We start from the raw sequence: 57,671 nt of genomic DNA, 5'->3' as shown, positions 1-57,671 counted from the left end.
GAAGCATTACCAGCTGTTACCCTCCCATCCTTTTTAAATGCAGGTCTTAACTTTTCCAGCTTTTCAACAGTTGTCCCAGGCTTAACATATTCATCCTTATCAAATAGAACGGGTTCCCCTTTGCGTTGCGGGATCGTAACCGGCACGATTTCATCTTTAAATCTTCCTTCTTTCAAAGCCTTTTCTGCTTTTTCCTGACTCCATGCCGCAAATTCATCCTGTTCCTGACGTGATAAGTTGTATTGATCACAAATATTTTCTGCCGTAATCCCCATATGATAATCGTTAAACGCACACCACAATCCATCATGAATCATACTGTCGATCATCTTTTGATCACCCATTTTGTAACCTTCTCTTGCTCCCATTGTAAGGTAAGGCGCTTGACTCATATTTTCCATTCCACCAGCAATGACGATTTCGGCGTCACCTGTTAAAATTGCTTGTGAAGCTAAGTGAACAGCCTTTAATCCAGAGCCACACACTTTATTAATCGTGAAACTGGAAACATGTTGTGGCAAACCTGCTCCTATCGCTGCTTGCCTTGCTGGATTCTGACCAAGTCCTGATTGAAGCACATTCCCCATAATCACTTCATCTATCATATCTCCATTAACTCCTGCTCTCTCCATCACCGCATTAATAGCAATTGAACCTAATTGAACAGCACTTATATTTTTCAAGCTTCCGCCAAACTGTCCTATCGGAGTTCGTAAAGCGCTTACAATTACAACCTCATTTTGACTCATCTCCAAGTTCCCCCCTTAATAAGAGTTTATTCTGAAGCTTTGTTCTATATTTACTTATTAATTTACAGCAATCTAACTTATGAGTAAAATGAATAATAGTTATAAAATTTATTACAAATCAGAATAAAAGGTGATGAGCTTGGAATTAAAAGATCTTCGTTATTTTACTGAAGTTGCTAACTATGGAAGCTTTACAAAAGCAGCGGTAAACACTTATATTTCACAGCCTACCTTAAGCAAATCCATTAAAAAACTGGAGTCAGAACTAAAGGTAGAATTATTCGAACGATCAACGCGTAAGCTGATGCTGACTGATGCTGGAGAAATTGTTTATAAACAAGCTCTTAAAATTTTAGGAAGCACAGACGAACTTTCTAGATTATTAGATGATTTAATGAATCTCCCAACCGGAGAAATTAAAATCGGAATTCCACCTTTAATCGGAACTCTTTTCTTTCCTACTATTGCAAAGAAATTCAGACAGCTTTATCCTGAGGTTTCCTTAGAATTAATCGAACTTGGTGCTAAGAGGATTGAACACTTAGTAGAAGAGGGGCAAGTTGATGTCGGGATGATCGTCTTACCAACTGATGCTCGCAAGTTCAATATCACACCGTTTATTAATGAAGAATTTATGCTTTATACCAACAAATCTCACACATTGGCAAACGAAAAGAAAGTTAACCTCCAACAATTAGCTGAAGAAAACTTTATTTTATTTAATAGAGAGTTTGCCTTACATGAGCTCATCATTAACCATTGCAAGGAAGCAGGTTTTCATCCAAATATCGCTTATGAAAGCTCTCAATGGGATTTGATCACTGAACTAGTCGGAGCTGAATTAGGAATAACACTCCTTCCAAAATCAATTTATGAAAAAATGGATAGCCAGTCTATTAAGATGATCCCCTTAGCCTCACCACCAATGTGGGAGCTTGGAATTATTACAAAAAAAGATCGATATCAATCGTATGCGGTTAGAGCGTTATTGGAGTTAGAAGTGCCTGTCACTTCCCGATATTTGTAGAATGATGTCAATAAAACCAACCTTATTACTGTGCAGGTCTTTTCAAAAATGAAAATAACCTACTCCGGAGAATAGTCTCTCCACAGTAGGTTATTGTATTTAGACTTGGCGTCTCTGTTTTATTTCCTCAATGGCATCTTCACGAACTTTACCAGAGAATTTGATGAAAAGAATTGGAATGGCTGCAATGATACCGATTACAGCTGGAGCTAGCGTAAATCCAGCAAATATTCCATTAACTGTTTCTGCAGTTTGACTTTGTGAAGCAGCTTGATATCCAATAAAGGTTAAGATAAAACCAACTACTAACCCTGTTATTGCTCCTTGACACTTACTTGTAAAAGATTGTACTGCGAAGGAAATAGCTTCAAAACGGTTTCCAGTTTTCCATTCCCCAAAGTCAATGGAATCTGCAATTAACAATGAAACGATTGTTGAGTTAATTAAAGCAAATAATAAGGTGATACCATTTAAAATAAAAACAAGTGGTAAGTTGTCATAGCCAATTAAGAATAAACTTAAAAGAACTACAGCATTTGCAATTGAACATGTTAGAAAGATATATTTCTTTTCAAATCGCTTTGTTAAAGCTGGCACGATAATTGGAATTAAAAAGACAATTGCCAACGCAGGTACATTTAACATCGTCATATATGAAATACTACCTAAGTTATTAACAGCAAAGTAGACTGAAAGTGATTGAGAAATTGGCATTGATAGTCCTAAGAAAGCAGTTAATAGCGTTAGCTGTAAAGGTCTATTCATTTTCAAATAAGCCAATGTTTGTTTTAAACTAATCGTCTCATTACTAGATTTAACTCTTTCCTTACATGTAAAGGCCATAACTAACATAAAGATTAGTGCTAAAACAGATGCATAAATAGCTAAATTTGAGTAACCTCTACCCGGATTTATTCCATCAACATAAGCTACAATTGGCCCTCCTACTAGCATTAGAAGAATTAATCCTACAAGTGTTGAAACACGGGCTATCGATACTAATCTTGTTCGTTTTGTTTCATCCTGTGTCATGACAGTTGAGAAACTCCAATATGGAACATCGAAAAATGTAAATGCTAGTCCCCATAAAATATAGAATACTAATAAGTAAGTGAATTTCCCTGAATCAGAAAGATCTGGACCATTGAAGAGAAGAATTGTTAATACAACCCAGATGATACTACTTACTATTAAATAAGGTCTAAATTTACCATATCGTGTTCTTGTTCGATCTACAACGATACCAGCAATTGGATCTGAAATGGCATCAACAATTTTGGCAATAAAGAAGATTGAACCTACTGCTAATGCTGATACTCCAAAAACATCTGTTGCATAAATCATTAGATAAACATTAATAAGACCAGATAGTAAAGAGTTGCCTAATCCACCTCCAATATAAGAAGCTGTTTCTCTCTTTTTCAATTCTGTTTTTTGAGTACTTTCATAGTACAAATCATAATTTCTTGCTGTCTCCATTTTATTACACTCCTTTACTTGTTGATTTCACAATTGTAGCGGTTTCATCTTTAACCTATATTACTTCACTTTTAAAACTATAAACTCAAATACTTAGTTAATTAAACATATAGTAACTAATGACTAGATTGTAGTTCGAATTTCTTAAGTTACTTACATATTAGCAATCGCTTTCAAATAAAGTAATGTTAAAATGAAAGCGACTTCTTACTCGAATCAAAGATTCACTTTAGTTAATAAGATGAATTTCTTTAAAGCACAAGAAAACTACATTAATGCACCAAATATCTTCTCCTTATGCATTACATTTTGTTTCCAAAAAAAAGAGAAACAGTATCTGTTTCTCTCATAATTATTAGACTTCTCTAACTTCTGCGTTGGTTAAACCTGTGTTTCTAGCTAGCCTGCTTAATTGTAGCTTTAATATTGCATTTCCATTAATATTAAAAACAACTTTTTTGAATCCTGATTCCTTGTACATTCTGTAAGAACTCTCCAAGCTTGGAATCATTTCAGGTTTTAAAAGATCCATAGAAGTACAATCTATTTCTAGCACATACTCGCTAGCATTGATACGATTCACTTCATTGTTATAATCTCTGACGAAGTTTTGCACATCAGTAGGTGTAAATGTTCCTCCGACAAACATATCAAAAATCTTCGTGCTTGAATTTACTTTCATTTGATAACTTCCACTTGCCATAATATTGCCTCTCCTCTTTGTCATGTGTGGTCTAGATGAATAACCAAAAGAAACAATACATTTTTGTTTGATTCTGTAACTTGGCAATCATAGCTATAGCCTTAGACCCATAGTTTTGCGTCCTTATTTTTCAATAAGTTTGCCTAATTGACATCAATAAGTCTAAAAGACTAGTTAAATGTACCTATATATTATTATACGAAAAAGAAAATAATTCAATATATTTTTTTCTTTTAAATTTTCCCCAATCTATGTACAAGTTGCCATGAAACCACTTTAACTTACGAGTTTCCCTTTACAAATTAAAAAAGCAAGCAGAATTAGCCTGCTTACCTTTGTAGTCCTTTACACTGACTCCACCATGCTTCTTGTTTCACCTTTAACAAACTTCATAAACAAAAATCGAACAAGTGGCCCCATAACAATAAGCTGAAGCGGAAATGCTAAAGCAAAGTTCTTAGCTACTGTAGACAGGTAGCTTTGTAAAAAAGAATCTGTTGATAGCCCGTTCGTTAAATAAGCAGCAATTACTCCATAAAGTGACATGAAAATGACCATACCCAGCACCATAAAGAATGAAATAGACAGGATCATAAAAATTTTCTTAGACTTATCAAATGGCAAAGATAAGGCAATCTTCTTCGCAAAAGGACCAACTAAAAATAAATCAAGTAACAATGCTACAATAAATGCACTTAAAAGTTGAACAAGTCCTTCTATAAATGAAATTTCTCCAAGCATTCCAGTAAGAATCATATTATAAATCCCCATCACAATGACCATACCGGTACACATCATCAAACCAAAATAAATCCCCTCTTTTTTCGTTGTTGGCAAATTACTCATCCTTCCTGTTGTTTGTGCTTTTGTAAGTATATCGATTATAAAAATTCCTCGTAAGTGAACATTTTGTGAACAATAGAGATTATTTAAGAACATAGAGGAAACAAAAAAGGCTTCAATCCATAGTTGGAATTGAAGCCTTTTTGCTTATTATTTGAAGAATTTAATTAATAAAGATGACACGCAACATACCGTCCCGTTGCCACTTCCTTCAGTTGTGGTCGCTCCTCCTTGCAAACTTGCATACACTGTGCACATCTTGTATGAAAAGCACATCCACTAGGCGGATTATCAGGACTAGGAACATCACCCTTTAAAATAATTCTCTCTCTTGCTCCACCTACTTTAGGGACAGGAACTGCTGATAACAATGCCTGTGTATAAGGATGCAGAGGTGCTTTATATAAGTTTTCTTTATCGGATAACTCTACCATTCTGCCAAGATACATAACTCCAACTCTTGTACTAAAATGCTTAACAACACTTAAATCATGAGCAATAAATAAATAGGTTAACTTAAATTCCTCTTGTAGATCACGCATTAAGTTTAACACTTGTGCCTGGACAGAAACATCTAATGCGGAAACAGGTTCATCTGCGATAATAAGATCGGGCTCTAGCATTAAAGCTCTCGCAATTCCTATTCGCTGACGCTGACCACCACTAAATTCATGTGGATATCGATGGGCAAATAATCTATTTAAGCCAACCTTCTCGAGCATTTCATCTGCCTTTTCTTCACGCTCTTTATTACTATATAATGAATGAATTTGGTATGGTTCCATCAAAATACTTTTGATTGTTTTTCGTGAATTTAAAGAAGAATAAGGATCTTGAAAAATCATTTGCATGTCTTTTCTATATGGTCTTAGTTCTTTAAAAGACATGTTAGATATGTTTTTACCTTTATAAAGGACCTCTCCCTCGGTAGGCTTAAACAATTGAAGAACAGTTCTACCTAGTGTAGACTTACCACAACCACTTTCCCCTACAAGACCTAATGTTTCACCCTCAAATAATGAGAATGTCACATCATCTACAGCCTTTACACTGCCAGCTTCTCTACTTAAAATTCCTTTTTTAATAGGAAAGTATTTTTTAAGATTTTTAACTGTTAATAATTCCTCCATCACCCTACGCCACCGTCCTCACTATAAAGCCAACAACATGTAAATTGATTGTCAGATATTTTTAGTCTTGGTGGAATCAACTGATAACAAGACTCTGTTGCATGTGCACATCTTGGTGCAAATCGACAGCCTGCTGGCATTTCTTCAGGCAATGGGACAGAACCTGGAATTGCATGTAAACGGTCTTTTTCGTCCGATAAACTAGGGATCGATTCTAACAATCCTTTCGTATACGGATGCTTTGGATTATTAAAAATTTCAGCAACTGTGGCTTCTTCAACAACTCTACCAGCATACATAACAATGACTCTATCACACACTTCTGCTACAACCCCTAAATCATGCGTAATTAACATGATTGCTGTATTAAATTCCTTTTGAAGTGTTCTCATTAAGTCAAGAATTTGTGCTTGTATTGTCACATCAAGGGCAGTTGTTGGTTCATCTGCGATAAGTAATTTGGGATTACAAGAAAGAGCCATTGCAATCATTACCCGCTGTCTCATCCCACCAGAAAGCTGATGCGGATACTCAGTTAAGATTTGATTTGCTCTTGGAATCCCAACCTTTTCAAGCATTTCGGCTGCCTTAGCATTCGCTTGTTTCTTATTTAAATCTGTATGATTGCGAATCATTTCCACCATTTGATAGCCAATTGTAAGTACCGGGTTTAAGGAAGACATTGGGTCCTGGAATATCATTGCGATTTCATTTCCTCTTATTCGCTGATAGTCTAAATCAGATAACCCGTTTATTACTTTCCCATTAAATTCGATGCTGCTATTTTCACCCAATTGACTATATTCCTTTGGTAATAATCCCATCACCGAAAGAGAAGTAACACTTTTACCGCATCCTGATTCTCCCACAATTCCAACTGTTTCTCCCGGCATTACATTGAAGCTGACCCCATTAATCGTAGAAACATATTTGCGGTCTTTTTTAAACCTTACTTCTAAATCTTTTATTTCTAAGAGAGCGGTCATTTCTATCAGTCCTCTCGCTCCGCGAATTCGTTAATAAACTCAACTACTTTTAAATCAACAAATCCTTTTTCTTGCACTCTTTCATCAAAGTTTTCGATAAGATGGAAGGAATAAATGGCCTCAAATAATTCCTCGTCTGTAGCATTATCTGATTTTAAATAGTCTAGTTTACGCAATTTATTAGCAAGCTGTTGCTTAAGCTCACCTTCTACAGGTACAACATCCTCAGGTAACGTCCTTTCAAAATATAGTTGATGTAAATGTAATAGTCTTTGCAGTTCTACGACAGGCTCCTGATGATCATCAACACGTAAATCAATATAACGGTCGGTATAACCACCATATCCTCCATTTTCTTTTACAACTAAGAGTGATGCTGATTGTTTACCACGACTGTCACCGCCTGCTTCTTCTCCAGCAAGTAAAGCTTTTACTAGCCTAGTAGCAAGTGTTCCTTCTGTTTTCTGGAATGTTTCACTCATTGCCTTTACTGTATTTTCATCAACTAGTATGTTTCCTTGACAGGCAAAGTTCTCTCCGGCAATCCCTCCTGCCCAATCAAAGCATTCTTCACCAGTGAATGTTGCACTTTTCCCATTAGCATCAACAAACCCTACCTGTCTAACGCTTAACTTCTCGTCTCCTTTTGTTACTTCTTGTAATGCTTCTTCTGCACTTAATCCACTTTCCATTAATTGAAGTCCTTTTATTCCATAATCCACATTTACCCAAGATTGAGTAGCTATTGCCCCAACTCCTGCTTTGGCATAAGGAGCTAATGACCCAACTGAGAGAAACTTTGAAGCAACTGCAACACCATGTTCTTTTGTAACCGGATCATATCCTACAATAGAAAATGTATTAACAAAATCACGAGGAATTTTATTCATCTTTTTCATGTCATCATCATCCTTTTTTTCTTATTTTGATTTTGGATCAAGTGCATCACGTAATCCATCTCCGACTAAATTAAGTGAAAGAACAACTAAAAATATGGCAAATCCAGGTAACAAGCTCACATGTGGGGCAACACGAATAAATTTTTGCCCCTCACTCAGCATAACTCCCCATTCAGACATCGGTGGCTGTGCACCTAATCCTAAAAAGCTCATGCCTGAAGCAGCGAGAATCATCCACCCTATGTCTAAGCTAGCTGCAACAATTAGTGGAGGCAAGCAGTTTGGTAAGATATGGTGAAAAATAATATGACCATGTCCTGCTCCTAACGCACGCTCTGCTAAAACAAATTCCATGTTTCGATACATAAGGGCACTTCCTCTAACGATTCGCGCGTAATAAGGAATGCCTACAATACTAACGGCAATCATCGTATTTAATAAGCCAGGTCCTAACGCAGCAATGATCGCAATGGCCAATAAAACATAAGGGAATGCCATTAAGATATCCATGAACCTCATAATGACTCCATCAAAAAAACGTTGAAAATATCCTGCAATTAAGCCTAGTATTGTTCCAAAGAATAAGGCAATCGCAACAGCAATAAATCCAATCGCTACCGATACTCTTCCTCCCCAAATTAACCTGCTTAACAAATCTCTTCCTAAATCATCTGTTCCTAAAATATTTCCTGCCGTCCCTATCGGTTGGAGACGATTACCTAAGTTCACCTCATCAGGATCCTGGATAGGAAGAATCGGGGCTGAAAGTAGGACAATTGCTATAACAACCAAAATGATTAATCCTGTTATTGCAGCTTTATCTCTTGTTAGCTTCTTAATAGCTATTCGCCAAGGTCCTTGAGCCTTCTTTGGCTTCTCCTCTTCTATCTTTTGATAAGGAGGAAGTTGTTCTTGTTTCACTACTGGTTCCATCTATCACACCACCTAACGATAAGAAATCCTTGGGTCTAATAATGCATATAAAATATCGACAATTAAGTTAATTAACACATAAGTTGATGCCACAAAAAGGATAATCCCCTGAACTAAAGGAAAGTCTCGTGCCAAAATTCCATTAATCATTAATGTCCCTATTCCTGGCCACGAGAATACCATCTCAACAAGTACAGCTCCAGCTAATAAATAGCCGATTTGCATACCGAGGACTGTTAACACAGGAATAAAAGCATTTTTCAGGGCATGAACATACACGACTTTTCTTTCTGTAATTCCTTTCGAACGGGCAGTTCGGATATAGTCCTGCTCAAACACCTCTAACATGCTTGAACGAGTCATCCTAGCTATGACTGCACCGGCCCCCGCTGATAACGCTAAAGATGGTAGGATAATATGCATGAAAAGATCAGCAAAGCCTGTTGTACCCGGAGAGTACATGCCGGACATTGGAAGGATATTTAATTTGAGGCCAAAGATAATTTGTAAGATAAGTCCAAGCCAAAATACAGGTAAACAGAATCCAAATAAAACAAACAGCATAAGACCTCTGTCAATCCACGAATATTTTCTGTAGGCAGATACAATACCTACACCAATTCCAATGACAGCTGCTAAAATGGCACTAAAAAATGTGAGAATTAACGTAGCATTGAAGCGATCCATAACAAGTGGTAGTACTTCCATCTTCATTTGCAATGATCTTCCCCAATCACCAGTTAACACATTTCCGATCCAAGAAAAATATTGAACATATAAAGGCTGATCGAGACCTAATTGAGCATTTAATGCTTTAATTGATTCCTCCGTTGCTTTTGGGCCTAACATGATTTTCGCTGGATCCCCTGGTGATAGATGCATGATCGAAAATACTAGTATCGTCACACCAATCAGAACCGGCACTAAACTAACCAACCTTTTAATGATATATGAAGCCATGTTAACCACCTCTTTCAAACACTTCTTTATTCATCCATTTAAAAACTAAAGAGGAGACAAGCTCCCCTTTAGACGTACTATCTACTCCACCTTTACTCCTGAAAAGCGGAACACACCTGTTGGGTGAAGAGCAAAGTCTTTTACTCTGTTGTTCGCAACAATGATTTGTTTTTCATGATCTAACACAACTAATGGAGCATCTTCCATAATCAGTTTTTGTGCTTCTTCATACATTGTTGTACGTTCACCTTTATCCTTCGTTACACGTGCTTTTGCCAACAATTCATCTACTTTATCATTTTTGTAGTAGGAATCGTTAAAGCCGGCTGTTGGCCATTGTTCACTGCTTAAAAGAATGTATAAGAAGTTATCAGGATCTCCATTATCTCCAACCCATGACATTTGGTGCATATCCATATCATTTTGATCAGGTGGAAGGAAAACCTTATCTAAATAAGCTCCCCACTCTAATGTTTGAATTTCAACATTAATGCCTACTTCTTTAAGGTCCGCTTGGATAGCAGCTGCCATCGCTTGAGGTTGTTGCATACCAGAACCAGATTCAGGAACCCAGTATGTTACGTCAAATCCATCTGCATAGCCAGCTTCAGCTAATAGTTCTTTTGCTTTCTCAGGATCGTATTCATAATTTTCTACATTCGGATTATGACCCCAGATTGTCGGTGGTAACGGTGTATTAGCTAATTCACCTGTTCCTTGAAGAATTCCATCCACAATCGCTTCTTTGTTAATTGCATAGTTAACAGCTTGACGAACTTTCACATTATTAAATGGTTCTTTTTGTGTATTAAACGCTGTCCACCAAGTATGCATGCCTGCTTGCTCGATAACTTGTAAGTTTTCATCAATCTTAAGACGCTCTAAATCATCCGGCGGAACGTTCACAATCATATCAATGTTTCCTGCTTCAAGTTCTGCCAAACGAGTTTGTGCTTCAGTTATCGGTTTAAAAATTAACTGATCTACATTTGGTTCACCTTTAAAATAATCCGTATTTTTCTCTAAAACTACTTCAATACCTGGATCCCAGCTTACAAATTTAAATGGACCTGTACCAACCGGATTTTTGGTGAAATCAGCTCCATACTTTTCAACAGCTGTTGGACTTACAATACTAGCTGCATGCATAGCTAAGTTGCTTAAAAATGGAGCAAATGGTTCTTTTAATGTAAGTTTCACTGTGAATTCATCAACTACTTCAATTTTATTGACTGTTCCAAATGTAAATTCTGCATACGCATATTGCCCTGTATCATGGAACGGATGATTTGGATCAATTTGTCTTTCAAAGCTAAACTTAACAGCTTCAGCATTAAATGGCGTGCCATCATGGAATGTTACGTCTTTTTTTAAGTAAAACGTATATTCCAATCCATCATCTGACACATCCCATTTCTCAGCTAGGTCTGCTTCAAGCTCAGTGCTTTCATCTTTAAATTGAACAAGTTGGTCATAGATTTCCATCGCTGTTCTACTAGAGTTGTAGTCTGACATTTGATGGGCATCCAATGTTGTTGGCTCTGCCTCTAATCCAACTACAATCGAATTACTACCACCATCATTTGTTGCTTCGCCTTCCTCGCTTGTTGATTGTGAAGAACATGCACTAATCATAAGCAAACATGCTAACAACAAAGCGAGAATAGTGTTTCTTTTGTTTATCAATATCTTAACCCCCTTTTGTATTGGTACATTTTCATTATAAAAAAAGTCAGAAAAATATTTTTTCAATATTTTTCTGACTTTTTTAAATATTGTTACTTATTTTGAAAATAATTGAGCTGCAACCTTTTAACAGTATAAGCACGAAAATAATCAATGAAGAGTAAACGTACATTGTAAGAAAACTGATTTGGTATTGAAATAATAAATAGACTCCTACCATTATTGCGACTCCCAACATGATAAATGTCATTTTTTTTGCTTCCCCGTACTTTTCTTTATACTCGTTATACTTTATGGCGTTCATTATGAGTGACAGCAGATAAAAAGTTAACATAATGGTTAGAAAAATAAATGAATCAGATTTTTCTTCTATAAGAAGGATGAGAAGCTCGTTTACATTTTCTGAAGGTATATTTTGCGTGATTGCGACAATCGTCATTGTAGAAAAGGATAAAATAAGAGTCACATAAATAATCGCACCAACAAATAAACGACTTACCCCATTCCCGACAATTGACTTTGAAAACTGTTCAAAGGTTGGTAGTTGAATATATAATTTCGTAAAAATGATCAGTAAAGTTAACCAATAAACAAGACTTTGATTTTCATAATAGATATGTAAAACCTCTGGATGATAATGAAGTAAATTATGATAGACCGTCTCAAGTCCTTCTTGTAGATAAATATAATTTGTTAAAAAAATGGCCAAACTGAATAATAACGTTAAATTAATAATCATGAAAATAGACGGAATGTACGAAGAATACCTTGATAAAATGACTAAAACAGCAGATAACAAAAGACTAGTGATAATGGCTATAAAAATATGAAAATGAAAAACAGAAACAAGAATGGTAGAAGCAATAAAAACATGCAATAACAATATTTCAATAAAATAACAAAAGTGAATAACTCTTCTTAACCGAGACTCTCTTACTTCTTGCTTTTTTAAAAAAGGAATGAATAATGCACAAATAATAATGAATGCTGATACTAAACTTAAACCTACTAAAGCTCCATAGCTAATGGCCATTTCCCCTGTTAAAAAAATAAGACTAACCGATGCCCCACCTCCAATTAAAAATGTAATGCTCTTTGGTTTATGATGTTCCATAAAACTTCTCCCATTATCCAGCTGAATTTCGGTATTTCAAAGGTGTTGTACTCATTATTTTTTTAAATGATGTACTAAAATAATGCTGACTATTAAATCCACATTCCTCTGCAACACGTTGAATACTCCAATGACGTTGCTTCCTTAATAAATTTTTTGCCTGTTCGATTCTAAAATGTAGTAAATAATCAGGAAATGCCATGCCAACCTCTTCATTAAAAATACGGCTTAAATAATTTGCATTAATATGAAGCTCCTTCGATAGCTCAGTTAGCTTTAAAGGCTGATGGTATTGTTCTTTTACAATCGTCATAACTTTTTGGACAATTTCTGAAGAAATGCCATATTCAGGATTTTCCTCAACGAGACTGGTAAGTACTTTGACAAATTCACTTTCTATAACTGGTTTTACTAAATAATCGATTGCTTTTAAGGACAGTGATTTTCTAGCATACTCGAATTCTTGAAATGCTGAGATAACTACAACATTAAGACCAGGCATTCTCTCCTTCATACTTTCTGCGATATCAAGTCCATTTTTCCCTGATATTTTAATATCTACTAAAGCCAATTCGAGGGTTGCCCCATGTTTTTCAAGCTTTTCAATAATCTTCATGGCTTGTGTGCCATTATAAGCTTTTTCTAATTGCCAGTTTGGAAAATAACGTTGTATCAATAATTCTAATTGTTCTATTTCTAACGGCTCATCGTCCAATAATAAACATCTCACCCTACCCAACCCCCTTCTTCTGTTTTCTCTAAGTAAGGCCATTCTACGGAAATATGTCCATAATTTTCATAATATATATGTATTTGTCCCCCCTCTCCAAATAGTAGGTTAAGTCGTTTCTCTATGTTTCTTAACCCAATTCCTGAAACAGGTACTGATTCTTTTTTAAACCCTGGCCCATTATCTTTTACATGAAGTAAAACTGTTTGAGCTTTTGTTTTCTCTATTATAATGGTTAATACCAATTCTTCTTCTATTACTTCAAGTCCATGCTTAAATGCGTTTTCTACTAAAGTCTGTAGGAGGTAAGGGATAATTAAAGCCCTTTCACACGAGGGATCAAATTCCCAATTCACAGAAAGTCTATCTCCGAATCGGATTCTTTGAATTTCAAGATAATGTTCTGTGTAAGATAATTCCTCTTTTAAAGGATACAATGAATCTTTTTCCTGATATTTCGAACGTAGAAACAGAACCATATGCTCAAATGACTTTGATAGTTTGTCATACTTTTGTAATCGAAGTAAACTGTAGAGGGAATTTAACGAATTGAATAAAAAATGAGGTTGAATTTGTTGATTCAATTGCATATAGCGACTAGTTTCTAACTCTTTTTCCAAGGTAATCTGCCGGTTCTCAACCTGTAGGAGACTAACTTGTTTTTCATATAAGTTATAAAAAATCAAGGCAAGAAACCCAAAAACAGGTCCAATTATACTAAAGAGAATAATAAGAAAGAAGCTTTCATAAGTAATCATCCATTTCCACCAATTATCTGAATTTTATTTATTATCATACTATATTTTCCTAGCATAATGCTAGTATTGGAAAATATGATAAATATTTCAATGAGTATGTGAGAAAATATGCCGGATTTTTCAAATTACTATAATGACTTCTTGAAATTACGTGTTAGTACTGCTCCACATAAAGTTTGAAAACTCTGTTGATTGTAGTGGAAGGCGCGCAGACTCCTGCGGGAGCAGCTGGACAGGTGAGACCCCGCAGGAGCTTGGCGACGAGGAGGCTCACCGCCAGCCCCGCGGAAAGCGAAGCGCCTGGAACGGAAATCAACAGCCCCCTTTCACCTCGACCAAAATAAAAAGACTGTAGGCAAGCCCGATTTTCACCCGAGTTTTGTCTACAGTCGGAGCACATCTCCAATTAAGAAACGTGCCTATAAGCATCTATCCTAGAAAAAGAACAAATGCGCCATAACAGCAATAATCGGCAATGTAATAATTGTTCTTTGTAAAAAGATAATAAATAATTCCAAGAAATTTAGAGGAATCTTAGATTTAATTAAAAGAATCCCAACCTCTGACATGTAGATTAACTGTGTTAATGAAATAGCCGCGATAACAAAGCGAGTTATTTCACTTTCAATACCACTTCCAACTACAGCAGGTAAAAACATATCTGCAAAACCAACAAGCATTGCAGGAGCGGCTTCCTTCGCTTCCGGTAGCTGTAATAAGTCTAAAAATGGTACAAATGGATAGGCTAAATAATGAAAAATCGGCGTGAATTCAGCAAACACAAGTGCTAATGTTCCTAGGGCCATAACAAGTGGAATTAAGGAAAACCAAATATCAATTACGTTTTGTGCCCCACTAACGATCACACCTTTTGCACCTTCAATTTTGCTAGCTTTTTCAACTGCCTTATTAAATCCCCATTGATATCTTGAAATTCCTGCTGGTACGTCCTCAGCAATTTGCTTCCCTACTGGTTCATAATACGTATCTGCTTTTCTTGATAAAGGTGGTATTCTTGGGCAAATAACAGCAGCAACTAAGCCTGCCACAACAACGCATGTGTAAAATTGGACAAACATGTGATCTAAACCAATAAAACTAATAACAACTAAGCTAAATGCAATGGATGCTACTGAAAAGTTTGTTGCAATAACAGCCGCTTCACGTTTCGAGTAAAATCCTTCTTCATATTGCTTTGTAGTAATCAAAACCCCAACAGTTCCGCTTCCCATCCAAGATGCAATTGCATCAATTGAAGAACGACCTGGTAACTTAAATAACGGACGCATGAATTTACGTAAAGTTGAACCGATAAATTCCATTAAACCAAAGTCTAGTAACAATGGCATTAATAATCCCGCAAACAAAAACCAAGTTGTAAGAACTGGTACTAAAGAATAAAGAACAGTTCCACCTGTTAAATCTGACCAAATAAATTCAGGGCCTACTTTCGTTAACGTTAAAATAGCAAATACAGCACCCAATATTCTCATTGTCAGCCAAAAACCGCTTACATAAAATAAAGTTTTTAAAAAGGAAGATTGCAAAATCCAATTTGGTTTAAATGCTTTAGCTACAACAGAAAAAATAACCGATAACATCAATATTCCTGTCATAAACTGAGGTAAATAAGGGGTCAGGATTGCTTGTAATTCTTCCGCTAAAATGCCAACACCGATTGTCCATTTTCCCTGGTAAGGAACAGGAATTAAAAATAACAATAAACCTAAAAGAGACGGAATGATGAATTTCAATTTATCTCTCATTTGATAGGAAGAAGATGTAAATACAGGTTCCTCTTCTAATAAAACCTTCTTTTCTAATTCCATAATGTACGTCCACCTTTCATTACGTAAATAAACTGCTATAAATAACAATGCAAAAGTTGTGCCAAGACAGTTTATTGGAGCTCCAATCGTTAAATTGAAGGTTGACCTACTCTATTTTCCGGTTATGTACTAGAAGAATTTTGATTTCACTTCTCTCCCATTATTCAAAAATAAATAATTATTCACTTTTGAATAATCTATTCTACATAAAAGATTTTACTACTTTACCAAGCTTCTTAATTCCCTCCCTAATTTCCATCTCACCTTCATAGCTAAAAGAAAGACGTAGATACTCGCTTCCTTCCTGTTTCTCTAAGAAAAAGAACTTCCCAGGAATATACGATACACCCTCGTCTAAAGCCTTTTCTAACAATTCTCCTGTATCAACACCTGAAATTTTCACCCATACAAAATAGCCTCCATCAGGCACATACCAGGAAACTGATTTAGGAAGATACTGCTGCAAGGCAGAAAGTAACACATCACACTTAACCCTGTAAGTTTCTCTTAAAACAGACAGTCTATTTTGGTAATCTACTTTTTCTAAAAAAGATGCCATGCTAGCCTGTGAAAAAGAATGATCAAGGTCTTTTTTAAACCAAAATAAAGCATTAATAAATTCAGGATCACAAGCAACCCAGCCAACCCGCATTCCTGGTGAAACGACCTTTGATAGTGAACCAACATGTAAAACACGGTTTTCTTTATCCATTGCCTTTAGCGGTCTCGGACTCGAATGAAAGCTTAACTCACCATATGCATCATCCTCTAAAATAAGAAAATTATAGATGCTCGCAAGCTTTAATAGATGTTCTCTGCGTTCTTGCGATAAAGTCGTTCCTGTGGGATTTTGAAACGTTGGAATTGTATATAAAAATCGTGGAAGGGTAAGCTTTTTCCTTTTTCTTTCAGCAAGCATATCTTCTAACACATCCGTTTGAATACCATCCTGATCTAAGGGAATTGTCATAAAATGTTGGGTATAGTTTTTGAAAATTTCTAAAGCCTCCATGTAAGTTGGCGACTCTGTCATCACCACTGTTTCCTCATCAATGAGTATACGGGCAATAAGATCAATTGCCTGACAAGCTCCAGATGTAACTAAAAGCTCTTTATCCGATACATCTATCCCACGCTCTAGTAATCGTTGTTGAATTTGCTCTCTCAATTTGTCCATCTTGGGACTTCCAAGATAATGGAGTGGTAAATCCTTCTCCTCTTCAAACAGGTTGGCTACAGCATCCTTCATCTCATCAACTGGCATTAAGTCAGGAGTTGGGTAGCCAGAACTTAGCCGAATAATATTCTCTGGAAGGTTGGGCATCCATTCCCCAGGTGGGTCGTTTTTTAGTGCAGCTTTTATATTTTCAGAGAAAAAAGAAGTAACATTCACTCTATCAATCACCTTTCAGTTAGTAATCTTATATTTACATATGAATTCTATTTAATGTTTAAATACCCTTTAATTTGTTTAAGTCTATAAATGAATAAAAGGCTTACATTTTTATTGTAAGCCTCACAAATTTTCTAAATTCCAGCAATATTAAATTACCCTAGAACTGGAGTGAATTCACCAGTTATCGTCTGATATCCATTATTCTTATCATACTCTTGTTTACGCTCCAACCCGAATTTCTCTAAGATTGGCAAATCATTTGTTGAGAATAAATAACTATCACTTGAAGCAACGTGCTCGTGTAACGCCCAGTTTGGTACAACAAAGAAATCTCCTTTTGACCAATCAAATCGAACGCCATTAATAATTGTATACCCTTCTCCTTCATGCACGTGATAGATAGAAGCATGTGTATGGCGGTGTGCTTTTCCTCTAAATCCAGCGGGAAGCTTCTGCATCCAAGCGGCAATAGTAGGACATGCTGTGTCACCATTTGAAGGATTCATATACTCAATTGCATAGCCATCATATGGATCTGGCTCAAATCGGCTTAAGCCGTTGATTGCTGTCTCTGTTCCTTGCCATTTATAGGAACCTAGAGGGGCTTTTTTCGAATGCCGGTCCGAAATTGGACGAACCATTCCTCCTTCATAACGCTGTGAACTATAGTTATCTGGAAGACTAGGCTGCTCAATCCGATCTGGATATGGTTCAAAGAATGTTCCGCCAAGATAGTAGATTGTTGGTATATCAAGACAGTCCATCCAAATCATTGGTTTATCACCTTCATGTCCATGACCGTGCCATAGACCGTTTGGTGTTGTTAAGAAATCTCCTCTTTCCATGAAGATTCTTTCACCTTGGACAATGGAGTATGCTCCTTCACCTTCCATAACAAAACGAAGCGCATTTTGCACATGTCGATGAGATGGTGCAGTTTCACCAGGCTGTATTAATTGAACGGCAGCGTATAGTGTTTGAGTCGTCGATGCCCAACCCCATGGCTTTCTGTAATTAAGACCTGGGTTTTGTAAATAAATCGCTCTTCTTTCTCCCCCACGATCTGGAGTGAAAATTTGTGTAGCTTCCTGTAGCTTTTTCATTAACAATTCACTTTTCCATAAGTATGCCTGTGCATGTGGTTCAGGGGTATGCTTCATTAAATCCGGAATTGCATTCCATAAGGGTCCTAAATGGTATTGCTCTATGTCTCTATTAAAATCCTGAACAATCGTACTGTTAAAAAATTCATTCTTTTCAGCCATATCTTCTCCCCCTATTCCTGACTATACTTTGATAAATTGCGTTGAATTTGATGTTCGTGCTTTTCAACATGCTCCACGATTAAATGGTTCACGATAAACTCAACTGATTTTCCATCAAAGCGTGGGTTACGGCTTGGAGCAATGATTTCTAAATCCTTACTTGAAAGGGCTCGCAGCGTTTCTTCAACATAAACTGGAATGGAGGCAAGTTGGTCTAGTACATCCGAAATCTGCAGACTGTTTACATTTTCCACCGACACTGTTTTCAATCTTGTTTCATCCGTTAAGCCTCGACCCCAAGCTTTCTCAGGATGCTCTTTTATCTGTTGAATCTCCCTCACCCAATAAGGAATGGCTTCAGCAACATGAGTAATAATTTGCATAATAGACCATTCTTCCGCTGATGGATTCCATCTAATTTCCTTCTCTGAAAGGTTCTTTACTACTCCAATGATGCTTTGAATTGATAATTGAACAGATTCAATCGCGCTCGTTTGTAATGTTTTGGTCATGATACTGGCACCTCCGCTGTTTGTTTCACTTTATTTTCAAGAACTCCCACCTGCTCGACCTCAATTCGAACCACATCGCCATCTTTTAAAAACACTTGTGGATCCCTTGCGACCCCTACTCCTCCTGGTGTGCCAGTCAGAATAATATCGCCTGGCTCAAGCGTCATAATATTCGATAAAAATTCAACAAGATAAGGAACCGAGAAAACAAGATTCGCAGTATTAGAACGTTGACGCTCTTCTCCATTCACCGTTAAAACGATATCTAATCCAGATGGATTTGTTAGTTCATCTGCTGTAACTAACCAAGGACCCATTGGAGCGCTTCCATCTACTGCCTTGCCTTGGAGCCACTGTAATGTTCGACGTTGTAAATCACGATACGTAACATCATTCACAATCGTATATCCCGCCACATATTTAAGAGCCTCATCTTGTGAAACATTGCGTGCACGTTGTCCAATCACAAAAGCAAATTCAGCTTCATAGTCCAGCTGCTCTGAAATTGGATGAAATGGAATATCATCCTGCGGTCCAACAACTGTATTGGCAAATTTAGCAAAAACAACTGGATGTGGAGGCAATTCACGCTTCATTTCTAAAATATGCTCACGATAATTATGACCAACGCAAATCATTTTGCCAGGAGCAGGAACAGGTGCCTCTATTTTCACATCTGAAATGGCAAATACAAGCTTACGCCCCTTTACTTCAGCATTACTTATCGCATAAGCAATTGCCTTTTTTGCTTCCTCAATGCTCTCAGACCCACCTTGTAGAAATTCCATCATTTCTCCTGGAACAAAAGCTTCAGCAATTTTTTCCGCACGTAGCTTTCCTTCTGACTCAAGTAAGGAACAATAAGCTGCGTTTAAATCAATCACGTTTTCATTCTCTATTGCTCCAATTCGGGTGATCCCATCTTTCGTAAACGATACTAGTTTCAACTTCATTCCCTCCAAATCGAAAAATTGTTATGATCTTGCTCATATTATATCGAGATGAAGATTAAGCTCACATTCTATCGTTCTTCTATATGGAACATTTATATAGAAAATTAAAATAAGCTGAGATTCAATCTCAGCCTTTGTAACGATTATTCTCTTTACTCTTTCGTAGCCTTACTAATTCAGTCATTTTCTCTCCCGAACGTATAACTTCCTCAATTAATCTATGACTTTTTAACTTACTTTTCATCCGATTTGCCGGCCCGACAATATTAATGGCTGCTAACACTTTCCCCTTCTCATTAAAGATTGGTGCTGCAATTGCCATCACATGTTCTTGTAATTCTTCGACACAAACAGCATGTTTTTCTGCTTTAATAAGATTTAACTTTTCGTATAAACTTTCATGGGAAGTTATTGTGTTGTTTGTATAACCTTCCAACTTATCGGGCAAAAGTTGTCCCCTTACTTCATGCTCCTGAAAAGCCAGTATAACTTGACCAATACTTGTTGCATGAATTGGATGTCTTTTCCCGATATGTGTAAACAGTGATGTTGGGTTATCACACTCAACCTTTTGAAGGTAAATCATATGATGATCTTCAAGAATCCCAAGATGTGAGGATTCACCTGTTCTTTCCGTTAGCATATTTAAAACAGGAACTGATTCATTTAAAATCGGTAACTGTGAACTCACAAGATTTGTTAAGGTTAAGACAGATGTTCCTAAGCTATAACGATTTGAACGAGGATCTTTATAAACAAAGCCTTCACTTGCCATAGAGGCAAGAAGTCTGTGAACGGTACTTTTGCTTAACCCTAAACTTTTGGCAACATCTGTTACACCTTGTTCAGGATGGTCCATTGTAAAGCCTTTTAAAATACTCAAAGCATTTGCTAGAGATGAGTCTCTTTTCTCCTTCAATACACTCACTCCACTCTTTTAGACTCTTACATTTTTATTCTTCTCTATCAATTCACTAAAAAGCATAACATTTCCTTTGTTAAATAGAGGAAACTCACTCTTTTTTTGTATAATAAAAGAAAGATATTCTTGTAAAAGGTGTGGAGCTTAATGAATAAGGATACCCCTGTAAAAGCCATCTTATCATCAGTTAAAAATGCAATGAGAATATTACGCTTGTTCAAAAAGGGACAGGAAGAATTAAGTGTAACCGAGATTGCAAGTCTCATTGATTTACCAAAAAGCACTGCACATCGATTAATTTCGGAGCTGGTTTATGAGGGTTTTTTATCTAAAAATCCAAAAACAAATCATTATCGTTTAGGACTATCACTTCTTACATTAGGTGGTGTTGTGTTTAGTCATAGAGATCTCTATCTTGAGGCACAACCTATAGTAGACAATCTTGTAGATGAGTTAGGGGAAACCGCTCATATATGTCTTCTCGAAGATAATGAAGTTGTTTATTTGTTTCGAAAAGAATGTGATCAGCCTGAAAGACTTTTAACATATATGGGAAGGAAAAATCCTATTCATTGTACAAGTGAAGGGTTAGCTATTATGGCATTTCAAAAACAAAAGATAATAAACAGCTTCTTAAATAATACTCTTTACCCTTACACTGAGTTCACGCTAACAGATCCAAGGGAAATAAGAGAGGAAATGAGTAAAATTAGAAAAAAAGGCTATGCCATTACACCAAACCACTTTTACAAAGGCTTTGTTGGAATTGCTGCCCCTATTTATGATCATACAGAAAACGTAGTAGCTTCTGTTTCAATCATTAGCTCAATGTCTCGTATTACGGAGGATAAATATCCTCTATTCATTGATAAAATAAAAGCAGCAGGAAGTCAGATTTCTGAAATGCTGGGTTACTTTAAATAAACCATCCAGCTGTTTATCACTGGATGGTTATTAGCTTTACTAGTATTTATAGTAGGTAAAACGTATTTCCCTCTGGTCCAATCGGAAGGTGCCCAGCCTCTATTAGTTCAACAATTGGTAAAAAAATGTTTTCTTCTCCTGCTAGCTCTGCTGTGCATGCCATCACGCTCACATACATAGCTAAGCCTACTAGATGTTCGATCGTTTTCTTTTCTTCAAATTGCTGAAACAGATGTGAGTAAGCGCCATGAAAAATGAGTTCTGGCACTAGATCACCTATTTCCAAAAGGTACTTCTCGTGTCCAGCTTGCTTAATTTTGTTGCTTAACTCATCGGGAATTCCTTTTAAAGCTTCCCACATTTCACTTCCTTCAAAAGTAAGGCGTCCTATTGTTTCTGGAACCTCATCTATTGATAACCACTTTATTTCATAAGAATTAACATCAAGATAATCCATAAATTCGATGACTTTTTCCTCTGCCTCTAGGTTTTGCTGCCCAGCCTTCTCCCCCCATTTAATATGTTGTAATCTCTTGATCATTGTATCAATGGTTGCCTGCGAATCAACACCTGCAACATTTATGATTTCAGCCATGTATCTTCTCCTCCCTTCAATTGGATACTCTTAATATTTTGTTGTTAATTCAGGTGGTCCAAATTTAGGGCCATAAGGACCTTCATCTAACCAACGTCCCAATCTAGGAATAATGGATACAAGAGATGCCGCCAATTCACGCTTCATATTCATATCGAGGGCATTTCCTTGTAAATGATGTAGAGCTGTGCTTGAGCCGTCACGGTTCCACAACGCTGCAATTCTACGTTCATTTGCCACCGCCTCAATGGCTTCTGTTCGCTCTTCTTCTGAATTAGCTTTTAGCGCTTTTTCGATTCCACGAACAGCTAACAGTGCATCAGGAACTCCAGAGTTTAGACCGCGAGCACCAAATGGAGCGAACAAATGAGCTGCTTCCCCCGCAAGAAGAACTCTATGTCCTTCGTCTGTAAACGAATTAGCAACAACCTGATGAAAACGATATGTTGATACCCATGTAATTCTTTCCGCGTATTTTGAATCCATTACGTTGGGTAGCCACTTTTTCACTCCTTCAATATTTGAAAACTCATCTGGATTATCGTTTTCTAGTAATTGAAGGTCGACACGCCAACCACCTTTAAAAGGAACAAACATCACATTACGTCCTCCCATTGCAGGGTGTTGATAATGGAATGTTCTCTCAAGAGGAAGCGGATTCTCCGCGTCTTCTTTAACATCGACGACAAGGAAAGTATCATTTGTTCTCGGACCCTCAAACTTTAAGCCCGCTTGTTCCCGAACTACAGAACGAGCCCCATCACTACCAATAATGTATTTAGCTTCCCATTCTTCACCAGATTTCGTCGTTAAAATCACACGATCTTTCCCAATTTCCAATGTATCTACTGGTGAATTCCAGGAAAACTCCACACCAGCTTCCAAGCATTCTTCATAAATATGTTTTTCAATTTCATCTTGATGAAGTGCTGTAAAATGCGGTAGTTTATGAGGATCCTTGTTATTTGTTACTCCATAATTACGTACATACACTTCTTTACCTTTGTACAAAGTTCTTTTTACTGGCCATATAATTCCGTTTCTTGCTAGAGTAAAACCAAGTCCTTTTGCTGTTTCTTCTAAAAGCTTTAACGTGGCACTATGCAAATAAATGGCACGACTCCCAGGGCGTTCACGTCCATATGGCTCTGCTTCTATAACAACTGAAGAAATCCCCTTTTTTTGTAAAGCAAGGCCAGCCACAAGTCCAACCGGACCAGCACCAACAACGATCACATCACATTTCTTTCGATTCGACATTTCCTTCTCCCCTTTAGTTAAATTGTTTTCTTCTTGTCTAAATTATAAGAAATGGAAACGATTTTTCTTATCCTATTGTTCTTCTATACGGAACAAGAAAATAGTTATTTTTAAAAAAATCTATTAAAATTCCCTAACAAAATCACTTTATTAGTATCCATACAAAAAGACTCATAGTAGAAGATCTTTCTACCATGAGCCCTCAAAGCTAGCATTCTATTTTTTCAACTGCGTGGCAAACATCGACCTCAAATCCACCAATTTGTTCAATTTCAATCTTTACCTTATCACCATGCTCAATTGGACCAACGCCTTCTGGAGTACCTGTTGCAATAATATCTCCAGCATTTAGAGTCATATTATTACAAGCCACCTCAAAACACTTATAGCAATCATAAATCAAATGCTTTGTACTTCCATCCTGACGTATTTCATCATTTACCCACAAAGTCATTTTTAAATCATTAGGATCTTCAATTTCATCGGCAGTGACAATCCATGGACCAATTGGTGTAAACGTATCAAACGACTTTCTCCATGTTCTTTCTTCATTTCCTCTAATTGATATATCTAACAGAGCAAAATATCCGAAAATATAGTTTTTTGCATCTTCTGCTTTTACGTTTTTTGCTTTTTTACCAACAATATAGCCAAGCTCTGCTTCATGATCTGTTCGACGGTCTTTAAAAGGTAGAATAATCGGGTCGTTCGGTCCCGAAAGTGATTCAGGAGACTTTAGAAATAATGCCAAATCTTCAATCGTTCTCGGGGCATTGTTAAACATTTTGTTCATTTCAATTTGATGGTTTTTATAATTAACCGGTGCAGCCCAAATTTTCTTTGTGGATGGTACAGGTGAATGAAGCTTTACACTAGATAAAGGATATGATGTACTCGTTGCCAAGGCATCCTCTATTCTTCCTTTCAACACACCATAGTTTTCAATAAGGCGTTGAAAGGATTCACCTGGGTTAGACGGCTTCCATTCCACTGCATTTGATACATCAATGATTTTATTTCCTTGAATAATTCCAAGTAAATTCTCGTTAAAAATCGCGATTTTCATTGCAGGCTACCTCCTTATCTTATAGCGTGTTATCCGGTACAAATACCTTTTCCACAATTTGATGGCCATCATTTTCTTTATATACTTCACTGTACTCAAGGTCTAATTTTTCCATAACAGGTTTGTCATTAAATGAAAACAAGAATACATCACTTTCTCCAGTGTTTACATGTTCATGCATACTCCATGGCGGTAAGATAAAAAAGTCACCTTTTTCCCACTCAAACTTCTCTCCATTAATAACCGTATAGCCTGAGCCTTCAAGAACATGGAAGATAGCACTATGCACATGTCGATGTGCTTTTGTTTGTTGACCGGATTTAAGCTTTTGCATCATCGTTCCAATTCGAGAATCTGCAGAGCCTCCAGTTGTTGGGTTAATATATTCAATCGCATAGCCATCATAAGGATCGTTATCTGATTCTGTCATTTCATCTAATAAATACTTCACTCGATCAAACTTATATCCAAAGATTGGTGAAGGATAACCAGGCTCCTTTGATTCATTAAGCTTCTTAAATGCACCCATTGAAAATTGCTTTGTTGAATAGTTTTCAGGTGCTTCCATTGGATAGGTTTCCTCTTCATATGGTTCAAAAAATGAGGCAGCCATTGTTTTCACTAGTCCAACATCTAGTCCATCAAGCCAAAACATCGGCTCCGTTCCTTCATGTTTATGTTCATGCCACGTCCATGCCGGAGTTAAAATCATATCTCCACGCTCCATATATGTTTTCTCCCCATTAACGGCTGTATATGCTCCGTCTCCTTCAATAACAAAGCGAATTGCTGACTGTGAATGATGGTGTGATGGTGCACTTTCACCTGGTAACAGCAATTGAATACCAGCATATAGAGTATGTGTACCATAACCTACAAGACCTCGTTTTAATAAACTTGGATTTTGTAAATAAACAACGCGTCGCTCAGCATCCTTACCTGGTTCAAGTAACTCTCCTGCTTTTAACACATATTCTCGGATTGTTTTCCATTTCCACAAATATGGTTCAACATCATGAACAGGCTCCTTTGTAACCATATGTCCGAGGTCATACCAAAGCGGTCCTAAATGCTGCTTCTTCATCCCATCGTAATACTGTTCCAATTCCTCTTTAACAAACACATCGTTTTTTGCCATCTTCCTTCACTCTCCCTATATGGATTAAGATTTATATTTTTCTTCTTTTATAATGAAGTCAGCAATCCTTCGTTTTGCCTTTACAAAATCCTTCTGACTACTTCTCACGAGTCGGCATGCCAGTTGGGATAACGATTCTTCATCACCTAAATGCGGCAAGAGATTTAATGCTCTTATCGCTAATTGCTGTGATTGTTCATGTGTGTACAATATTGTGTAATCTAGCTTTTGCTGGTTTCTATCGAAGCCGGATAATTTAATCACCTTTTCTGTTCTTAATATCGCACTCTCGATTGCATAGATACATGAAACAAGGTCAGCAAGAAATGCCGCAACTTCTTGTTCTTCGTTTAACTTGACCAAATCATATTTTTGTATAGAAAAAATCATTGCATGATACAATTTTTTTAATAGATGAAGAGTTTGTTTTTCCTGAATGAGAATTCCATCTTGCGCTTTTGTTTGTTCAATCGGCTTTTCATACGTTTTAAGTATTGTCGAGGCTATATTTAATCGATTAATTTCATTTGTCCCTTCAAAAATACGAGTGATTCTGGAATCACGATATAATGTTTCAATTTCGTATTCGGTCATGTATCCATAGCCTCCATGCATTTGAAGGGCTTCATCTACAACAAAATCTAGTGTTTCTGTTGACATCACCTTATTGATAGAGCATTCAACTGCGAGATTGCTGATTGCTGATGCAACATCTTCTTGATCGGCTAATTGGTTAAAAGACTTTTCTAACAATCCTGCTGTTCGATAAATAGAACTTTCATTTACATATGTTTTGATCACCATATCGGCAATTTTATCCTTAATTAAATGAAAGCTAGAGAGTGGCTTTCCAAATTGTCTTCGCTGATTGGCATAAGTGATCGCTAGCTCAATCGCATGCTTGGCTGTTCCAAGTGATGTGGCAGCTATTTTATGTCGTCCTATATTTAAGACATTAAGTGCAATGATATGCCCTCTTCCAATTTCACCAATGATGTTTTCCTTAGGAACCTTCACATTGTCTAGAATAACCGAACAAGTAGAAGATCCCTTTAGCCCCATCTTTTTTTCCTCTGGACCAATCGATACTCCATCGAAGTTTTTTTCTATAATAAAGGCAGTAAACCTTTCTCCCTCCACTTTTGCAAACACGATAAAAAGACCAGCAAAACCAGCGTTTGAAATCCACTGCTTTTCCCCATTCAAAATATAGTAACGATTACATTCGGAAGTGACGGCTGTTGTTTTTATATTCATAGCATCGGTCCCAGCTCCAGGCTCTGTTAATGCGTAGGCTGTAATAAGATCTCCAGTTAAAATGGCGGGTAAGTATTTTTCTTTTTGCTTATCTGTTCCAAAATAAGCAATCGGAAGAGCACCAATCCCGGTTTGCCCGCCAAATGTTATCGCAAAAGAACGAGCAGGTGCCATCTTTTCTGAAAGTATCGTTGCGGAGACTTTACCAAGACCTAGACCTCCAACAGCCTCTGGGATATCTGCACTGATTAATCCAAGCGCACCGGCTTCTTTCAGCAGTCGTACCGTTTCATCAAACTGCTGATTTTCTATTTTTTGTAGGGAGGGTCTTACGTCCTTAACAACAAACTTCTCAACTAAGTCTTTCATCATTTCATGCTCTTGATTAAACTCCTCCGGGATAAATACTTCATCAAGCTCAACATCATTGTTTAGATAATGCAGTTTCTCTTTTTCCCTGAGCATGTTTTAAACCTCCACAGTTTGGTCAGGCTGTAGCATTTTTGCTCGAACTTCTTCGGGAATTGGCTGTGCTTTTGGCTTTTCTTTAAAAGAAGTCCAAGCACGAACTTCATATCCTTTTGCTATTTCTTTTTCTCCCCTTAAGAACACATGACTAATTTTAAACACTTTATTTTGAATTTCCTGAACTGTGCTTTGAACTCTAACAGAATCTTCAAATAAAAGTGGTTGCTTGAATTGACAATTTGCCTCAAGAATCGGACAGCCTATTTGCTGTTCTTGAAATAACTTGGAAGATGGATAGCCAATGGCTGATAAATATTCATGTGTTGCCTCATCCATCCATTTATAAAAATTGGGATAAAATACGATACCTGCAGCATCTGTATCTCCCCATCTCACCTTAAAATCATAGTTGTTTTTCATCTAAAGGCCCCTCTTTCACTTTAAACAGGGCGACTTATTTCCCCTGCCAATTGATCTCGCAGCTTTAGCTTTTGAATTTTCCCACTAGCTGTTACTGGAAAGTTCTTTGTGAAAATTACTTTTCCAGGCAATTTATAGATAGCAAGCTGTTCCTTTAAATAGTCTTTCAGTTCCTCTTCCGTGCTTGTTCTTCCATCTTTTAACCGAATGACAGCACAAACAATTTCGCCTAGTGTTTCGTCTGGAAGTCCAACTACAGCTGCTTCAGCAATATTCGGATGCTTCATTAAAACACCTTCAATTTCTTGAGGATAAATGTTAAAGCCTCCGCGAATGATCATTTCTTTTTTTCTACCAACAAACGTTAAGTAACCTTGTTCATTTAATTTTCCTAAATCACCTGTATAGAACCAGCCTTCATCATCCAATACATGAGCCGTTTGCTCAGGCAGCTTGTAATAGCCCTTCATCATCCCAAAACTTTTAATGGCAATCTCACCAACAACTCCATTTGGAACTGCTTCTCTTTGATCATCTACAATTTTTAAATGTACGCCAGGAATAGGCTTACCGACAGTTTCACAGATGTTTTTTTCTTCATCATCGTATGGCGTCATTGTCACTGAAACAGTTTCTGTAATTCCATAAGATTGACAAAGATTAATTCCCAGTCGTTCTCTAATTTCCTTCATTTTTCCTGGTGAAATAGCAGAAGCTCCTACGATTCCTGCTCTTAAAGAAGAAAGATCATACTGATCAAAATTTTCCGTTTCCAATACTTTAATAAACATGGTTGGAACACCTTGTTTAATCGTCACCTTTTCTTGCTGTATCAACTCTAACATTTGCTGTGGATGGAATTTTTCTTGCAGCACCATCCGCGCTCCTGAGGATATTGCACAATAGAGATTAATCGCCATACCAAAGATATGAAAAAATGGTGCTGCAATCACAAATACGTCTTGATCTGTACAAAATAGCTGTCTTTTAATTGTATTTGCAGATTGTACAACACTTCGATGTGTAATCATGACTCCTTTTGGAACGCCTGTTGTTCCAGAGGTATATAAAATGCAATTAATGTCGTTATTCGTATCAATTTCCGCTTCATCAGCTTCATTTTCATGATTTACAAGTAATTCATCATACGATGGAAGACCCTCTAGCTTGGATTTTACCGTGATCGCTTCAGGTACAAGATAAAGAACTTCTTTGAATCCAATGTTTTCTTCAAAATGTTCCGTAGCAAAAAGAATTTTAGGTTCAGAGTTATTTAAAATAAAATTCACTTCATGTTTTTTATACTTAGGGTTAAAAGGAACAAGTACACCCCCAAGTTTAGCGACAGCAAAGAAGATAATGGCCGTTTCATAAAAGTTAGGTAATGCTACAGCAATTCTGTCACCTTTTTTTATTCCCTTAGCCCTTAAGCCTGCTGCAATACGGTCCACATCTCTTAAAAAGTCCGAGTATGTAACTCGATTCTTTAAGTCGTAAATGGCCTCTTTTTCACCATACTGGGTAGCTGTCCTTTTTAGTAAACCATACAAGGTCATTTGATCTTCTTTGTGATTCATGACTAGCATCCCTCTCCCTTGTTTCTAGGTCTTAACAAGTGATAGATAAGAAATCCCTATATTTTTAATAGTATATATCCTAGAAATTGATCCCAATTCACACATATTAGATTCGATATAACGCTTTCATTTCCTTGAAAATTTAAAATATTTCTTTTCTAGCAAACAATTATAATGCTTCCCAGATAGCAGCAATTCCTTGACCGCCTCCGATACATACTGCAGAAGCACCGTATTTTTTGTTTCTTCTCCTTAATTCATAAATAAGGGAAGTAGAAATTCTTGTTCCACTTGCAGCTAATGGGTGCCCGATCGCAACCGCTCCACCATTGACATTTCCAATTTCTAAATCAAATCCTAGCACTTTTTGGCAGGCTAGATATTGTGCTGAGAAGGCCTCGTTAATTTCAATTAAATCTAAATCTTCTAGTTTCATATTTGCTTTTTTCAACGCACCTTGAATAGCTGGAACAGGACCAATTCCCATATACTTAGGCTCAACACCGACAACTTCCCAAGAAACTAAACGCGCGATTGGTGTTAAACCACGCTCAGCCGCATAATCACTAGATGCAACAACTATCGCAGCAGCTCCATCCACCATTCCACTAGCATTCCCAGGTGTTACCACGCCATTTTCAACAAATCGTGGTTTTAGTTTAGCAAGCTGTTCCAAACTTGTGTGACGAACATGTTCATCTTCTGAAATCACTTTATCGCCTTTTCGTCCCTTGACTGTAACCGGAACAATTTCTTCTTGTAAATAGCCCTTTTCTCTTGCTGCCAATGCACGTTCATGACTTGAGAGTGCATGTTGATCTACTTCTTCTCTTGTTACATTGTATTTTGCTGCAAGATTTTCGGCTGTTTCTCCCATCGTGCAATTTCCATAGGTATCATAAAGACCATCCCATACCCAATCCTCAACAACTGGTGCACCAAGCTGACTTCCCCACCTCATTCCACGAATAACGTGAGGCACCTGACTCATGCTTTCTGTTCCACCAGCTAATACTACATTTGCTTCATTTGTTATAATATAGCGCGCAGCCGTTAAAACCGATTCAAGGCCAGTGCCACATAAGCGATTAATGGTTAGAGCAGGAACATCAATTGGTGTCCCTGCCTTTAACCCTACATGTCTTGCTAGAAGATGAGCATCTTTACTTGATTGCTGAACATTTCCAAAAACTACTTGATCAACATCCTCACCAGTGATTTTTGCTCTTTGTAATGCTTCTGTCGCTGCAATCGCACCCAAATCAGTTGCGGTAATCTCACGAAACGATCCGGAAATCTCGGCAAATGGCGTTCTTGCTCCTTCTAAAATCATGATATCTTTCACGGTATTTCACCCCATTTTTTAGTGATGGTGTTTCTTATCTCCCTGTATACACAGGTTTTCTTTTCTCCACAAAAGCTTGAAGTCCCTCAACTCTGTCTTGAGTTGAAAAAGCATTTCCAAAGCAAGTACTTTCAATGATAAGTCCGGATTCTAAGTCAGTATTTCCACCGACGTTTACCGCTGTTTTCACCATTTGAAGCGCAACTGGAGGCTTTTGTGCCAATTTCTTTGCCCATTCTTTTGCTGCACCAAGTATCTCTTCAGCAGGAACAACTTTGTTAACAATCCGTAATTCTAGTGCTCTATTTGCATCAAACATATCACCGAAGTAAAGAAGTTCCTTTGCTATTCCTTGACCAACAATTTTTTGCAATCGCTGTGTTCCACCACCACCAGGGATGATTCCTAAACCAACCTCTGGAAAAGCAAATTTTGCTCGATCTGAGCTAATTCGCAGATCACATGCAAGAGCAAGCTCTAAGCCTCCACCAAGTGCTAAACCATTAAGTGCAGCAATAACAGGCTTTGTCGTTTGTTCAATTTTAGAAAAAACAGTTCTAGATACTTTGTTCATTTTATTAACACCAACAAAATCAAGACTAGCCATTTCGTTGATGTCAGCTCCTGCTACGAATGCTTTCTCACCGCTGCCTGTTAGAATGATGGCACGTACTTCATCGTCTGCATCCAGTACATCAAATATGGTTGAAAGTTCTTGGAAAACAACCGTGTTCAATGGATTTACAGGTGGTCTATTAATCGTTACCACCGCTACATTTTCTTCAATTTCACATAATAAAAATTCATAAGTCATCATTAAGTCCCCCTTCATTATTCGTAATCGTAAAATCCTGCACCTGTTTTCTTACCGTGTCTTCCTGCTCTCACTAACTGTTTTAATAATTGTGGTGGAGCAAAATGGTTATCATTAAATTCTTCTTTAAAATACTCCATCACATGGTAACCAATCTCAACTCCTGCATAATCTTGAAGAGTGAAAGGTCCCATTGGGTAGTTCAATCCTAACGTTACCGCCTTATCGATATCCTCAGCTGAAGCAACACCTTCCTCCAATAGCTTAATTGCTTCAATAAATTGTGGAATCATAATTCTATTTACGATAAACCCAGGAGAATCTTTCTTTACTTCTACTGGTTCTTTTGATAATTGTTTAGATAACGCTTTCAATTCTTCAATTGTTTCGTCACTTGTCTTATATCCACGAACCACCTCAACTAGCTTCATAAGTTGTGCTGGATTAAAGAAATGCATCCCTGCCACACGATCTGGACGGTTCGTTGCAGAAGCAATTTCTGTAATAGACATGGACGAAGTGTTTGTAGCTAAAATGCAATTTTCGTTCACAATACTATCAAGCTTTGAAAATACTTCTTTCTTTAATGAGAGATCCTCTAAAACTGCCTCAATCACCACATCCGCTCCACTCATTTCTTCCAAGCTAGTAGTTGTTTGAATACGGGCAAATGCTTCTTGCTTTTGCTCTTCAGTCATTTTTCCTCTTTCCACACTTTTGCTCATAAACTTATCAATACGTTTAAGAGCACCATCTAAAAAACGCTCCTCAATATCATTTAAAATCACGTTAAACTTATTCATAGCTGCTAGATTCGCAATACCTGCTCCCATCGATCCAGCACCAACCACACCAATTATTTGAATTGCCATCTCATCTCATCCCCAATCTCTTTATCAACTTCTATAAGTTAATTATAGCCGTCGCTCGAAGGGGATTGTACCTACACAATGTAGGAAAATCTAGTGTGTATTTTGTATGTTTTGTAGAAAAGAATCTGAAATGATAAATAGATCTGAACAACCTAAAATTTTTAATGGTGGAAAATTAGTAATTTTGTAGTTTGTAATCATTTTGTCGTTCATCAACCTTATGAACGACACTGCCTACTCTTTCTCAGTCACTTTTGTCGTTCATCAACCCTATGAACGACACTTCCCTCTCTTTCTCAGTCACTTTTGTCGTTCATCAACCTTATGAACGACACTTCCCTCTCTTTTCCAGTTACTTTTGTCGTTCATCAACCTTATGAACGACACTGCCTACTCTTTCTCAGTCACTTTTGTCGTTCATCAACCTTATGAACGACACTGCCTACTCTTTCTCAGTCACTTTTGTCGTTCATCAACCCTATGAACGACACTTCTCTCTCTTTCTCAGTCACTTTTGTCGTTCATCAACCTTATGAACGACACTTCCCTCTCTTTTCCAGTTACTTTTGTCGTTCATCAACCTTATGAACGACACTGCCTACTCTTTCTCAGTCACTTTTGTCGTTCATCAACCCTATGAACGACACTTCCCTCTCTTTTCCAGTTACTTTTGTCGTTCATCAACCTTATGAACGACACTTCCCTCTCTTTTCCAGTTACTTTTGTCGTTCATCAACCTTATGAACGACACTTCCCTCTCTTTTTCCAGTTACTTTTGTCGTTCATCAACCTTATGAACAAAATCCACCTTCTCCCCTTTCACTTCTGCCTGCATCCCCTTAGAAAGTAAAACCACTTCCCCCCACGAAAAAAACAGCCCAACTCACACAAGTTGGACTGCTTCTACTACTAATCTAGCTCTTCTTTAGCCGATCCCCATGCATATCATGAAGCTTAAAGGCCATCATTAAATTAAACCTGATTTCAGCATCATTCAAATCAATATTTAGTAGTGATTCAATTTTTTCAAGTCTGTATAACAGGGAGCTCCGGTGGATGAAAAGCTCATCTGATGTACTTTTGATATTTCCGTTATTTTGTAGAAAAACATATAAGGTATGATATAAATCTATGTTTTTATTTTCTGTGTAAGTTAATAGAGGATCCAGCTGACTTTTTATAAACAAGTTTACCGCATTAGATTGATCAAGATGGTGGAGAATTGTATAAGCTCCAAGATCCTCATATAGTGAAAAAGAGATATGCTTCATCCTAATATTCATAACATTTAATGCTAGAAGTGCCTGTTGGTAACTTACATAATAATCTTTCATATTGCTTGTTGATGTACCAATCCCCAATAATATCTTACAACCAGAAAACACTTCTAGTGACCATCTTTCTATATTATCATAAAGGTTTTTCCAATACTTTTTACTTTGAACACCATCATCCACTGGTAGGAGCAGGATATAGTTTTCATCATGTGACACTGTTAATATTCGAGAATCAAACTTTGCAAGATGTGACTTGATCGCATCCCATATAAGCACTTTTTTTGCTTGCTGTTCTAAAAGATCATCTTCATCTATTGAAACCGTCAATACGGCAACACGATGATATTTAAAAATATCCCATTGAAATAGGTTAGCATATTGAATGATACTCTCTTGATCTTCGATTTTTTCCACCAACAATTTACTAATGAAGCTATCCTTGACCTGCTCTTTTGTATCGAGAACAAGCTTTTGCTTAATAAACTGAATCGAGCATATATTTCGTGCCATCTCGACTGTTAGCTGATCAAATTCATTCATCTCGCTTGCTGTATTGCAAACAGAAAGGTACCCCAACAAATTGCCTCCGCCATTTATTACCCAAAAAGAAAACACGCAGTCATTTCTATCAGGGTGTACGACTGTAAACTTCTCTTGTTTTTTAAGATTTTGCCTTAGCATATTCGCTTGTAAGGCAAGGTTATCAGGTAGATTGTAATCGTTATCACTATTTCGGAAATTAAAAGCAATCGGCCTCATAAATCGATCATATAAAATAACGGTTTCTTGAAACAAATCTGAGAGCTTTAATGTAATTCCTTCAAAATCATCATCTTCAACTGTTTTTTTTACAAGTGATTGTTGAAAATCTAATAAATAGTGTAGGCGGTTTTTATTATCTTTTTCACTTTTATATAATCGTGCATTTTCTAAAAGAGTTGCAACATGTGTCGATAGCATTTCTAATATTTTTAAGTCTTCCTCAGTAAAAGGTCTTTCATATTTATTCTGAACATGAAGTACACCAATTGGCTTAAGGTCAATTAAGAGTGGGACTGTCATTTGAGCGCATCCCGTTACCTCAAGAAATGGAAAGTATTCCTTAAGCGCATAGTTGTCCTCAATCATCATTTGATCGAGATATTCCATTTCCCCATATACAGGCCTTTGTAAGTCAAAGCAATTCTCTTTCTCATTATATATATACATACAAGCAAAATCAGCATTTGTTGATTTCCCAGCTCTGTATGTTACTTCTGAAAAATGCTGATCTAGAGAAGAATCAAGAGACTGATTTTTGCTAATCCATTCAATTCCCTCGAGCTTTTTCAACTGATTTTCCTTTTGTCTTGCAACAGATAGAGCTACAGCCATATCCTTTCCGAATTCCTCAAAATGGCTTTCCATCTCTAATAATGGCACATAACTTAAAAACCCTACGATACAAAAACCAAAGTGATGAATATCATCATTTAACGGAACAGTGAACCATGTTTTCACATTTTCTTCCTTAAGGATCTCTGTTAACCTACAAGAGTTATTTGTTGCAGATGCTTTATATGTTAGGCTTTGACGAAGAAGTTTGGAGGAACAGTTTGCCGCTAAAAGAGGGAAATGCCTAAGGATTGAAGGAATATTTCCACTCCATGCCTTAGGAATAAAAGAATCTCCCTCACTCAATACGACTCCAACAAAATCACAATATAATTCAGAACGGAAGGAATCAGCTAAATATTGAAGCACTTCATCTTCTGTATTAATTTTTATTAGCTGCCGGGATGTGGTTCGTAGATGATGTTCTACTTTTTTCATGAGTACTTCTCTCTTACTGTTTGACACACAATAACCCCCTGTTTCCGTTTTTCTAGATACTAATAGTATAAAAGAAGAAAAACTTAATTGAAAAGGTAATCGTGATCGTTTAAACAATTAATCAACTTGATAAAATGAGATTTGAACATCATTAGGCCCTCTTAATCCCTCACCAATGTAAATCATTCGGTTCAAATAAGAGTACTTTTCACTGCTTGTTTCGAAAGTAGGTGTAGTTTTGAAATAATAAGAACCGTCAGGAACCTGCTCACCACGAATGATTTTATCAATAATTTCTTTAGGCCCATGTCTATATCCTTTATTAATCACATAAATTGGAACACCATCATCCGTTTCAATTACATAGTGAGCAAGAGCTTCCGTTACACCATCATATCTTATCATCTGGTAATCAGCTCCACCTGATAAGATCTTCCCTTTTATACCCTCCCCCTCAAAAGTACCTCCAATAATCGGAATAACTCTCCTTATGCCTGTTCCAACATCCCCAACTTCAATTGGGTTAGCTACCTGAATATTTGCTTTAAAAAGAAATGTCGATTCCATTTACATAATCCCTTTCTTTGCTTAAATTTTTAGACACCTAAACAAAAATAGCAAATGGGCAACCTTCTACCATTCTAAAATTTCTCGAAGAATAGTAGGTAAGTTAACCCATTTGAAGTTAAAACCTGACATATTTATTTTGCTACATTCACTGGGCTATTTGTTGGTTTAACCTCTTCTTTTGCTTCATAGTAATCTCCATGCTTTTCTTGGACAAACAACATTGCGATTCCTCCAAGTAATGCTGCTCCTCCGATTGCGACAAAATTAAATTGCGGTAATAGATTCATTGTTAATAGGAACCCAACAAAGATTGGCGCTACTATTCCTCCAATACGACCAAATGCCATCGTGCTTCCAAGTCCTGTGGAACGCATACTAGAAGGATAGTATTGAGAAACAAATGCATTGGAGATGTTCTGTAATCCAACTGAAGCTGCACCAATGATCGCAATTAATACAAAAGCGATTGCCATACTATTTGTTAATCCGATAAATGATAACGCTATAGCACCACAGAAGAATAAAGGAACAAGAACCTTTTTAAATCCAATTTTATCAACCAAACGACCAAAAATAATCGTACCTACAATTGCTCCTATTTGCATGACAGCCGTAAATGCTAGACTTGAGCTAAGATCATAACCTGATTGCATCATAAGGCGAGGTAACCATGTGTTCATAGAATAAATTAAGACAAAGGCACTAAAGCAAGAAATCCAGAACATTATGGTACTTAATGCACGTTTATCTTCAAATAGCTTCACAACTGGTGAACCAGGTTCTTTTGCAGGTGGTTTTACAAATTCAAACTCCCCACCAGTTCTTAAGCTTGGATCAATTTTCATTAATGTTTTTCTAGCTTCCTCTTCTTTGCCTTTTTCGATAAGAAACCCTACTGATTCAGGGATACTTTTTAATAAAAATGGGATAAACAAAAGTGGAATACCCGCTAACCAATAAACTGGCTCCCATCCAACTGTTGGTAAAAGTGAACGGCTTGTCAGTGCTGCTGCAAGTGCGCCAATAGAATATCCACAGAAAATGAAAGAAACAATAGCAGATCGAACTCGTTTTGGAGAAAATTCAGTAGCAAGCGCAATAACATTCGGCATTACCCCACCTAAACCAATCCCGGCAATGATTCTAAATACAGCGAATAAAATTGGGCCTGTTGCAAAACCAGATATCATGGTAAAGAAACTAAATAGGAACGTCGTCAGCAAAATAATTTTTTTACGACCTATTTTATCAGACAGCATCCCAAAAATAACTGCCCCCAAAGCGGTTCCAATAACCGTGTAACTACCTATTGCACCAGCTGTTACATCTGAAATTCCCCACTCCTGTATTAATGATGGAACAGACGCACCATAAACGACAACATCATACCCATCAAAAGCAATAACTAAAAACAACCAAGTTATTAGCCATACATGAAACGAAGAAATTTTACTATTATCAATAACATTCATCGGGTTAATCACTTTCACTTTGTTAGCCCCCTATTAGATATTTTAGTAAACGCTTTCAATTTTATCCCCCTTTTCCAAATATTCAGTTTTCTTGCTTTTATTGTAATAGAATAAGAAAAGAATAGTTAGCTACTTTATGTAGGAAAAAAAGAAATTTGTTTCGTTAAATTTGTGGAAAGAGCTGAATAAAAAAACTTCAATCCCATTTGGACTGAAGCTATGTTATAAAGTATTTTATTTAAAACTCTTTCATATCTTTTCTACACAAATAACTATACACTATAAAAGAATTGCTTTATTATGCTCCTTTGACAACAAGAATAGTAGCTAGCTTATAGATAAAGAATAACTCTATGAATGGAGATTTAATAAAAGTAATTATCGAACGATTATCACTTCCTAAAAAACGTCAACCTCAAAACATCCTTCATAAACTCATCAAACGTCCCAAAATTTTTCTGATTATACCACTTTTGCACAGTTTGCATTAACCAAAAAGGAATGGTTTTACCATCAATCAAATCATAATACTGCTCGTATGCCTTTTTCAAATGCTCCCATCGAAGGTCGTTTCCTTCCTTTCCGTATTCAGATACATCAATAACCTTCGCCCTACCTTGTTGAAGTAAGATATTTTTCAAATGTATATCACGTGGATTCAGCCCCTGCTCTTTTGCAAAATCCCTAGCATCTTCAACATCTAAAATGACTTGTTGTGGAATATGAATTCCTTGTAAAATGCAGTCGTATAAAGTAATACCTGCTTCAAAGCTTAAAACTAAATAACGATCATACACAGCATAGCAAGTAGCGAAAAATGGTGAATTCTTTAACCTTTGATATACCTCTGCTTCGATTTGAATTTTTTCCTTTTTATCCTCAGCATATAGCTTAAAGGCATATTGTGGTTTATGTGCATATTGAAAAACAGCAGCATCCGTCCCAACACCGATGCATCGTAAATCATCCAAACTGCCGTGAATGGTTACAGGCTTATTATTCGGATTTGATGTGATTTTTATTTTAGACAACAGCTTATCAACGACTAACCAATCTTTTTCCATAGCTTCACCTTTTTTCTTGAGTACTTTAGTATCTTCGTTTCTTGTTATTCCATATATATGCTAGTTCCAGGGCTATGACCCACCCACCAAGCCAAACAAACCCTGCAAGAAAACCTGCAAAAACATCAGAAGGATAATGAACTCCCAAATAAATACGACTGATTCCAATTAAGAAGATAAGGCAAATGAGCGAAGTCACGACTCCAGCTTTACGTATCTTCCATCTATCATATCTAAGAGACAAATAAACTAAAAATCCATAAAGCAGCATGCTTCCCATTGAATGACCACTTGGAAAACTTAAGCCATCTGCTTCAATCAATCTATTATCATCAGGACGATCTCGATTAAAATAGATCTTTAATAGTGAATTAAGAAACCCTCCTCCTGCCACAACAATCAAAAAGCATAGAGTAGCTAATACATCTTTGTATTTTAAGTAAAGCCATACCATCCCAACAATAAGTAAGAATCCGAGCATCGTACTAGAGCCAAGATGAGTAATAAACACCATCACTGGATCCATTATCTGAGAAGAGTAGGACCTAACAGCACGTATTAACACAGCATCAAATGAAAATGAGTTTTTCTCCAATAAAGTAAGTGACAATTGAATAAAAATCACTACATTCATAGCTAGTCCAACAAGGACTGTTAATAACCATATTTTTGATATACTAAGATGTTTTCTCTCCATCTCTAGTTTAAGAACAGACTTCATCCACATTCTCCATTCATTAGTTTCAACAAAACAAAATAAGGCCTTTACTATTAAGTAAAGGCCTAAAAAAAGACCTTCACCAATTAATAAAATTGGCAAAGGTCTCGCTAGCAATATAAATTGCCAACAAAGCCGGGGCAGTAATCTCCCGAAATGACGACTTTGTTTAACAGCTACTCCCCTTTGGGAATCGATCATTTAGTTTAGATCATTCTAGCAAAATATGTGTTAATGGTCAATCATTAATGACTGTGACTAATTCTACTTCTATTTCACAAGAGGATTCTTCTGCACCTCATTTAACTGATGAATCATCCCTTGCAGCATTTCTTCGGTAAATTTACCATCACTAAAATTAGATAAAGCACGCAAAGGCATATATTTCATCATCGCTGCCATCATTTCTGTACCTTCCCCTTCGTCCTCACCAGCTGCTGCAAACGGACTTCCTTCTTGAGCCCTTGCTAACATTTCTTTCGCTAATGGTGCAACTTTAGGGTTCGCAAGCAGATCTCCTATTGTTGTATTACGATGCACAACTAATGGAAGCTCTATTGAAGATTCAACTGTTACCTTTTCTGATAAAACAATCTCTTTAGAGCTTTTCCCTACTAATAGTTCGAACTCTCCACTTTCTACATGCCAATCTTTAAGCTCGGTGTTGTAGTAAGCAAAAGCACGTTTATCTAACGTAAATGTAACGGATTTTTCTTCGCCAGGTTGTAATTCAACTTTTTCAAACCCCTTTAATTCCTTTTCAGGTCTGCTAACACTACTTTCTACATCTTTAACATAAAGCTGAACAACTTCCTTACCAGCGACAGCACCTGTATTTTTCACATTAACTTTTACAGTAAGTGTTTCTGTATCTTTTAGTTGTTTAGAGCTTACTGATAGATTGCTATACTCAAATGTTGTATAACTGAGTCCATATCCAAACGGAAATAAAGTTTCTACAAATTTTGTATCATAATAACGATAACCAACGAAGATTCCTTCACGATATTCTACTCGATCTCCCTCACCTGGGAAGAATAAATAAGAAGGATTGTCACTTAATTGTTTTGGGAAAGTTTCAGCAAGTTTTCCGCTTGGATTTTCATCACCAAAAAGAATATCTGCAATGGCTCCGCCAAGTGCTTGACCTCCAAGATAACCTTCAAGTAATCCTTGTACTTTATCTAACCATGGCATTTCAATTGGTGCCCCGTTACTTAAGACAACAATAATGTTGGAGTTCACCTCAGCAACAGCATTAAGTAAACGCTGTTGGTTTTCAGGAATGTGTAAGTGTACACGATCATAGCCTTCAGATTCATAACGATCTGGTAAACCTGCAAACAAGACAACTGTTTCTACTTGTGCTGCCACTTCTTTTGCTTCATGGATTAACGTTTCATCAATCTCATCTTTATCACGATAGTATCCTTGAGAGTAAGTAACATTTGCTTTCGATCCAGCAGACTTTTCAATTTCCTCTAGAATGTTTTCAAGCCTTGTTGGCTTAATATGTGAGCTTCCTCCACCTTGATATCTTGGTGCTTTGGCAAATTCACCAATTACTGCGATGCTTCCTTCTTTTTTAAGTGGTAGAATGCTATTTTCATTTTTTAATAACACCATACTTTCCCTAGCCGTAACTCTAGCTAATTGATGATGTGCTTCTTGATCATATGTTGCATTCTCTTTCTTTTCTTCAACTGCTTTAAAAATAATTCTTAAAATTCGCTCCACAGCAGCATTCAACTTTTCTTCCGATAATGTACCATTTTGAACAGCTTCAATAACTTTATTCTCACCGATTCCTTTTGAAGCTGGCATTTCAAGCTCTAACCCATTAGCCAAGGCAACATCACGCTCATTTACTGCTCCCCAATCTGAAACAACAAAGCCTTCAAAGCCCCACTCTTCTTTTAAAATATCATTTAATAGATAGTTATTTTCAGAAGCAAATTCGCCGTTTACTTTATTATAAGAACACATCACTGTCCACGGCTGTGATTGCTTTACTGCTCCTTCAAAGCTAGCTAAGTAGATTTCACGAAATGTTCTTTCATCAACAATCGCATCCGTTGACATTCTGCGATGTTCTTGATTGTTTGCCGCAAAATGCTTTAATGATGTTCCAACACCTTGACTTTGAACCCCTTTAATATGATTCGCTGCCATTTCTGATGAAAGGTACGGATCTTCCGAGAAATACTCAAAATTACGACCACATAAAGGCGAACGCTTAATATTTGCCCCAGGTCCAAGAAGAACAGCTACATCCTCAGCCTGACATTCTTCTCCTAACGCAACCCCAACTTGCTGAATTAGATTACGATCCCACGAGCTCGCCATTCCTGCAGCAGATGGAAAACATGTAGCAGGTACACTATCAAATAACCCTAAATGATCAGCCCCCATTCTTTGTTTTCGTAATCCGTGTGGGCCGTCTGTTACCATAATTGATGGAATCCCTAGGCGTTCGATTCCTTTTAGATTCCAGAAATCTTTACCGGAACATAGACCGGCTTTTTCTTCAAGTGTCATTTGAGATATAAGAGCTTTAATGTTGTCCTTTGTCACCATAATCCCTCCATAAAATCCATAAAGTAAACGCTTTCTACTAAACTATATGTTTTATTATAAAGAACAAACCCACATAATTTTGGTATTATTTTAGTATTTTTAGCTATATTTTAATATTATATTCTGTATGGTATTATTCAAATAAAATGTGAGGAGACAAAGATGCTACTTAAGGACGTAGATTATATTTGCAAACTGATTTATGAATCCTTTAACATTCCTATTACCTTCATAGATCACAACGATATGGTTAAATTTGAACAGTCTTCTCTAAGTATTAAAAATCCTAACAGCACGTTTCATCACAACATATTCAAGCAATTTAACTTTAAAAAAGAAACATTTCTATTCCCACTGTTCGTCAAAACAGAACACTATGAAGAATTTTTTATCATTCAAATTAGACAGGAGAATGAGTATAAAGGAATGATCATTGTCGGTCCAACTCTTGCACCCGAGCTAACAAATGATAGACTAGCAGCACTCATAAATGATATGAATGTTCAAAAGAGTCTAGGTGAAAAACTCGTTTATTATTTTGAAACCCTTCCCCGACTTTCTCATATGAAATTAATGAATATTAGCATGCAAATATACTATATGCTTTACCAAGAAACACTGGACCCGGCAGAAATCATTTTAAAAAATAGTAAAGCTGGAGATCTTACATTCAAAATTGAAGATCCCGAAGTAACCATTTCGCAACAACGGGAAAATGTCTCATTTCATCATGATTTTATGTATGAGAAAAGGCTCTTTCAATTCATTAAAGAAGGTAGGAAGGAAGAATTCTTAAAGATATTTAAAATAAGTCCCGAAAACGGTAAGGTTGGAATTCTTTCTAAAAAAAGTCAGTTACGTCATAGTAAAAACCTTGGTATTACTGCGATTACTTTAGCAACACGCGCCGCAATTGAAGGTGGTCTTCATTATGAAATTGCTTATACACTTAGCGATTTGTATATCCAAAGCTTAGAGGAATTAACAGATTGTTCATTGATTGATCCTTTTATAGAACAAGCATTAAGTGAATTTGCCGATCGTGTACGTAAGCAGAAACAACAAAGCTACTCTAAGCCAATAAACAAGTGTATGAATTATATTTATACACATCTTTACGAAGAATTGACCCTAACACAACTTGCGGAACTCGTAGATATGCATCCAAATTATGTATCATCTCTTTTTAAAAAAGAAGTAGGAATGCCCATTGCGGAATATATTCATCAAACGAAAATTGATGAAGCCAAAACATTGTTAACTTTTACGGACTATTCACTTTTGAAAATTTCGACAATCTTAAACTTTCATGATCAAAGTTATTTCACAAAGGTGTTCAAGAAATATACCGGCATAACTCCTAAGAAGTACAAAACTTTAACATAAGAAAAAGGTGAGTAGCAAATCATACATTTTGCTACTCACCTTTTAAATATAATACATATACGGTGTTTGATTGTTTTTATCGGAAGAAGTTGATACCCTTATTTTCTTATTTTCAAGTAATTTTTCAATCGTATAATAATTCATTTCTTCATTAAATTTACGATCCCAGCCTAATTTATTTGCTGTTTCCCTAACAGTACCCTTCATTCCGACAAAGTACATGCTAATATTTTTTTCCTTTTCTAGTTGTTCCTTCAAATCTTCTATTACCTCAAAGGACGGTGTGTCCATATCATTCACTCCGGAAAAATCGATAATAATCATGTTAGCTAAAGGCTTTAAATAAAGAAACTCTCTAATTTTTTCTTCCAAATAAGACATGTTTGCAAAATGAATCGAAGAATCAACTCGAATCATAATTAAATCTTCAAGTGTTGTAGCTTGAGGAAATCTCTTTATATCGCGAAATATTTGTTCCTTTTCAAGATATCCCATTTCAATAATATTTGGCCTTGTTATTCTTGCTAACAACAAACAGAAATTAAAAATAGCACCAACTAAAATTCCCCACTGAATTCCAACAAATAAGGTGACAAAAAAGGTGACAATCCAGCTCCATCCATCTATTGATCTTACATTGAACAAGAATTTTGCTTGTTCAATATCAATTAATTTATAGACGGCAACGATAATGATCGCAGCTAGAACTGCACTCGGCAAATAATAAAAATAAGAGGTAAATAACATCAATGTAATGATCATAAACAAACTAGTGAAAATTGACACTAATTGCGTAACGCCACCACTTTGATGATTCACTGCACTTCTTGAAAAGCTTCCATTAACAGGGAAGATCTGAAACAACGAACCTAGCATATTAGCTAAGCCTAATGCCTTTAACTCACGATTTGGGTTAAGTTTATATTTTTCTTTATCCGCAATTGTTTTCCCTATTGCCAATGACTCCATAAAACCAAGCAATGCAATGATGATTGCTGGTATAATTAATTGCTTCACACTTTCTAATGAAATCGTTGGCAATACTAAAGTTGGAAACCCATTTGGCACCGTCCCAACAATTTGAACACCTTTTTCGTGTAATGAAAAAATGTACACACTTAATGAAGACAACAGAATTAGGACAAGAGCAGCTGGAAAATGTGAATTTATTTTTTTGAAAATGATTAAAAAGATGATACTACTTATTCCTAAAAGAACAGTCATCCAATGTAAATTCGCTATTTCCCTACTTATTCCAATCAGTAAATGATGAGCCTGAAAATACGTACCAAGATCGATTCCAATCAGATGCTTTAACTGACTTAGACCAATTATAATAGCTGCAGCTGAAGTATAGCCACCCAGCACAGATGGTGAAATGAATTTCACAATAAAACCCATTCTTAATACTCCTAGCAAACATTGAATTGTCCCCACCATAAGTGCCAATAAAATAACAAGCGTGATATAATCCTGTGACCCGGGCTCTCCTATGCTCGATATTCCTGAAAAAACAAGTAAAGATGTTATGGCTGTTGGACCAACCGATAAATGCCTTGAAGAGGCTAATACTGCATAAATGATTAAAGGAATGGTTGAAGCATACAACCCCATAACCGGTGGTAAACCCGCTAACATTGCATATGCCATACCTTGAGGAACGAGCATCACAAATAAGGTTAAGCCTGCAATCAAATCTTTCATCAGTAGATTTTTGTTATATGGTTGTTCTAAGCCTAGTGGTATATACTTTTTAATGGTCATCTTTACCATTTCCTTTACTTTAAAAGTTCTTCTTATCTATACGATAACACGCTTTTTCACGGAGGCATATTGCAACAAATGCATAGCATATAACAGATTGTTATAGCTAGTTATTTTCCTAAAAAAGCCGACCTAGGGTATTATATAAAGATAAGATAAAAATGTCTAATTGGGAGGGTATTTATGAATATAGAAAACCTGAAAATGTTTTGCTTAGTCGTTGATGAAGGAAGCATTAGTCAAGCAGCAAGATTAAGCTTTGTGTCTCAGCCGGCTGTGACAAGACAAATCCGCCAATTAGAGAATTTTTATGGTACCTTATTATTTGATCGGACCGAAGGCAAGCTTACTGTTACAGAAACAGGGAAAATGCTCTACCCTTTTGCCAAAGCCATTATTAATGATTTTGACAGATCGAAAGAAGTCATCCTTCAGGCTACCGGGGAGTACAATTCAAATCTAAGAGTAGGTGCTTCTCTGACAATTGGTGAATTTCTATTACCAAGTTTACTTGGTCGGTTTAAAAAACATGCACCAGATATTAAAGTAAGTTTAACGATTCGAAATACACCAAGTGTACTAGAGGATTTAACAAATGATGTGATTGACATCGCATTAGTTGAAGGAATTGTTGAGGATAAACATTTAATTGTTGAAAAATTTGCCGATGATGAACTCATCCTCGTTTGCCCTCCTGATCACCCCTGGAAAGACCGATCAGCAATTCATATTGAGGAGTTAGCAGATGAGAAAATGATTTGGCGTGAATCAATTTCAGGGACAAGACTTATTGCAGAAAAGGCCCTTAAAGAATATGGCATTTTAGAAAAGATAAATAGTTATATGGAAATTGGTAGTACCCAAGCTATAAAAAGTGCTGTTGAGTCAGGCCTTGGAATTAGCATTCTTTCTAGACTAACTGTTGCGAGAGAATTAGAACAGGGCTATTTACAAGAAATAAAAATTAAAGATGTACATATTGCAAGAAGCTTATGGCTTGTTAAAAAGCCACAGCGGTTTCATCGAGAAGGTGTTTCTCAATTTGTAGAATTCATTCAGCATTAAGAAAAAAGGCAACAAATCTACTAATAGATTTATTGCCTTTTTAATTTCTACAACCCAAACAAATTAGGCAAAAACAAACTAATCTGCGGCACAAACGTAACCAACACTAAAATCACGACAATCGCTATATAAAATGGAAGCAATGGTTTAATAATTTTTTCAATCTTCACCTTCCCTATGCTCGCTCCTACGAATAATCCTGTTCCAACAGGAGGTGTAATCGTTCCAATACATAAGTTAAAGACAAAGAAGATTCCAAAGTGTACAGGGTCAATTCCTAAGTTTGTGGCAATAGGCAAAAAGATTGGGGTGAAAATTAAGATTGCAGGTGCAATATCCATAAACGTCCCAACAATTAATAAAATCACTGTAATACATGCAAGAATAACGAATTTATTATCTGAAATGCCTAAGATTCCATTACTAATAGCTTCAGGTATACCAGTTAGCGCCATAACAAAAGACATACCTGATGAAGCAGCAATTAAAAACATAATAACACCGGTCATTTGCACAGCTTGTACTAAAACACCTGGCAATTGCTTAAGTGAAATAGATCGATAGAAAACAAGAGCTAAAAATAATGAGTAAACAACACAAACTGCTGACGCCTCTATCGCTGTAAAAATCCCTGAAAGTATTCCACCAATGATGATCACAACAAGCAATAAACTAGGAATCGCATCTATTACAATTTTTCTAGCTTCACTAAAGGAAACCATCGGAATGACCGGATATTTATTTTTTTTAGCGATAAAAAACGCAACTAGCATAACGGCTAATCCCCATAATATCCCTACAACATATCCACCCATAAATAATGCGGCAATGGAAGTTCCACCACTTATTAGGGAGAAAATAATGAAAGCTGAACTCGGAGGAATTAACATCCCTGTTGGAGCTGATGCAATATTAACTGCTGCTGAATAGGTTTTACTGTACCCTTCCTTTTCTTGTAATGGAATCAAAGTTCCACCAATTGCTGTTGAAGCAGCAATCGCAGAACCAGAAATCGAACCAAAAAACATATTTCCGATAATGTTAGTATGTGCTAATGATCCCGGGATCCTACCACCTATTAACTTTGCTAGATTTACGAGCTTGATCGCAATTCCACCATTGTTCATAATAATCCCTGAAAGAATAAAAAACGGGACTGCTAATAGCGAAAAGCTATCTAAACTTGTAATCATTTTTTGTGCGGAAGTGAATACAGAAACATCAAATGGTAAAACAATGATCACTGTTGCTAGCGAAGCTAATGCGATACTAATTGCAATCGGTATTCCAATCACCATTAATAGAGCGAAAACGGCAATTAAGATTAAGCTTGCTTGTAACTCCATAGGTTGCACCTGCTTTCATTAATAATTAACTTAACTTGCATTTCTCTGTTTGATAACGGTTACTTTTTTCTTTTTATGTAGCAACTCTAAAATATTCGTTGTGCTGTAAAACAGAATAAAAACACCAGATACAGGTAAAGCCAAGTAAACAAATCCCATCGGTACATGCAAGGCAGGAGAAATCTGTGCCATTGTTAATGAAACAGCCTTTGCCCCACCATAGACCATAATAATTGCAGAGAATAATAGGAAGATAGATTGAATGAGAATATCTAGCTTTATTCTTGATTCCTCGATCAAACGATCTCTTAAAAAGGTAATTGCAATATGCTCATTTTTCCCTACCACATATGCAGTTGCCAGCATAGCTAGCCAAATCAAGCTATACCTTAAAAGTTCTTCTGAAAATGTACTTGGACTTTTGAAAATGAAGCGACTTAACACTTGCCAACTTGCAACCGCTACCATTAATAAGAATAACGTACAGGTAAGAAATTCTATGACTCTATCGACACTTTTCTTTACATCTCTCATCGTATCAACCTCTATCATTTATTTTCTTTCAACTTCTGAATATCTGCATACAATTGCTTGAACTCTTCATTATTAGCAAATTCATCATGTAACGGCTGTACGGCTTCTTGGAAAGGCTTCTTATCGACTTCATTAAAAACCACACCAAATTCATTTTCCGATCTTTCTTTTGCTTGATCGACTGCATCCTTCCAAACGACTTTTTCAAATGCTGTTGATTCTTTTGCTGCTTCATAGACAGCCTCTTGTTGCTCTTTTGTTAATCCTTCTAACGTTTCTTTATTCATCACCATAATATCTGGAACTCTTGTGTGTTCATCATACGAATAATATTTTGCAACCTCACCGTGTCCAGCTTCTGTGATGGCAAACTCATTATTTTCCGCACCATCTAAAATTCCTTGCTGTAAGGAAGTATACACTTCTCCGCTATCCATCGGTGTTGGTGATCCGCCTAGTAATTGAACCATTTTGATGGCTGTTTGACTTTGCATTACCCTAATTTTTTTGCCTGCTAAATCGCTTGGGCTTTCAATTGGTCCATCTGTCATATAAAAACTTCTTTGTCCAGAATCATAATACGTTAATCCAACAAACCCTAACTTTTCTGTTGATTGAAAAATTGGTTGAACAAGATCACTATCCATTACCCGGTAAAAATGTTCTTCGTTATCAAATAAGTATGGCAATCCGAAAATGGAGTATTTATCTGAAAAACTTTCTAATGCTGATCCACTAACTTTTGTAATATCTACTGCCCCTGTTTGCGTTAATTCGATTAATTCACGTTCTCCACCTAATTGACTATCAGGATAATACTCAACCGTAACTTCTCCGTTTGTTTTCTCAGAAAGTAACCTTCCAAACTCAGCCATTGCATCTTTTACAGGTTGACTATTACTTGCATATGCGAACCGCAACACTATGGAATCGTTCTCATTTTTACTATAGCCAGTGATTAAAATAACACATAACAACCCTATAACGATTACTGGAATGATTTTCTTCAATTTTTAATCCCCCTGTGAAATTAATCTCCTTTGCTTTTAAGCGATTTAGCTAGCAGCTTCACTCTTCCACTAGCCAAATCTATTATTCAATGAAACAACTTTTTAGAAAAATTCATATAAAAATTGAGATAAGCTTAAAACGGCTAATGATTGTCCATATGGCATTGTCGTAGTTTTGATTTCCTTATAAAACTCTAATGTATCACCCATACCTGTTCCCACTGATACCTTCTGCAAAGCACCTTCATCATTAATTTCATTCACAATTCCACGGATTGCTTTGTAAGCCATTTCTTTATATTCTTGACCAATATATCGTTTATGAACGGACTTTAAGATTCCATAAGCAAAGCCAGCTGTTGCAGAAGCTTCTAAATAAGAGGTTTTATCATTGATTAACGTATGCCATAATCCGCTTTCATCTTGATATTCAGCTAATGCCTCAATTTGTCTTTTTAATGTATCAAGAAGAAATTCTCTTAAGAAATCTCCCTCTTTTAAATCGAGAATTTCGATAAATTCAGGAATAGCAATTGTAATCCAGCAGTTCCCTCTTCCCCATAATGCTTCAGCATAATTATGATTTTCTTCAAAAGTCCAGCCGTGAAACCATAGTCCTGTTTTACGGTCACTTAAATACTTAATATGAATTAAAAATTGTCTTTTCGCTTCTTCGATATATTCTTGTTTATTGAAAAGTCGTCCGATCTTGGCCAAAGGTAAAACCGTCATCATCAAGGTGTCATCCCATAGCTGATTTTTATTTTCAGGGCCGTATGTCATATGCTGAAGACCGTTTTCTTCCGTTCGTGGCATATCATGCATAACCCACTCTGCCCAATTCTCTAAATAAGGAACAAATGTCTGATCCTTCGTTTCTTCGTATAAAAACGCTAGCGTTAATAAAGGAGCCATTGTATTGACATTTTTGGGTGGTACACCTTCTTCAAATCTAGCTTGAAACCAATCTGTCATTATAGTCAAAGCCTTCTGACTATTTGTTAGTTTCCAATACTTAAAGATTCCATACAACCCAACACCTTGCGGCCAGTTCCAAACATTCCAGCTCTTATCATCAACAACTAAACCATCAAAGTTTAATAAAAATTCACCTGTATTATCTTTTATTTGTGAAAGATTATCCATCAATACATCTATGTAGTTCATAATGTCAGTTTTCTCTAATAAAGCTTGTTTTTGAGTCATTGTAATCCCTCCAAAATTATTGTAATAGCTTTAAATCTCAAAAAGATAAAACGTTTTCAATTTCATCTAAAGTTCTCTTTGATTTGGCATAACCTTTTGTTTCTCTGCTATTTAACGTTTCTTTTTTATTTATTATGTTTATTTAATACCACTTTTGTTTGTTTATTTCCACTTTCATTATAAAAAATTAATGACTTGTGGTCAATAGGGTTTCTTTTATTATGTTTTGCTAGATTCCTAAAAAACGTTGAAACCAGTGTTATCACACTAACTTCAACATTTTTATGTTTTTAGAAAAATAAAAAAATAACTACCAATATTGCTTTTTGGTAGTTATTTCAATAAGATATTAAGGTTTTGAAATGCAATGAAAGAAATTGCCTCTTAATTTAATAATGATAATAAGCCTTTCTTAAAACTTTGGTAAACATATAGCCAAAGTGTGTGTTCCTCTTTGTACCGTTTTTGTAATGATGAGATCATTTCTTTTTGTTTTTCTGGAAAAGATGGATCCTCCTTTGCCGGAAGTTTAGCCCTGAGGTCATCTACAATTTGCTGGACTTCTGGCGCACGTGGACCCCACTTTCCAATCAATGTACCTTCATCATTCAAAATTAAAACAATCGGTATTGCTCGTCCACCATTTGTTAAATGTCGATCAATAAGCTCTGTATCAGCATCTCTTAATGTAACACGCACTTCAACGTCTGCAGCTTCAGCTAGCTTTCGAATAACTGGATTGATCATCATAGCATCGCCACACCAATCTTCCGTAATAATTAAAAAGTGAAGTGAATGCTTTGCTAATTCATTGACAAACCCATCTTCTGGTAGTTGAAATTCTTGATAAACATGGAAGCTTTCCTCTTTTAAATTGCCCATCTCATCCATATATTGTTGAATTGATTTTCCTTCTTTAAAATACTGCTCTTCTGTTTTCATGATAACACCTCATTTACTTATTTATATCATCATATTAAGCCTGAATTATTTTAAATGCAAAAATTGATCTAAATTTATCCCATCTAGAGATAGAAGAACGGTGACATAGGAGTCGTGACACTATCCTTTTAATTTAAGAATATTGACCAAATGAATGTTCATTTCATCTGCAGACTCTTGAAAATCATGACGATACCACTCAATGATTAATCCGATAATGGCATTTGCAGAATACGAATATAAAAAATCTGTAGACTTTCCAGGCTGTACTGTGTTTTTATCTTCTATAAAAATTGAACGGACTTCATCGAATAACATGTAATAATATTCTGACGATACTTCTTTAGATAGGATAATTTTATAAAACTCCTCAAACTTCTTTATATGATGAAAAATCCGAACTGTTTTTGGGTCTAAATTTTCTATGTTCAGAAAATCGGTATGACGATAAGGTTCATTATAAGATTCTTTTAAATCTACCATCATTTCATCAAAAAACTCCTTAAACACATCTCCAACTTCTTGGTAATGAAAATAAAATGTACCTCGATTTATTTTTGCTTCTCTACAAAGCTCCGTTACTTTTATATGTGTGAGTGGTTTTATTTTTAACAGTTTCGTTAAGGCGGAATGGATACTTTCTTTTGTTTTTTGAACACGCAAATCATTTTTATTCACATGCATCCCTCCTTTATTAGACACTTTCTAGCTTTTTGTTCAATATTGTACAATTCCATCATTTTTTGCTTATTGAATACGGTTTCAATTCCATATTATTATTTTATTGAACAAATGTACAATAACATTTAAAAGGGGAGTTAAATAATATGAGATTAAAAGATAAAGTGGCCATCATAACAGGTGCAGCTTCAGGTATGGGAAAAGCAATTGCAGAGCTTTACGCAAAAGAAGGAGCAAAAGTCGTTGTTTCTGATTTTAATTTTGAAGGTGCCCAAGCAGTAGCTGAGGCTATTAACAGCAGTGGTGGCGTTGCAGTTGCTAACCGTACAAATGTTGCTGAATTATCAGACTTAGAACAATTATTCACTGAAACAAAAGAAGCTTATGGTAAGCTGGATATTCTAGTCAACAATGCAGGTATTATGGATGGTATGGAGCCTGTTGGTGAAATTACTGATGAAAAATGGGATCGCGTTTTTGCAGTGAACACGACTGGTGTCATGCGTGCAATGCGTATCGCTACGAACATTTTCTTAGAGCAAGGTCATGGCATTATCGTAAATAATATATCCGCAGGTGGCTTACGTGGTGCGCGTGCAGGAGCAGCGTATACAGCTTCTAAGCATGCTGTAACTGGATTAACAAAAAACACTGCATACATGTATGCTCAATCTGGAATCCGGTGTAATGGTATCGCCCCTGGTGGTGTAGAGACAAACATTGGTTCAAGTATGACGAATGTATCTGAGTTTGGATTTGGTCGCCAATCGACTGGACAAGGGACAATGCCACGCGTAGGCAAACCTGCTGAAGTTGCACAACTTGCTGTTTTCTTAGGTTCTGATGAATCAAGCTTTATAAATGGACAAGTGATCGCTGCTGACGCTGGCTGGACTGCTTACTAAGAATAGGACAAAAATCAAGCCCTGAAAATCTTTTCGGGGCTTGTCTTATTATAAAGGAAAATATTGGCTTTGATGTAGGATTTATTTCTAGGGATTATTCATGAAGGCTTACGTAGATGGAGTGTAATAGCAACTTAAAACTGAAGAGATTTAATTCTTGATTTTACTTTTACTGTCTACTCATTCGTTCTATTTCAGATTCTACTTTATAGACTCTTTTGTTTAATACTTCTGTTCGATTATCAACATAATCAACAATCTTATCAGTATATAACCCAAGACTATCAACAAGGTTCTTTTGTAACTTTTCTTGGCCGGCTTCTAGTCTTTTCTGACCTTCTCGCAATTCATAGGTATCTTTCTTTAATTCATTTGTATCTTTTCTTAATTCATAGGTATCCTTCTTTAATTCATTTGTATCTTTTCTTAATTCATAGGTATCCTTCTTTAATTCGCTTGTGTCTTTCTTTAATTCATTTGTATCCTTCTTTAATTCATTTGTGTCTTTTCGCAATTCATTTATATCAACTCGCATTTCTTTTATTTCGCTTAACATTTGCCTTAAAATTTCTTCCATACGCCTCTCCTCCTTCCCTATATTCTAAAAAGAATTATACCACCGATTCATTGATAATGGGGTAAAACAAAAGTTCCTAGATATAGGCAAGTGATTAATTATAGTTAATCCAATTACAACTTATGACATTTAGTCATAAACTAAACAAGAAACACACGAAGTTTATGTATGAAATTGTTGGAGGGAGCATTATGAAGGAAGATGAAACCGTTCACTCTCATGGAATGGAAATTGGAATTTATTCTTTAGCAGATTTACGTCCGAATCCCCATACAGGAGAAACCATCAGTGCTAAGCAGCGAATTGAAGAAATCATTGAAGCCGCAAAGCTTGCAGATGAGGTAGGACTTGATGTTTTTGGTTTAGGCGAGCACCATCGTTTTGATTATGCAGTGTCATCTCCTTCTGTTGTATTGTCTTCAATTTCTCAGGTAACCAAGAGAATGAAACTAACAACCGCAACGACAGTCTTTAACACCAACGACCCTGTTCGTTTGTATGAAGATTTTGCAACACTTGATCTTTTATCTAACGGCCGTGCCGAAATCATTGCTGGTCGAGGAGCCTACTTGGAATCTTTCCCTCTCTTTGGATATGATGTGAAAAATTATGATGAATTATTTGAGGAAAATATTACACTTTTCCAAAAGTTGAATGAAGAGAGAAATGTAACGTGGGAAGGGAATTTCCGCTCCCCTCTGCAGCATGCAGACATTGTTCCACGTGCATTTCAAGACAAACTGCCGTTATGGGTTGGTGTTGGTAGCACACCTCAAAGTGCAGCACGTGCGGGAAGATTAGGTACCGGATTAGTTGTCGTTACCTTTGGAAAAGATTACCTGCTTTATAAAGACCTTGTAGACATATATCGTCAAGAAGCAGACAAATATGGAGTGTCTCCTACAGAGATTAAAGTAGCAGTTAGTGGTCACACCTACCTTTCAAACACAGCTGAACAAGCAAAAAAAGAATTCTTTCCCTATCATTCAAGCTATTGGAGATTAATAAATGCAGATCAAGAAGAGATAAGAAATGACTTTGAACAAGTAACCAGTGAGAAAGGATCACTATTTGTGGGAAGCTCACAACAAATTACCGAAAAAATTTTACATCAATATGAACTTTTTGGACATCAACGTTTTATGGCACAAATTGATATTGGAGGAATGCCTTTTAAAACTGTGGTTGAAAACATTGAACGATTAGCCACTGAAGTAGCACCTGTCATAAGAAGGGAAACAAAGAAATAGAATGGTATCAAGGAATTGTCAGGAGGAATGCTTATGTTTGATGAAATTGAAAAAAGAACAGGATTAACGGTGAATGATCTTGTTAAAATGATGGAATTTTTCAAACAAACGGATTTCCACAAGGAACAAGAGCTTCGAGCCTTTATTCGAAAAGTCTCTCAGACTGCCAAAAAACCGATATCAAAGAAAACGGAAAACTTAATTATTCAAACCTATGAATCTTTTCAGAACGATTCAAAGATGTATAACAGCAGAAGAAGAAGAAATTCATAGGAACTTCTTCTTTCTGCTTCCTTGTTTATTTTGTGTGGAGGGGTCACTTATTTCGTTTTATTTCTCCCTTCCATTTAAATAAAACACTGCTGACTGATAATCTCCGCCTCGTTCAGCCAATTTTCCGTTTACGCCATTAAACTCAATAGGCAAAGGTAAACCTCGATAAACTAGTTCATCACCATAATAGGCTTTTTCTCCATTCACTTCATACAACAAATTAACATCAAGTCCTTTTAAAGGCAGCACCTGTTGCTTCTTTGGATTCGCCGTCGCAAGGACTTTATACCAGCCAACCAACGCTTCCTCCCTATCTTTTGAAACAATGATCCATGCTGTTTCGTTTTCTTCAAACGGACTTTGAAGTCGATAAAAGTCTCCATCTCGAATTAGTTTACGATGATTTTTGTAAAATTGAACTTGAGTTTTGATGATTTCCCGCTCTTCCTCTTTTAGATCAAGTGGATTTAACTCATAACCAAATGTACCAAAATAGGCAGTATTTGCTCTAGTATCGATCGGTGTTTTTCTTAATGTTTGATGATTTGGAACAGCCGAAACGTGTGAACCCATACTATATATAGGATAGGCAAGTGATGTTCCGTATTGAATTTTAAGACGTTCCACTGCATCGGTATCATCACTTGTCCAAGCTTGTGGAGCGTAATAAAGCATACCTGGATCAAATCTGCCTCCACCACCCGCACAAGATTCGAATAAAACATCAGGAAATTCAGTTGTTAGTCTTTCATACAAATCATAAACACCTAAAATATAGCGATGGAAAAATTCACCCTGTTGTTCTTGGTTAAGGGCCGATGAGTAGGCATCTGTTATATTTCGATTCATATCCCACTTAATATAAGAAAGCTTTGTTTTGCTAATGATTCCTGCCATTTTCTCATATAAATAGTTCACTACTTCAGGCCTTGAAAAATCCAATACAAGTTGATTTCTTCCAAAGACAAGGTGCTCCCCGGGTCTTCCAACAATCCAATCAGGATGTTCCTTATACAACTGACTAACTGGATTAATCATTTCCGGCTCAAACCATAATCCAAACTTAAGATCCATTTCCTTTAGTTTGCTTGCTAATGATTCCAAGCCATTCGGAAGTTTGTCTTCATCCTCAAACCAATCACCAAGTGATGATGTATCATCGTTTCGTTTTCCAAACCAACCATCATCTAAAACAAATAACTCAATCCCTAAATCTTTAGCACTTTTCGCAATATTCACTAGCTTTTCTTCATTAAAATCAAAATAAGTTGCTTCCCAGTTATTGATTAAAACAGGTCTTTCTTCTTTTTTCCATGGATCACGAATTAAATGCTGACGATATAATTGATGAAAAGCCTGACTCATCCCGTTTAACCCTTCGTTAGAGTAAACGATCACTACTTCTGGCGCTTGAAAGCTTTCATTTGCATTAAGATTCCACTGAAATTTATGTGGATGAATCCCCATCATCACTCTTGATGTTTCATAATGATCAACCTGAACCTGTGCTAGAAAATTACTGCTATACACAAAATTGAAGCCATACACTTCGTCAAGATGCTCTGTTGTATTTTTTCGTTTTAAAGCAATAAAAGGGTTATCATGATGTGAGCTAGCTCCTCTTATACTAGAGACGGAAGATATGCCTTGTACAAGCTCTCTTTCTTTTACATGTCTTTCTCTAGACCATGTTCCAGATAAATGCACCATTTTATACTCTGAGTCTGGAAGATCGATAGATGAACTCATGAGCTTAGTTAATGAAAGTGTGTGTTTTCCTATATTCTCAATTTTTACAGTGCGGGTTATAACCGGCAAATGATGAAAAATGGTATAAGATAATTGAAGTCTTGCGCTTACTTGATGATCTTCAAGTGTCACAATAAGAGTCGTAGCTTCTTCTTCTCCGGCATATGTAGCAGGTAGCCCCGTTAATGGTGGCTTTCCTTTTACTACCTCATATCCTCGGTATGTAAATAAGTTTCCAAGCCTGCCTTCAGAATTAACAACCTCAATCGCAGCCTCACGAAAATCCCCCTTACCTGGGACTGGATATTCTTGACGTGTTGTTTCGAGAGAAAAGGCTGGATCATCTTGATAAAAATGACAGCTTGCGGCTGTAGGAAGATCATTTCGTTGAAAATGTGAAAAATCCTCACGATGACGAAGAGCCTTTCCAAAATAAAGCTGCCCAAGACTACCATTCTTTAACACTTGAAAAATATAACTGATTTGACCATTTGTTAAGTGAAATTGTTGCAGCTGATCGTTTATATGAATGTGCATGTTTCAACCCCTCCGATTGACAGTCTTTCATTGGTTGATTACCTTTGTAACGGGAATGGATCTTGGTCTCGGGACCGGATTTTGGCCCGATTCTGCTTGTATCGAGACAGTGGCTTGATCTAGCCGACGGTTTATGTCCCAATTTTACTTGTATCGGGACAGTGGCCCGATCTTTCCAACGGTTTCTGTCTCGATTCTACCTGTTTCGAGACTGTGGCTTTATCTTTCCGACGGTTTATGTCCCGATTCTGCTTGTATCGAGACAATGGCTTTATCTTTCCGACGGTTTCTGTCCCGATTCTGCTTGTATCGAGACTGTAGCCTGATCTTTCTACAGATTTATGTC

General features: G+C 36.5%; 51 protein-coding genes and 1 riboswitch (1 of these 52 running past the window's edge). Of the genes, 7 read left to right on the top strand and 44 right to left on the bottom strand.

Going from position 1 to position 57,671, the window contains the following annotated elements:
- Positions 1-749 carry the 5' portion of an acetyl-CoA C-acetyltransferase gene (locus D9842_RS00255; RefSeq protein ID WP_121660749.1) on the bottom strand. The gene continues 439 nt to the left of window position 1, outside the view, so only the first 749 of its 1,188 coding nucleotides appear in the window; its start codon is at positions 747-749; its stop codon lies beyond the left edge, outside the window.
- Between the two features lie 139 nt (positions 750-888).
- On the opposite strand from D9842_RS00255, the gene D9842_RS00250 reads away from it, so the two are divergent.
- Entirely contained in the window at positions 889-1,776 is an 888-nt protein-coding gene (locus tag D9842_RS00250) for a LysR family transcriptional regulator (protein ID WP_121660748.1), read from the top strand.
- A gap of 99 nt (positions 1,777-1,875) precedes the next feature.
- Here the strand turns inward: D9842_RS00250 and D9842_RS00245 are convergent, their stop codons facing one another.
- From D9842_RS00245 to D9842_RS00160, 18 genes are all read right to left on the bottom strand, one after another.
- The gene (locus tag D9842_RS00245) at positions 1,876-3,255 is read right to left on the bottom strand and encodes an MFS transporter (protein WP_121660747.1); all 1,380 of its coding nucleotides are present in this window, start codon (positions 3,253-3,255) and stop codon (positions 1,876-1,878) included.
- Between the two features lie 355 nt (positions 3,256-3,610).
- On the bottom strand, positions 3,611-3,958 hold the full coding sequence (locus D9842_RS00240; RefSeq protein ID WP_121660746.1) for a hypothetical protein: 348 nt from the start codon (positions 3,956-3,958) through the stop codon (positions 3,611-3,613).
- 71 nt (positions 3,959-4,029) lie between these two features.
- Positions 4,030-4,112: riboswitch (cyclic di-GMP riboswitch) on the bottom strand.
- 191 nt (positions 4,113-4,303) lie between these two features.
- A complete protein-coding gene (locus tag D9842_RS00235) occupies positions 4,304-4,795 on the bottom strand; it encodes a DUF2798 domain-containing protein (protein WP_121660745.1) in 492 nt (163 codons plus the stop codon).
- Between the two features lie 173 nt (positions 4,796-4,968).
- A complete protein-coding gene (locus D9842_RS00230) occupies positions 4,969-5,931 on the bottom strand; it encodes an ABC transporter ATP-binding protein (protein ID WP_121660744.1) in 963 nt (320 codons plus the stop codon).
- On the bottom strand, positions 5,931-6,917 hold the full coding sequence (locus tag D9842_RS00225; RefSeq protein ID WP_121660743.1) for an ABC transporter ATP-binding protein: 987 nt from the start codon (positions 6,915-6,917) through the stop codon (positions 5,931-5,933). Before D9842_RS00225 ends, D9842_RS00230 begins: the two co-directional genes overlap by 1 nt.
- 5 nt (positions 6,918-6,922) lie before the next feature.
- On the bottom strand, positions 6,923-7,807 hold the full coding sequence (locus D9842_RS00220; protein WP_121664888.1) for a DUF1028 domain-containing protein: 885 nt from the start codon (positions 7,805-7,807) through the stop codon (positions 6,923-6,925).
- Positions 7,808-7,837: 30 nt separating this feature from the next.
- Positions 7,838-8,749, bottom strand: a complete 912-nt coding sequence (locus D9842_RS00215) for an ABC transporter permease (protein ID WP_121660742.1) — start codon at positions 8,747-8,749, stop codon at positions 7,838-7,840.
- 12 nt (positions 8,750-8,761) lie between these two features.
- Positions 8,762-9,709 carry an ABC transporter permease gene (locus D9842_RS00210; protein WP_098795354.1) on the bottom strand — a complete coding sequence of 316 codons (948 nt, stop codon included), beginning with the start codon at positions 9,707-9,709 and terminating at the stop codon, positions 8,762-8,764.
- A gap of 81 nt (positions 9,710-9,790) precedes the next feature.
- Positions 9,791-11,395 carry an ABC transporter substrate-binding protein gene (locus D9842_RS00205; RefSeq protein ID WP_257535954.1) on the bottom strand — a complete coding sequence of 535 codons (1,605 nt, stop codon included), beginning with the start codon at positions 11,393-11,395 and terminating at the stop codon, positions 9,791-9,793.
- 82 nt (positions 11,396-11,477) lie between these two features.
- On the bottom strand, positions 11,478-12,509 hold the full coding sequence (locus D9842_RS00200) for a hypothetical protein (protein ID WP_121660741.1): 1,032 nt from the start codon (positions 12,507-12,509) through the stop codon (positions 11,478-11,480).
- Positions 12,510-12,522: 13 nt separating this feature from the next.
- Positions 12,523-13,239, bottom strand: coding sequence for a response regulator transcription factor (locus D9842_RS00195; protein WP_121660740.1), 717 nt, complete (start codon positions 13,237-13,239; stop codon positions 12,523-12,525).
- On the bottom strand, positions 13,236-13,997 hold the full coding sequence (locus D9842_RS00190) for a sensor histidine kinase (protein WP_121660739.1): 762 nt from the start codon (positions 13,995-13,997) through the stop codon (positions 13,236-13,238). Before D9842_RS00190 ends, D9842_RS00195 begins: the two co-directional genes overlap by 4 nt.
- A gap of 434 nt (positions 13,998-14,431) precedes the next feature.
- Positions 14,432-15,826: a YjiH family protein gene (locus D9842_RS00185; protein ID WP_121660738.1), complete on the bottom strand. Its 1,395-nt coding sequence runs from the start codon at positions 15,824-15,826 to the stop codon at positions 14,432-14,434.
- A gap of 202 nt (positions 15,827-16,028) precedes the next feature.
- Complete coding sequence (locus D9842_RS00180; RefSeq protein WP_121660737.1) at positions 16,029-17,219, bottom strand: aminotransferase-like domain-containing protein; 1,191 nt, start codon at positions 17,217-17,219, stop codon at positions 16,029-16,031.
- 155 nt (positions 17,220-17,374) lie between these two features.
- The gene (locus tag D9842_RS00175) at positions 17,375-18,487 is read right to left on the bottom strand and encodes a cupin domain-containing protein (RefSeq protein WP_121660736.1); all 1,113 of its coding nucleotides are present in this window, start codon (positions 18,485-18,487) and stop codon (positions 17,375-17,377) included.
- A gap of 11 nt (positions 18,488-18,498) precedes the next feature.
- The gene (locus tag D9842_RS00170; RefSeq protein WP_121660735.1) at positions 18,499-18,999 is read right to left on the bottom strand and encodes a DinB family protein; all 501 of its coding nucleotides are present in this window, start codon (positions 18,997-18,999) and stop codon (positions 18,499-18,501) included.
- Positions 18,996-19,946 (bottom strand): fumarylacetoacetate hydrolase family protein, encoded by a 951-nt coding sequence (locus D9842_RS00165; protein WP_121660734.1) that lies wholly within the window; start codon positions 19,944-19,946, stop codon positions 18,996-18,998. Before D9842_RS00165 ends, D9842_RS00170 begins: the two co-directional genes overlap by 4 nt.
- Before the next feature lie 133 nt (positions 19,947-20,079).
- A complete protein-coding gene (locus D9842_RS00160; RefSeq protein WP_121660733.1) occupies positions 20,080-20,871 on the bottom strand; it encodes an IclR family transcriptional regulator in 792 nt (263 codons plus the stop codon).
- A 150-nt stretch (positions 20,872-21,021) separates the two neighbouring features.
- Between D9842_RS00160 and D9842_RS00155 the strand changes: the two genes are divergently transcribed.
- A complete protein-coding gene (locus tag D9842_RS00155; RefSeq protein ID WP_121660732.1) occupies positions 21,022-21,798 on the top strand; it encodes an IclR family transcriptional regulator in 777 nt (258 codons plus the stop codon).
- A gap of 46 nt (positions 21,799-21,844) precedes the next feature.
- Here D9842_RS00155 and D9842_RS00150 read toward each other — a convergent pair whose 3' ends face one another.
- The 16 genes from D9842_RS00150 to D9842_RS00075 form a co-directional block, all read right to left on the bottom strand.
- On the bottom strand, positions 21,845-22,393 hold the full coding sequence (locus tag D9842_RS00150; protein WP_121660731.1) for a hypothetical protein: 549 nt from the start codon (positions 22,391-22,393) through the stop codon (positions 21,845-21,847).
- Positions 22,394-22,423: 30 nt separating this feature from the next.
- The gene (locus tag D9842_RS00145) at positions 22,424-23,653 is read right to left on the bottom strand and encodes an FAD-dependent monooxygenase (protein ID WP_121660730.1); all 1,230 of its coding nucleotides are present in this window, start codon (positions 23,651-23,653) and stop codon (positions 22,424-22,426) included.
- Between the two features lie 208 nt (positions 23,654-23,861).
- On the bottom strand, positions 23,862-24,719 hold the full coding sequence (locus D9842_RS00140; RefSeq protein WP_121660729.1) for a fumarylacetoacetate hydrolase family protein: 858 nt from the start codon (positions 24,717-24,719) through the stop codon (positions 23,862-23,864).
- Positions 24,720-24,738: 19 nt separating this feature from the next.
- Positions 24,739-25,857: a cupin domain-containing protein gene (locus tag D9842_RS00135; protein WP_121660728.1), complete on the bottom strand. Its 1,119-nt coding sequence runs from the start codon at positions 25,855-25,857 to the stop codon at positions 24,739-24,741.
- Positions 25,858-25,881: 24 nt separating this feature from the next.
- Positions 25,882-27,579: an acyl-CoA dehydrogenase family protein gene (locus D9842_RS00130; protein ID WP_121660727.1), complete on the bottom strand. Its 1,698-nt coding sequence runs from the start codon at positions 27,577-27,579 to the stop codon at positions 25,882-25,884.
- Positions 27,580-27,582: 3 nt separating this feature from the next.
- Positions 27,583-28,002 carry an acyl-CoA thioesterase gene (locus tag D9842_RS00125; RefSeq protein WP_121660726.1) on the bottom strand — a complete coding sequence of 140 codons (420 nt, stop codon included), beginning with the start codon at positions 28,000-28,002 and terminating at the stop codon, positions 27,583-27,585.
- Between the two features lie 20 nt (positions 28,003-28,022).
- The gene (locus D9842_RS00120) at positions 28,023-29,579 is read right to left on the bottom strand and encodes a class I adenylate-forming enzyme family protein (protein ID WP_121660725.1); all 1,557 of its coding nucleotides are present in this window, start codon (positions 29,577-29,579) and stop codon (positions 28,023-28,025) included.
- Between the two features lie 169 nt (positions 29,580-29,748).
- On the bottom strand, positions 29,749-30,924 hold the full coding sequence (locus D9842_RS00115; RefSeq protein WP_121660724.1) for an acetyl-CoA C-acetyltransferase: 1,176 nt from the start codon (positions 30,922-30,924) through the stop codon (positions 29,749-29,751).
- Between the two features lie 34 nt (positions 30,925-30,958).
- Positions 30,959-31,738, bottom strand: coding sequence for an enoyl-CoA hydratase-related protein (locus D9842_RS00110; protein ID WP_121660723.1), 780 nt, complete (start codon positions 31,736-31,738; stop codon positions 30,959-30,961).
- 17 nt (positions 31,739-31,755) lie between these two features.
- Positions 31,756-32,610, bottom strand: a complete 855-nt coding sequence (locus D9842_RS00105) for a 3-hydroxyacyl-CoA dehydrogenase family protein (protein ID WP_121660722.1) — start codon at positions 32,608-32,610, stop codon at positions 31,756-31,758.
- A 914-nt stretch (positions 32,611-33,524) separates the two neighbouring features.
- Positions 33,525-35,726 (bottom strand): helix-turn-helix domain-containing protein, encoded by a 2,202-nt coding sequence (locus D9842_RS00100; RefSeq protein ID WP_121660721.1) that lies wholly within the window; start codon positions 35,724-35,726, stop codon positions 33,525-33,527.
- Between the two features lie 90 nt (positions 35,727-35,816).
- Entirely contained in the window at positions 35,817-36,266 is a 450-nt protein-coding gene (locus D9842_RS00095; RefSeq protein ID WP_121660720.1) for a DUF3237 domain-containing protein, read from the bottom strand.
- 134 nt (positions 36,267-36,400) lie between these two features.
- Positions 36,401-37,759, bottom strand: a complete 1,359-nt coding sequence (locus D9842_RS00090; protein ID WP_121660719.1) for an MFS transporter — start codon at positions 37,757-37,759, stop codon at positions 36,401-36,403.
- A gap of 374 nt (positions 37,760-38,133) precedes the next feature.
- The gene (locus tag D9842_RS00085) at positions 38,134-38,805 is read right to left on the bottom strand and encodes a serine/threonine protein kinase (protein WP_121660718.1); all 672 of its coding nucleotides are present in this window, start codon (positions 38,803-38,805) and stop codon (positions 38,134-38,136) included.
- A 25-nt stretch (positions 38,806-38,830) separates the two neighbouring features.
- On the bottom strand, positions 38,831-39,526 hold the full coding sequence (locus tag D9842_RS00080) for a phosphatase PAP2 family protein (protein WP_162987252.1): 696 nt from the start codon (positions 39,524-39,526) through the stop codon (positions 38,831-38,833).
- Between the two features lie 267 nt (positions 39,527-39,793).
- A complete protein-coding gene (locus D9842_RS00075; RefSeq protein WP_257536078.1) occupies positions 39,794-42,061 on the bottom strand; it encodes a glycoside hydrolase family 3 C-terminal domain-containing protein in 2,268 nt (755 codons plus the stop codon).
- Between the two features lie 201 nt (positions 42,062-42,262).
- On the opposite strand from D9842_RS00075, the gene D9842_RS00070 reads away from it, so the two are divergent.
- Positions 42,263-43,486: a helix-turn-helix domain-containing protein gene (locus D9842_RS00070; RefSeq protein WP_121660715.1), complete on the top strand. Its 1,224-nt coding sequence runs from the start codon at positions 42,263-42,265 to the stop codon at positions 43,484-43,486.
- A gap of 42 nt (positions 43,487-43,528) precedes the next feature.
- Here the strand turns inward: D9842_RS00070 and D9842_RS00065 are convergent, their stop codons facing one another.
- Positions 43,529-45,250 (bottom strand): SulP family inorganic anion transporter, encoded by a 1,722-nt coding sequence (locus D9842_RS00065; RefSeq protein ID WP_121660714.1) that lies wholly within the window; start codon positions 45,248-45,250, stop codon positions 43,529-43,531.
- Between the two features lie 183 nt (positions 45,251-45,433).
- On the opposite strand from D9842_RS00065, the gene D9842_RS00060 reads away from it, so the two are divergent.
- On the top strand, positions 45,434-46,315 hold the full coding sequence (locus D9842_RS00060; RefSeq protein WP_121660713.1) for a LysR family transcriptional regulator: 882 nt from the start codon (positions 45,434-45,436) through the stop codon (positions 46,313-46,315).
- Positions 46,316-46,362: 47 nt separating this feature from the next.
- Here D9842_RS00060 and D9842_RS00055 read toward each other — a convergent pair whose 3' ends face one another.
- The 6 genes from D9842_RS00055 to D9842_RS00030 all read right to left on the bottom strand — a co-directional run bounded on the left by D9842_RS00055 (position 46,363) and on the right by D9842_RS00030 (position 52,031).
- The gene (locus tag D9842_RS00055; RefSeq protein ID WP_121660712.1) at positions 46,363-47,661 is read right to left on the bottom strand and encodes a TRAP transporter large permease; all 1,299 of its coding nucleotides are present in this window, start codon (positions 47,659-47,661) and stop codon (positions 46,363-46,365) included.
- A gap of 30 nt (positions 47,662-47,691) precedes the next feature.
- Positions 47,692-48,195, bottom strand: a complete 504-nt coding sequence (locus D9842_RS00050) for a TRAP transporter small permease (protein WP_121660711.1) — start codon at positions 48,193-48,195, stop codon at positions 47,692-47,694.
- A gap of 14 nt (positions 48,196-48,209) precedes the next feature.
- Entirely contained in the window at positions 48,210-49,205 is a 996-nt protein-coding gene (locus D9842_RS00045) for a TRAP transporter substrate-binding protein (RefSeq protein WP_121660710.1), read from the bottom strand.
- A gap of 102 nt (positions 49,206-49,307) precedes the next feature.
- On the bottom strand, positions 49,308-50,411 hold the full coding sequence (gene bglB / locus D9842_RS00040; protein WP_121660709.1) for a beta-galactosidase BglB: 1,104 nt from the start codon (positions 50,409-50,411) through the stop codon (positions 49,308-49,310).
- A gap of 384 nt (positions 50,412-50,795) precedes the next feature.
- Positions 50,796-51,353, bottom strand: coding sequence for a thioredoxin family protein (locus D9842_RS00035; protein WP_121660708.1), 558 nt, complete (start codon positions 51,351-51,353; stop codon positions 50,796-50,798).
- A gap of 120 nt (positions 51,354-51,473) precedes the next feature.
- Positions 51,474-52,031 carry a TetR/AcrR family transcriptional regulator gene (locus D9842_RS00030; RefSeq protein WP_121660707.1) on the bottom strand — a complete coding sequence of 186 codons (558 nt, stop codon included), beginning with the start codon at positions 52,029-52,031 and terminating at the stop codon, positions 51,474-51,476.
- Positions 52,032-52,180: 149 nt separating this feature from the next.
- Between D9842_RS00030 and D9842_RS00025 the strand changes: the two genes are divergently transcribed.
- Positions 52,181-52,939 carry an SDR family oxidoreductase gene (locus D9842_RS00025; RefSeq protein WP_121660706.1) on the top strand — a complete coding sequence of 253 codons (759 nt, stop codon included), beginning with the start codon at positions 52,181-52,183 and terminating at the stop codon, positions 52,937-52,939.
- A 169-nt stretch (positions 52,940-53,108) separates the two neighbouring features.
- On the opposite strand, the gene D9842_RS00020 is transcribed toward D9842_RS00025, so the two are convergent.
- Positions 53,109-53,516 carry a hypothetical protein gene (locus D9842_RS00020; RefSeq protein WP_232273600.1) on the bottom strand — a complete coding sequence of 136 codons (408 nt, stop codon included), beginning with the start codon at positions 53,514-53,516 and terminating at the stop codon, positions 53,109-53,111.
- 191 nt (positions 53,517-53,707) lie between these two features.
- Between D9842_RS00020 and D9842_RS00015 the strand changes: the two genes are divergently transcribed.
- Together D9842_RS00015 and D9842_RS00010 are read left to right on the top strand one after the other, a co-directional pair.
- Complete coding sequence (locus D9842_RS00015) at positions 53,708-54,766, top strand: LLM class flavin-dependent oxidoreductase (protein ID WP_121660705.1); 1,059 nt, start codon at positions 53,708-53,710, stop codon at positions 54,764-54,766.
- Between the two features lie 33 nt (positions 54,767-54,799).
- A complete protein-coding gene (locus D9842_RS00010) occupies positions 54,800-55,039 on the top strand; it encodes a stage VI sporulation protein F (protein WP_162987251.1) in 240 nt (79 codons plus the stop codon).
- A gap of 57 nt (positions 55,040-55,096) precedes the next feature.
- On the opposite strand, the gene D9842_RS00005 is transcribed toward D9842_RS00010, so the two are convergent.
- Complete coding sequence (locus tag D9842_RS00005; RefSeq protein WP_121660703.1) at positions 55,097-57,325, bottom strand: alpha-galactosidase; 2,229 nt, start codon at positions 57,323-57,325, stop codon at positions 55,097-55,099.
- Positions 57,326-57,671: the final 346 nt, after the last annotated feature.

It is taken from the genome of Metabacillus litoralis, from assembly GCF_003667825.1.
Taxonomy (GTDB): Bacteria; Bacillota; Bacilli; order Bacillales; family Bacillaceae; genus Metabacillus; species Metabacillus litoralis_B.
Note: the sequence above shows the minus strand (reverse complement) of the source record. Positions and strands in the feature narration are given on the sequence as shown.

Coding starts and splice junctions, on each gene's coding strand:
- D9842_RS00225 (WP_121660743.1), bottom strand. CDS start 6,917: ATGACCGCTCTCTTAGAAATAAAAGATTTAGAAGTAAGGTTTAAAAAA.
- D9842_RS00110 (WP_121660723.1), bottom strand. CDS start 31,738: ATGACTTATGAATTTTTATTATGTGAAATTGAAGAAAATGTAGCGGTG.
- D9842_RS00125 (WP_121660726.1), bottom strand. CDS start 28,002: ATGAAAAACAACTATGATTTTAAGGTGAGATGGGGAGATACAGATGCT.
- D9842_RS00170 (WP_121660735.1), bottom strand. CDS start 18,999: ATGACCAAAACATTACAAACGAGCGCGATTGAATCTGTTCAATTATCA.
- D9842_RS00120 (WP_121660725.1), bottom strand. CDS start 29,579: ATGAATCACAAAGAAGATCAAATGACCTTGTATGGTTTACTAAAAAGG.
- D9842_RS00065 (WP_121660714.1), bottom strand. CDS start 45,250: ATGACCATTAAAAAGTATATACCACTAGGCTTAGAACAACCATATAAC.
- D9842_RS00085 (WP_121660718.1), bottom strand. CDS start 38,805: ATGGAAAAAGATTGGTTAGTCGTTGATAAGCTGTTGTCTAAAATAAAA.
- D9842_RS00020 (WP_232273600.1), bottom strand. CDS start 53,516: ATGGAAGAAATTTTAAGGCAAATGTTAAGCGAAATAAAAGAAATGCGA.
- D9842_RS00080 (WP_162987252.1), bottom strand. CDS start 39,526: ATGAAGTCTGTTCTTAAACTAGAGATGGAGAGAAAACATCTTAGTATA.
- D9842_RS00245 (WP_121660747.1), bottom strand. CDS start 3,255: ATGGAGACAGCAAGAAATTATGATTTGTACTATGAAAGTACTCAAAAA.
- D9842_RS00010 (WP_162987251.1), top strand. CDS start 54,800: ATGTTTGATGAAATTGAAAAAAGAACAGGATTAACGGTGAATGATCTT.
- D9842_RS00095 (WP_121660720.1), bottom strand. CDS start 36,266: ATGGAATCGACATTTCTTTTTAAAGCAAATATTCAGGTAGCTAACCCA.
- D9842_RS00055 (WP_121660712.1), bottom strand. CDS start 47,661: ATGGAGTTACAAGCAAGCTTAATCTTAATTGCCGTTTTCGCTCTATTA.
- D9842_RS00210 (WP_098795354.1), bottom strand. CDS start 9,709: ATGGCTTCATATATCATTAAAAGGTTGGTTAGTTTAGTGCCGGTTCTG.
- D9842_RS00190 (WP_121660739.1), bottom strand. CDS start 13,997: ATGATTACTTATGAAAGCTTCTTTCTTATTATTCTCTTTAGTATAATT.
- D9842_RS00145 (WP_121660730.1), bottom strand. CDS start 23,653: ATGTCGAATCGAAAGAAATGTGATGTGATCGTTGTTGGTGCTGGTCCG.
- D9842_RS00005 (WP_121660703.1), bottom strand. CDS start 57,325: ATGCACATTCATATAAACGATCAGCTGCAACAATTTCACTTAACAAAT.
- D9842_RS00155 (WP_121660732.1), top strand. CDS start 21,022: ATGAATAAGGATACCCCTGTAAAAGCCATCTTATCATCAGTTAAAAAT.
- D9842_RS00070 (WP_121660715.1), top strand. CDS start 42,263: ATGCTACTTAAGGACGTAGATTATATTTGCAAACTGATTTATGAATCC.
- D9842_RS00220 (WP_121664888.1), bottom strand. CDS start 7,807: ATGAATAAAATTCCTCGTGATTTTGTTAATACATTTTCTATTGTAGGA.
- D9842_RS00035 (WP_121660708.1), bottom strand. CDS start 51,353: ATGAAAACAGAAGAGCAGTATTTTAAAGAAGGAAAATCAATTCAACAA.
- D9842_RS00050 (WP_121660711.1), bottom strand. CDS start 48,195: ATGAGAGATGTAAAGAAAAGTGTCGATAGAGTCATAGAATTTCTTACC.
- D9842_RS00140 (WP_121660729.1), bottom strand. CDS start 24,719: ATGAAAATCGCGATTTTTAACGAGAATTTACTTGGAATTATTCAAGGA.
- D9842_RS00240 (WP_121660746.1), bottom strand. CDS start 3,958: ATGGCAAGTGGAAGTTATCAAATGAAAGTAAATTCAAGCACGAAGATT.
- D9842_RS00130 (WP_121660727.1), bottom strand. CDS start 27,579: ATGCTCAGGGAAAAAGAGAAACTGCATTATCTAAACAATGATGTTGAG.
- D9842_RS00015 (WP_121660705.1), top strand. CDS start 53,708: ATGAAGGAAGATGAAACCGTTCACTCTCATGGAATGGAAATTGGAATT.
- D9842_RS00185 (WP_121660738.1), bottom strand. CDS start 15,826: ATGGAATTAGAAAAGAAGGTTTTATTAGAAGAGGAACCTGTATTTACA.
- D9842_RS00200 (WP_121660741.1), bottom strand. CDS start 12,509: ATGGAACATCATAAACCAAAGAGCATTACATTTTTAATTGGAGGTGGG.
- bglB (WP_121660709.1), bottom strand. CDS start 50,411: ATGACTCAAAAACAAGCTTTATTAGAGAAAACTGACATTATGAACTAC.
- D9842_RS00060 (WP_121660713.1), top strand. CDS start 45,434: ATGAATATAGAAAACCTGAAAATGTTTTGCTTAGTCGTTGATGAAGGA.
- D9842_RS00175 (WP_121660736.1), bottom strand. CDS start 18,487: ATGGCTGAAAAGAATGAATTTTTTAACAGTACGATTGTTCAGGATTTT.
- D9842_RS00215 (WP_121660742.1), bottom strand. CDS start 8,749: ATGGAACCAGTAGTGAAACAAGAACAACTTCCTCCTTATCAAAAGATA.
- D9842_RS00025 (WP_121660706.1), top strand. CDS start 52,181: ATGAGATTAAAAGATAAAGTGGCCATCATAACAGGTGCAGCTTCAGGT.
- D9842_RS00075 (WP_257536078.1), bottom strand. CDS start 42,061: ATGACACTTGAAGAAAAAGCCGGTCTATGTTCCGGTAAAGATTTCTGG.
- D9842_RS00135 (WP_121660728.1), bottom strand. CDS start 25,857: ATGGCAAAAAACGATGTGTTTGTTAAAGAGGAATTGGAACAGTATTAC.
- D9842_RS00105 (WP_121660722.1), bottom strand. CDS start 32,610: ATGGCAATTCAAATAATTGGTGTGGTTGGTGCTGGATCGATGGGAGCA.
- D9842_RS00230 (WP_121660744.1), bottom strand. CDS start 5,931: ATGGAGGAATTATTAACAGTTAAAAATCTTAAAAAATACTTTCCTATT.
- D9842_RS00150 (WP_121660731.1), bottom strand. CDS start 22,393: ATGGCTGAAATCATAAATGTTGCAGGTGTTGATTCGCAGGCAACCATT.